We start from the raw sequence: 56074 nt of genomic DNA, 5'->3' as shown, positions 1-56074 counted from the left end.
ATCGCACGCAATTTCGACACGGGCCTGGACTGGCTGACCGTGGTCTTCGAGGCGCCGCCCGAGAGCTGCGCGAACGTGAACATCGGGCTTTACCAGGACCGTTTCGTCTGGGCGATGCAGCCGGTCGAGGGGGTGCTCTCGATCTCGTCGTACGCCGGGCAGCTGCGGCTCTACAACGAGGGCTACAACGAAGGCAACCCCAAGATGTCCGTGGTGCCCATCGATGCGGCCAACTACGCCGCCTTGTCCACCGAGATCGCCCGCATCCGCGGCACCATGCGCAAGGACTGCAGCATGACGGCGGTGAACCTTTTCCTGACCGATCACAAGGCCACCACCATCCAGCGCGTGATCGACGCGGTGAAAGCCTTCCGCGACAGCCATCCCATGCCCGGCGTGAACATTCGCCTGGCCGCGGGCAACGCGGGCGTGCTGGCGGCCATCGACGACGAGGTCGAGAAGAGCGAGCTGCCCATGATGCTGTACGTGTACGCGGCGATCGTGGTGCTGGTCTTCCTGGTCTACCGCGACCTGCGCGCCGTGGCGGCCTGCTGCCTGCCGCTCACGGTGGGCACCTTCATCGGCTACTGGTTCATGAAGGAACTGCAGATCGGCCTCACGGTGGCGACCCTGCCGGTGATGGTGCTGGCGGTGGGCATCGGCGTGGACTACGCCTTCTACATCTACAACCGCCTGCTGATGCACATGGCCGCGGGCCAGTCCATCGTCAAGGCCATCGAGCACGCCATCCTGGAAGTGGGCACGGCCACCATCTTCACCGCCATCACGCTGGCCGTGGGCGTGGCGACCTGGTCCTTCTCGCAGCTGAAGTTCCAGGCCGACATGGGCAAGCTGCTGGCCTTCATGTTCATGGTGAACATGGTGATGGCGATGACCGCCCTGCCCGCCATGGCGGTATGGCTCGAAAGGCTCTTCCCGCGCCGCAAGCCGGTGCGGGCGACCGGGCTGCAGCACCACTGAACCCATCCCACGATCGAAGATGAAACCCACTTCCCTCCTTGCGCGCACGGTCCTGGCCAGCGCCCTCGTTGCCCTCCCGCTGGCCTGCGCGGCGCAGGCACCTCAGGCAAAGGAAGCCACCGCCGCCAACGATGGCGCACCCGTGCTGGTTCCCGCGCTGCGCGCCGCGCATGCCGCCCATGCCACGATGCTTGCCAGCACCCTCGCGGGCGAGCGCATCGTCGCGGTGGGCGATCACGGCGTGGTGCTGCTGTCGGACGACGGCGGCCGCAGCCACCGCCAGGCACGCCATGTGCCGGTGGACGTGGCGCTGACCTCGGTCTCCTTCGTCGATGCCCGGCGCGGCTGGGCCGCGGGCCACTGGGGCGTGATCCTGCACACCACCGACGGCGGCGAGACCTGGCAGGTGCAGCGCAGCGACGCGGCGCAGGACAGGCCGCTCTTCGCCGTGCACTTCTTCGACGACAGGCAAGGCGTGGCCGCGGGCCTGTGGTCGCTGGTGTTGCGCACCGAGGACGGCGGCGCCCACTGGGAGCCCGTCGAACTGGCGCCGCCGCCGGGCGGCAAGCGCGCCGACCTCAACCTGTTCGGGCTGTTCGCCGACGCGCGCGGCCGGCTGTTCGCGCCGGGGGAGCGCGGCATGGTGCTGCGCTCGGACGACAAGGGCCGCAGCTGGAGCTACATGCCGACCGGCTATGCGGGCTCTTTCTGGAGCGGCATCGCGGGCCCCGGCGGCACCTTGCTGGTGGCCGGGCTTCGCGGCTCGATGTACCGCAGCCTCGACGACGGCGGCAGTTGGCAGCGCGTGGATACGCACACGGAGTCGTCCATCACCGCGCTCGCCGGCGCCGGCTCGAAGATCGTCGGTGTCGGGCTCGACGGACTGGTGCTGGACAGCGAGGACGGCGGCGCGAACTTCATCGCCAGCACGCGCGAAGACCGCCTGCCCCTGACCAGCGTGGTGCTGGACGGTCAAGGCCGGGCGGCGATGTATTCGCGCCAGGGCGTGGTGGCAGCCGCCGGCGCCAAGGATCCGTCGGCGCGCTGAACGCCCCGGACCCGGCAGGACGCAGGCTACTGGCGGAACACACCCTCGGCGGCCGTCTCGGCGAGCGCCCGTCGATCGTTGGGCGTCTCGAGCTTGCGCACGCCATCGGGCAGCACGGCCGGATCGCCCTTCCTGCCGACGGCCACGACCGTCTCGATCGCATAGCCCTGCGGCAGCTGGATGGCCTCGCGCAGCTTCTCGGCGTCGAAGCCGGCCATCGCATGCGCCGACCAGCCCGACAGCGTGGCCTGGAACGCGAAGCTGGCCCAGGCGGCGCCGGCGTCGAAGGAATGCCACTGGTTGGGGGCCGCCTCGGTGCGACCCGGGAACAGGGCCTCGCGCTGCGAGACCACCACCACCAGCGCGGCGGCGCGCTTCGTCCACATCTGGTTGAACTCGACGAGGCTGTCGAAGATGGGTTGCCAGGCGGGTGTGTCTCGGCGCGCGTAGATGAAGCGCCAGGGCTGCACGTTGTACGCCGAGGGCGCCCAGCGGGCGGCTTCGAGCAGGCTCATGAGCGCCGGCTCGGCGATGCTCTCTTCGGCGAAGGCGCGCGGCGACCACCGGTTGGTAAACAGCGGGTCGATGGGATGGGCGGATTGGCGGGGATTGCTCATTGAAGACTCCAGGGAACGATGAAAGAAGATGCGGCACGGCGGTGCCGCGCGGGAAAAGCGAATGCGCTTGAGCCGGCCGTCAGGCGATGCCGGCCATGTTGATGTACTTGACGACCAGGTAGTCCTCGATGCCGTGGCGCGAGCCCTCGCGGCCCAGGCCCGACTGCTTGATGCCACCGAAGGGCGCGACCTCGTTGCTGATGAGGCCGGTGTTGACGCCGACCATTCCATACTCCAGCTGCTCGGCCACGCGCCACACGCGGCCCAGGTCGCGGGCATAGAAGTAGCTCGCGAGGCCGAACTCGGTGTCGTTGGCCATGCGCACGACCTCGGCTTCGTCGCGGAAGCGGAAGAGCGGCGCAAGCGGGCCGAAGGTTTCCTCGCGCGCCACCGTCATCGCCTGCGTCACGCCGGTCAGCACGGTGGGCTCGAAGAAGCTGCCGCCCAGCGGATGGCGGCGCCCGCCGCTGAGCACCTGTGCGCCCTTTGCCACCGCATCGGCCAGGTGCTCCTCCACCTTGCGAACGGCGGCCTCGTCGATCAGCGGGCCGATGCGCACGCCCTCTTCGTCGCCGGGCCCCACCTTGAGCGCACGCAGTGCCTCGGCCAGCTTCTGCGCGAAGGCGTCGTAGACGCGCTCGTGCACGTACAGCCTGTTGGCGCACACGCAGGTCTGCCCCGCGTTGCGGAACTTGGCCACCAGCGCGCCTTCGACCGCCGCGTCGAGGTCCGCGTCCTCGAAGACGATGAAGGGCGCATTGCCGCCCAGTTCCATTGACACCTTCTTGACCGTGGCCGCCGTCTGCTGCATCAGCAGCCGGCCCACTTCGGTGGAACCGGTGAAGCTGAGCTTGCGCACCACGGGGTTGGTGGCCAGTTCGGTGCCGATGTCGCCGGCGGATCCGGTCAGCACCGACAGCACACCCGCGGGCACGCCGGCGCGCTCGGCCAGCACCGCCAGCGCCAGGGCCGTGAGCGGCGTCTGGCTCGCGGGCTTGACCACCATGGTGCAGCCGGCCGCGAGCGCCGGCCCGGCCTTGCGCGTGACCATGGCCGCGGGGAAGTTCCACGGCGTGATGGCTGCGCACACACCCACCGGCTCGCGCACGACCACGATGCGCTGCGAGGCCACGGGTGAAGGAATGGTCTCGCCATACACGCGCTTGGCCTCCTCGCCGAACCACTGGATGAAGGAGGCCGCATAGCCGATTTCTCCGCGCGCCTCCGCCAGCGGCTTGCCCTGCTCGGCCGTCATGATGCGGGCCAGGTCTTCCTGGCTCTGCAGGATGAGCGCATGCCAGCGCGCAAGGATGGCCGAGCGGTCGTGCGCGGTGCGCCGCCGCCACTGCGGCCAGGCGGCTTCGGCCGCCTCGATGGCGCGCCGCGCGGCGGCGGCGTCCAGCCGTGGCACGTGGGCGATCAGCGCACCGGTGGCGGGGTTGGTGACAGCAATGGTCTGGTCGGCGGATATCCATTCGCCCGCCACCAGGCATTGCTCGCGCAGCAGCGAGGGGTCGTCGAGTTTCAGCATGAAGATCGAATTCAGATCTGGGTGATGAGCTTGGTACTGAGAAAACTGTCGAAGGACTCGGTGCCGCCTTCGCTGCCGAAGCCGCTGTCCTTCACGCCGCCGAACGGCAGCTCCGGATGCGCCATGCCCGAGTGGTTGATATTCACCATGCCGGCCTCGAGGCCGTCGCCCATGCGGGTCGCGGTCTGCAGCGAGCGGGTGAAGACATAGCTCGCGAGGCCGAAGGGCAACGCATTGGCCTGCTGCAGCGCCTCGTCCACGGTGTCGAAGCGCGACATCGCCGCCACGGGGCCGAACGGCTCTTCATGCATCACGCGGGCGCCCCGGGGCACGTTGGCAAGCAGCGTCGGCGCGTGGAAGTGGCCGTGCGTCCCGATGCGGCGGCCACCCGTCAGCAATTCGGCGCCCATCGCGCGGGCGTCCTCCACCAGCGCCTGCACGGCCTGGAAACGGCGCTCATGGATCAGCGGGCCCATCTGCACGCCATCCTCCAGGCCGTGGCCCACCTTCACGGCGGCCAGCGCGTCGGCGAAGGCGGCGGCGAAGCGGTCGTGGATGCCCGACTGCACGTGGAAGCGCGTCGGCGACACGCAGACCTGGCCGGCGTTGCGCGTCTTCAGCCGCGCCAGCAAAGCCACGGCGGCGTCGACGTCGGCGTCGTCGAACACCAGCACCGGCGCATGGCCGCCCAGCTCCATGGTCATGCGCTTCATGTGCAGGCCGGCCAGCGCGGCCAGCTGGCGGCCCACCGGAACCGAGCCGGTGAAGGAGACCACGCGCACCAGCGGCGACTCGATGAGCTGGCGCGAGATGTCCGCGGGCACGCCCCACAGCAGGTTGAACACGCCCGGCGGCAGGCCCGCATCGTGGAACAGGCGTGCCATGGCCACCAGCGCGCTGGGCGACTCCTCCGGCCCCTTGAGCACGATGGGGCAGCCGGCCGCGATGGCGGCGGCGGCCTTCTTCATGGCCTGGCCGAAAGGAAAGTTCCACGGGCTGAAGGCGGCGCACACGCCCACCGGCTCGCGCACCACCAGCTGGCGCACGCCTGGCTGGCGCGCGGGCACCACGCGGCCGTAGACGCGGCGGCCCTCCTCCGCATGCCAATCGACGTGCTCCGCGGCGTTCAGCACTTCGGCCACGGCGTCGGCCAGCGGCTTGCCGTTGTCCAGCGTCATGGCGCGGCCGATCTCCGGCGCGCGCTCGCGCGCCAGCGCGGCCACGCGGCGCAGCAGGTCCGAGCGCTCCAGCGGCGACACGCGCCGCCAACCGGCGAAGGCTGCATGGGCGGCCTGCACGGCGGCCTCGACGTCTTCGGCCTCGGCCCACGGCAGCAAACCCAGCGGCCGCAGCGTGGCGGGATCGTGCACGGCCTGAGTGCGCCGGCCCTGCGCGTCGATGAAGCGGCCGGCGATGTAGAGCGAGAGTTCTGGGTACATGGTGAGAAGGCCCGCGGCGCGGGCAGGTTGGCGCGGGCAGTTGGGCGCGGTTGGCGCGAGGCCTCAGGCCGCCAGGGCCTCGGCCTGCACGAGGGATTGATTGGCTGCGGCCTGAGGCCGCGCCGTGTCGTCCGGGCCCAGCACGGCCTCGCAGAAGCGGCCCAGTTCGGCCACGGCGTCGGCCCGGCGGCCCACGGCGGCGACGAAGCGGTCCGGGCGGATCAGCACCCAGTCCACGTCCTTGCCCTGGAACCAGAAATGCAGCGTGTTCTCCAGGTCCTCGATCACCGTGCCCGAGAGCTGCCCAGGCATCGGCGAGCCCGCCTCGTTGCCCATGCTGCGCGAGCGCACGGCCACATAGTGGTCGCAGCCCAGCCGGGCGAGCTGCGCGTGCAGCGCGGCGGGCGCGCCTTCCAGTGCGTCGCAGCGCCAACTCAAGACGGCGAAGCGCGCGCCGACCACGTCGTCGAGCTTCTGCGGCCGTCCGCGCTCGCGCTCCACGTTGGGCTGGATGAACATGCGGCCCACCAGGGCGTCGCGCCCGGCCACGCCGCTGTTGCGCACAATGCCCTTCACGAAACGTGGCATCGGCTTGAACTTCATCTGCAGCACGTAGTCCCGCACCTTCGGAATGCCCCGGATCGCCATGAAGAAGCAATCGCGCGCCCAGGCCAGCAGAGGGTTGCGCTGCGACAGCACGGCGCCGAAGGTGTCGGCCAGGTCGATCATGGCCTTGGCATGGGCGTGGCGTTCCTCGTGGTAGCTGGCCAGCAACTCGGGCCGCAGGCGGCCCTGGAGGATCCAGGCCAGCTTCCAGCCCAGGTTGAAGGCATCGCGCAGCCCGGCATTGAGGCCCTGGCCGATCCACGGCGGCGTGATGTGCGCGGCATCGCCGGCCAGGCAGACGCGGCCCGCGACGAAGCTGCCCGCCACGCGCGAGTTGTGGGTGTACACGCGCGCCCGGATGACGTTCAGCGCCGCCGGGTCGGCCACATGCCGGCCCAGCAGCTCGCGCACCTTGCCGGGCGCGAGCATCTGCTCGCCGTCCTCACCGGGAAAGAGCATGAACTCCCAGCGCCGCAATCCGTAGGGCAGGCGCAGGCAGACATAGGGACGCCCGGGTTCGCAGTGCAGCGCGGTGTAGGGTGCGTCCAGCGGATCCTGGTCGCATTCGATGACCACCCACTTGGCCGGGTGTGTGCGGCCCTCGTAGGGCAGCCCGAGCATCTCGCGCACGGTGCTTCGACCGCCGTCGCAGGCGACCGCGTAGGCGGCGCGCACCTGGTGCTCGGCGCCGGCCTCGTCGCGCAGGGTGGCGCTCACGCCCGCCTCGTCCTGCGCCAGGTCCACCAGCTCCAGGCCGAGCCGCAACTGCACATGGTCGAAGCGCGCGAGCCCGCGGCGCAGCGTCCTCTCGCCCAGGGGCTGCGAGAACAGGTTGCGGCGGAACCAGCCGAACTCGCGCGTGCTGGGCAGGATCTCGGCGAAGCATTGCTTGCGCGCGGTGTACATGCGCATGGGCACGTTCTGGATCATGTCGCGCAGCATCTCCTCGGCCAGGCCGGTGGACTGGAAGGTGCGCAGGGCCTCGTCGTCCAGCCCCACCGCGCGCGGAAAGTCGAACACCGCCGTGCTGCGCTCGACCACCAGCGTGTGCACGCCATAGGTGCCCAGCAGGTTGGCCAGCGTCACGCCGACAGGGCCGGCACCGATGATGAGGACGGGGGCTTCCACGGAAGCGCTCATGGGAACTCCTTGGGACTTGGACGGGAACGGCGGCCTGTGCGAGGGCCTCAGGCGGGCGAGAGCAGCCGGCTCTCCTGGCGCAGCAGCAGGTGGCGCACCTGCTTGCGGAATTCCGCGAAGGCCGGGTCGGCCATCAGTGCGGCACGGCGACGTGCGCGGTCGTCGAGGCTGTCGAAGGCCCAGTGGAAGACCAGCTGGTTGATGTCGCCGCTTTCCGGCGTCATCAACGCGACCAGTTGTCCGAGCGTGCGGGTCTGCAGTTCGCGGCCGCACTCGTTGTAGATGCGCAGGTAGTCGCGCACGCCGCCGGGCACCAGGGTGTAGGTTCTGAGTTCGTGGATCATGGGTGGGGTCGGCCTGCGGCGGCCGCCTCGGGCCGCTTCAGGAAGGCAGTGACGGCCGCCGCGAAGAGCGCCGGCTGGTCGTCGTGGACATAGTGGCCCGCGTCGGGAATCTCGAGCGTGGAGATGCGCGGGTTGAGGGTTCGCATGCGCTCGGCCATGGCCGGCTGCAGGTAGTCGGAGCGGCCGCCGCGCACCACGAGCGTCTCGCATTGCAGCCGCTTCACGCACGCGGCAAGGTCCACCTGGCGCGCGGGGTCTGGGTTCAGGCGCGTGGCGGCGATGCCCGCATGGTCGTAGCGCCAGGTGAAGCCGCCGCCACCCATCGGCTTGAGCATGCTGTGCAGCCGCTGCTGGCGCGCCTCCTCCGTCACCGTGGGGCGCAGTGCGCGCATGAACGCGGCGGCTTCGTCCCAGGAAGCGAAAGCGGTGGGCGTGCTCGCCAGTTCCTTGCGGATGCGGGTGGCACCGTCGCTCGCGTCGAAGGCGCCGGGGCCGGCATCCTCGATGACCAGGCGGCGCACCTTGCCGGGATGTCGCGCGGCATACACGATGGCGTTGATGCCGCCCATCGAATGGCCGAGCAGGTCGAAACGCTGCAGGCCCAGTTGCGCCACCAGCGCCTCGACGTCGGCGACGTAGGTGTCGGTGTAGTAGCCGTGCCCCGGGTCCCAGTCGGTCTCGCCGCGGCCGCGCTGGTCGAAGGCGATGACGCGGAACCCGGGCTGCAGTGCGCCCGCCACGCCCGCGAAGGTCTCGGCGTAGCCGCGGATGCCGTGCAGCATCAGCACGGGCCAGGCGTCGGGCTCGCCCCATTCGGTGATGTGGAAGCCCAGGCCATCGTGGCTCAGGCGGTGGTCGCGGCGTTGCATGTGCGGCTCTCCGGCGGCGCTCAGACGAGGCCGTCCTCGCCCTTGATTTCCGAGGCCTTCAGGCCGCCCAGGCGCGCGTTGAGCCGTCCGCGCGTGGCGAAGGCCCAGATCAGCACCACTTCGTCGCGGTTGGGGCCGTCGCCGAACATCGCCGAGACGGTGTCGTAGTGCGAGCGAACGTACAGCGCGTCCTTGTGCGCCAGCGGAATGTCGATGACGGTGCCGGGCCCGCCGCGCTTGCCGGTGGACGGCACCCACGACTTGCCGCCGCCCACGCCTTCGCGCACCGGGTTGGCGGCGGGGTTGGTCAGCAGCGCGTTGCCGTGCTCGTATTCGCCGTCGATGCCCACCAGGCAGGCCTTGCCGTAGCTCTCGATGGCCTGGCCGCCCGCAGCCTCGCGGATGCGGCGGCCGAACTCCTTGCCGAGCTCGGGCGAGGGCGCGATCCAGGACGACAGGTCTTCGACGTAGCGGCCCGCGAAGGGGTTGCGAAGGCAGGCGCCGATGACGATCTTGCGCAGCGGCTCGCCGTCGGCGGGTGCGCCGGTCTCGCCGGCCAGGGTGTCCTCGATCTGGAGGTACCACTTGCGGATGTGGAAGGCGCTGAGGTCGGGGGTGCTCATGTTGATCGTGTCCAGGAATGGGAATGGATGGAGTGGAGGTGCAGCAGGCAGTCGCTCACAGCGGCTGCAGGTCCAAGGCGTTGCTGGGCGCGTTGTATTCGCCCAGCAGGCGCTTGGCTTCCTCGTCGTCGTGGACGAGCTCGAGGAAGAATTCGAAGCGGTGGCCATCGGGGTCGTGGAAGTACAGGCCGTAGCCCACCTTGTGGTCGGTGGTCTTGACCACCTCCACGTTCTTGCGCAGCAGCATGCCGTAGAGCCGGCGCAGGTCGTCCAGGCCGCCCTCGATCTCCAGGCCGTAGTGCTGCATGTTCACCGTGCCGCGGCTGGCGGCCTCGGGCTCGTCCACCTGGATGAGCGCGATGTCGTGGTGCTTCTGCCCGAAGGAGAGGAACACCCATCGCGCCCCGCGCGCCGTGACCTGCATGCCCAGCACTTCCTCGTACCAGGGTGCGGACGCGAAGGGGTCCTTCACGAACAGCGCCAGGTGCGTGCGGCGGATGCGCGGACGGACCTCCTCGACAGTGCTGCCGGTGCCGTCGGTGGGCACGGGGTTGCGGGTGTTCATGGCCGGCCTCCTCGCGTCAGTGGATGGACTGCGGATGCGCATGCACCGGCGCCACGAAAGGCGTCCAGGCCACCGAGGTGATCTCGCTGAAGTCGCGCCATTCCTTGAACCAGCTGCGCCCGCCGTTGGTGGAGCGCAGCAGGTGGCCGTACTTGGTGCCGGCGAACAGCAGGCCGCGGTCGCTCGCATGGGCCCCGAAGGTCCACACGGTGGAATTGGGCGCGGTGTTCAGCAGCGTCTGTGCCCAGGTCTGGCCGCGGTCGCCCGAGCGATAGATGCGGGTGCGCGAACCCGGCGTGCCGTCGCCGATGGCCAGCAGCAGCTCGCGGCCCTCGGCGTCCAGCAGCTGCACCGTGCGGGTGTAGTACAGGCCGTCGAAGCGGTCCTTGGACGGGTGGCACACGAAGCTCTCGGCATCGTCGACGCTCTCGCACACCGAATTGACGGTCACCACGATGTGCTTGGCCGGCGCATCCCGGGTGGCCGGCAGCACCGAGATGGCATGGATGTCGGAGTTGTTGATGCCACGCCCGGGCGTGTCGATGCGCTCCCAGCTGTCGCCCGCATCGCGCGTGCGCCAGGCGCCGCCCTCCTCCACGCCGAACCATGCTTCGCCGGCGCGCTGCGGATGGAAGGCGATGGTCAGGATGCGCGGGCGGTGCACGCCGGAGCAGAACTCGGGCAACTCGACGTCGAGCAGCTCCCAGCTCAGGCCGCCGTCGCGCGAGCGGTACATGCGCGAGCGCGACGGCGCGCCGGTGCCGGCCAGCACCAGCTTCGGGTCCAGCGGGCTGAAGGCGAGCGCCCAGACGGTCTGGCCGTCGGCCGGCGAGGCCATGCGCTGGAAATGCGCGCCGCCGTCGATCGACAGGCAGATGCCCACGTCCGCGCCGGCCAGCACCCGGCTGGGGTCGGCCGGGTCCACGGCCAGCGCGCGCACCGTGCCGTCGAACTCGATGGCCTCCTTCAGGCCCAGGCGGTGCCAGGTGGCGCCGTCGTCCGCGCTGCGCAGGATGCCCTGCCCTGCCGTGCCCACGAGAATGGTTCCGTTCATGTCTGTGACTCCTTGGATGGATGGCTCAGAGGAAGATGCCGCGCGTGATGCCGCCGTCGACCGCGATGGACTCGCCGGTGATGGCCGCCGCGCGGTCCGAAGCGAGGAAGAGCACCACGTCGGCGATCTCGCCGACCTGCAGCACGCGGCGGATGGGCGTGGCCTCGGCGTAGTTCGCCTCGACCTGCGCGGGCGTGAGGCCCTGCAGCCTGGCTTCCTTCGCGTAGAGCTCGTGGATGTGCGGCGTCTCCACCACGCCGGGGTGGATCACGTTGACCGTGATGCCCGAGGGGCCGAGCTGGTCCGACAGCGTCTTGGTCATGTGCGCCACGGCCACGTTGCGCAGGCCCGAGAGCTGCTTGCTGCCGCGTCCGGTCAGGCCGCCGATGTTGATGATGCGGCCCCAGCCGCCCCGTCGCATGTGCGCCGCGCAGGCCTTGGCGAAGCGCATGTAGCCCACGACCTTGATGTCGATGTCCTGCAGCAGGCCTTCGGGATCGGCGTTCTCGATCTCGCTGCGCACCAGCCCGCCCGGATGGGCCGCGCCGTTGACCAGGATGTCGATGCGCCCGAAGTGCGCCGCCGCCTTGTCGACGGCGGCCTGCACCTGCGCGGTGTCGCTCACGTCGGCGGGCGTGGCCAGCACCTCCACGCCGGTCTTCGCGGTGATTTCCCGTGCGGCCTGCTCGAGCGCGTCCCGGCTGCGCGCCACGATGGCCACGCGCACGCCTTCGGCCGCGAAGGCTTCCGCCACTGCCCGGCCGATGCCCAGGCTGCCGCCCGTGACCACGGCCACCTTGTCCTTGAGTCTGAGATCCATCTTCGATTGCTCCTTGAATGCGTTGCGGCCGCCGCTGAGTTCAGAGGGCCATTTCGATGAGGGCCGGGCCGCGGCGCCCGAAGGCGGCGCGCAGCTGGACCGTGAGTTCTTCGGCCGTGGCGGCGCGGGTGGCCGGCACGCCATAGGACTGCGCCAGCCCCACCCAGTCGATGCGCGGCGAGTCGAGCGCGGTGAGCGCCTCGGCGCGCACGCCCAGTGCAGCGCCGCCGCGGCGCAGTTCGTTGCGCAGGATGGCGTACTGATGGTTGGCGGCGATGAGCACGACCACGTCGAGCTGCTCGTGCGCCATCGTCCACAGCGCCTGGATCGTGTACTGCGTGCTGCCGTCGGACAGCAGCCCCACCACCTGCCGCCCGGGGCAGGCGATGGCCGCGCCCACCGCCACGGGCAGGCCCTGGCCGATGGCGCCGCCGGTGTTGGTCAGCGTCGTGTGCGGCGCCGCGGCGGCCGATGCGGCATAGAAGGGGTAGCCGCAGGTGCCGCCCTCGACCGAGACGATGGCGCCTTCGGGCAGCGTGCGCGTGAGCACCGCGCCGATGGCCGCGGGCGTGAGCGCGCCGGTGGGTTCGGCCGGCAGCGGATGCACGGGCGCTTCGCAGGCCGGAGCCTGCAGCGCATCGGCCAGCTGCTCCAGCGCCTCGGCCACCGAATGGCCGGGCTCGCCCACGGTCAGCAGGCGATCGGCCTCGACCAGCAGGCTGGGGTGGCCCGCGTAGCCGAAGTAGGTGACGGGCGGCAGCGCGCCGGCCAGCACCACCAGGTCGGCCGGATCGAGCACGGCGCGTGCCGGCTCGGGAAAGTAGGGCAAGCGGTCGAAGGCCGGCAGGCCCTGGCCACGCTCCGCGCGGGCCGGAAACGTTTCGGCATAGGCCGTGGCGCCCAGCGCTGCGCACAGCCGCGCCGCGGCATGTTGCGCCCGCACGCCCAGGCCGCCGAGCTCGCCGCCGCCACCCAGCAGGAAGACGATGCGGCGCGCCGTGCGCAGGCGCTGTGCGCAGGCGGCGATGCCGATGGCCGCGGCCCGGGCTGCGGCTGGCGCCGGGGCGTCGGCGTCGTCGGACGCGCCGCGCAGCGGCTCGGCCTGGAAATCCGCCGGAAAGATCAGCGTTGCCCCCTGCCCGCCGTTGGCGAGCGACTGGCGCACCGATTCGGCGGCGGCGCGCGGCGCATCGGCCGTGCTGGCGATGCGGTGCACCCAGCCCGACACCGGCCGCGCCAGCGATTCGATGTCCGAGGTCAGCGGCGCATCGAAGGGCAGGTGCCAGCTGGTGTGGTCGCCGATCAGGTTGACGATCGGCGTGCGCGCGCGCCGCGCGTTGTGCAGGTTGGCGATGCCGTTGGCAAAACCCGGGCCCAGGTGCAGCAGCGTGGCGGCGGGCCGCCCGAGCATGCGTCCGTAGCCGTCGGCCGCGCCAGTGCAGACGTTCTCCTGCAGGCCTATCACGCAGCGGATCGAATCCTGGCCCTCCAGGGCGCGCACCAGGTCCAGCTCCGTCGTGCCGGGGTTGGCGAAGCAGGTGTCCACCCCTTCGCCGGAGAGCGCCGCCCACAGGGCCTGGGCGCCAGTCTGCTCAGTCATCGCCGATGTCCTCTCGTTGTGTCTTTTCAGGGAAGGGCCGCTGCGGTCGTCACTGCACCTTGATGCCGCGCTCGCGCACCAGGCGGCCGATGCGGTCGTTGTCCACGGCGATGCGCGCGTCCAGGTCGGCCGGCGTGGAAGCTCCCGCGCCCAGGCCGCGCTCGGCCGCCCAGCGCTTGAGTTCGGGCTGCGACAGCACCTTGGCCAGCGCGGCGTTCATGCGCGCCAGGATCTCGGGCGGCACGCCGCTCTTCGCATGGAAGGAGTAGGAGGTGGACAGCAGCATGTCCGCGCCGCCCGCCTCGGTGATGGTGGGCACGTTGGGCACGATGGCCTGCCGTTGGGGCGCACCCACGGCCAGAAGCCTGAAGCTGCCCTTCTGCACATAGGGCAGCATGGCCTCGACGCCGCCGGAAGTGACCTCGACCTGGCCGCCCAGCATGGCCGGGATCACCTCTGCCAGCGCCTTGTAGGGCACGTGCAGGAACTTGACGCCCGTGCCCGATTCGAGGAGCTCCATGTTCAGGTGCATCACGCTGCCCACGCCGCCGGTGCCGAAGGTGACCTTGTCCGGGTGGGCCTTGGCATAGGCCACGAAGGACTTGAAGTCGGTCACCGGCAGCTGCGCGCTGGTGACCAGGTACAGGTTCACGTCGGCGATGTTGCTGACGGAGACAAGGTCCTTCCGGGGATCGTAGGGCGGCTGGTAGAGCAGCGGGTTGACCGTGAGCGTGAGCCGGTCGACCAGCAGGTAGGTGTAGCCGTCGGCAGGCGCCTTCACTACCTCGGCCGTGCCGATGATGCCGTTGGCCCCGGCCTTGTTCTCCACCACGACGGTCGCCTTGAGCTCCTTGCCCAGCCCCTCGCCCACGAGGCGGGCCATGACGTCCGGACCGGTGCCCGGCGGGTACGGCACCACGATGCGGATGGGCCGCGAGGGCCAGTTGCCTTGGGCCGATGCCTGCAGCGGCACCAGCCACGATGCCGCAGCCAGCGCGATGGCACCGCAGGCCCGCAGAACGAACTTTCTTCTCATTGCACGTTTCCTTGGCACCCCTGTGAAGACGGGGCCGGCACCAGGAACCGGGGGAATGCTCCTGGGCGGCAATGGACAACTGGCAGCACCGATCGCCTCGTCGTTGTGGCAATCATATGCTTTTTTATCGAATAAGCGAAATAATGCATTTTTTATTCGCATCATTCACTTATTCGAATGCAACTTTTCATCCATTCGGAATGTAAGCACGCAAGGACCGTTCCAACCAACACATCGAGCCAGCGCAACCGTATTCTCGCAATGCAGTAAATCTCACAGCACGATAGATCTGCAAGAGGAAGCCTGCGTCCAGCTTCCCGTCGCCAAACACGCGGCCTTTCCGGCTCACATCTGGGTAGTTCCACCAACACACATCACACTCATCGATGGCATATTTATCGCATAGCAGTAATTTTATGACCGCAACTTCAATGATTTGCAACCAATCGGTGCACAGCCGCACCACGAGGCGGCACGCGCACCACGCGAGGAGCGCCGTTCGATGAAGCTCTACACGACCCTCCACACCTGCGCGCTGGCGGTGGATGTCGTGGCGCGCGAGATCGGCATCGCGCCCCAGCGCATCTGGGTCGACGTGCGCGCGAAGAAGCTCCGCGACGGCAGCGACCTGCACCGCATCAACCCCAAGGGCCAGGTGCCGGCGCTGGAGACGGACGACGGCCAGGTCCTCACGGAGGCCGCCGTGATCATTCAGTACCTCTGCGACCGCCACGGCGCGGACGGCTTGCTGCCGCGCAGCCTGGACATGGACCGCTACCGCGTGCTCGAGTGGATGAACTTCCTGGGCTCGGAACTGCACAAGAGCTTCACGCCGCTGTTCCGTGCCAACACGCCGCCGGACTACCGCAGCATCGCCATCGGCAACGTGCAGCGGCGCCTTGCCTGGCTCGACGAGGTGCTGGCCACGCGCGACTACCTTCACGGCGCGCGCTTCACCGCAGCCGACGCCCACTGCCACGCCATCGTGATGTGGGCCGAGCTCCAAGCCATCGACCTCGCGCAATGGCCGCGCCTGCACACCTACGTGCAGCGCATCGAAGCGCGACCCAGCGTGCAGGCGGCGCGGGCCGCCGAACGCGCCGAACTCGCCCGCTGTGCGGCAGCCTGAACGCCATGCCCCTTACCCGGAGAACCCCATGAAGCTCTATCACGAAGTCCGCGGCTGCTCGCTCGCGGTGGATATCGTCGCGCGCGAACTGCAGCTGCCGCTGACCCTGGCGTGGGTGGACATGAAAACCAAGCGCCTCGAAGACGGCCGCGACTACTTCGCCGTCAACTCCAAGGGCACCGTGCCCACGCTGGAGCTGCCCGACGGCCAGCACCTCAGCGAGGGCTGCATCGTCATGCAGTACCTGGCCGACCTGCGCCCCGGCAACACGCTGCTGCCGGGCGCGGGCCTGCCGCGCTACCGCGTGCTGGAGTGGATGAGCTTCATCGCCGCCGACCTGCACAAGGGTGGCTTCATGCCGCTGTTCAAGGCCGTGACGCCGCCCGAGTACAAGGCCATCGCCCGCCGCATCGTCGAGTCCAAGCTGCAGTGGGTGAACGAGCAACTGGCCGGCCGCAGCTTCCTCACGGGCGAGGCCTTCACCATCGCCGACGCGCACTGCTACACGATCGCCATGTGGACCCGCGCGCATGCCATCGACACGCGGGACTGGCCGCACCTGGAGGCGTACCTCGCACGCTGCGGCGCCCGTCCCAGCGTGCGCGCGGCCGAGGCCGCAGCAGCCGCCCAGGGCGAGCGCGAACGTGCAGCCGCGGCAACCGCCGCCGCGCACTGACCCCCGTCTTCGCCACTCTTGCGCAAGGACCGACCATGCCCATGCTCCGACGCTTCCTGCTGACCTGCCTGACCGCCCTGGTGCCGGCGCTGACCTGTGCCCAGGCCTCTCCCACGGCGCCCATCCACCTGGTGGTCGGCTTTCCGCCCGGCGGCGGCACCGACGGCGCGGCCCGGCTGATCGCCGAGAAACTGGCACCGGCGCTGGGCCAGTCGATCGTGGTGGACAACCGCGCGGGCGCCGGCGGCACGATCGGCGCACAGTCGGTCGCGCGCGCCAAGCCCGACGGCCACACGCTGTTCTTCGGCACCGGCGCCGAACTGCTGATCAACCCCGTCACGCGCAAGACCGCGCCCTACGACCTGCTCAAGGACTTCGTGCCCATCACCGAGGTCGGCATCGTGAGCTTCGTGCTCGCCGTGCCTGCGGGCTCGTCGGCGCAGAACGTGCGCGAACTCATCGCCACCGCGAAGGCGCAGCCGGGCAAGCTCAACTACTCGTCCTTCGGCATGGGCTCGACCAATCACCTGATCGGCGAGCTCTTCCTCCATGCCACCGGCATCCGGGCCACACACGTGCCTTTCCAGGGCAGCCAGCAGGCCATGACCTCGCTGCTGGCGGGTGACGTGGACTTCACCTTCGACACCACCGCCGTGGTGCTGCCGCAGATCCAGGCCGGCAAGCTGCGCGCGCTGGCCACGCCATCTCCGAGGCGGCTGCCGGGCCTGCCCGACGTTCCCACGCTGCAGGAGCTGGGCTACGGCGGGCTGGTGGCCGAGGGCTGGATGGGCGTGTTCGCGCCTGCCGGGACGTCGCCCGCCGTGGTGACGACCCTGGGCACCGCGCTGGACAAGGTGATCCGCACGCCCGAGATGGAGTCCCGGCTCGGCGCCCGCGGCGTGGCAGTGACGGCGGCGGCCGGGCCGCAGTTCCGCGCCAAGCTGCAGGCCGAGCTGGACAAGTGGCGGCGCGTGGCCCGCGAGGCCAACGTGTCGCTGGACTGACGACGCCGCCGCGTCTTCTTTTTTTCAGAAAGCTTGCCATGCCGACCCTTTCCTGCGCCCGCCGCCGCACCGCCATCTTCCTGCTGGCCGCGGCCTGTCTGCTCGGCAGCACCGCCGCGCGTGCCGAAACATGGCCTTCGCGCCCGATCACGCTCGTCGTCTCCTTCGAGCCGGGTGGCTCGACCGACATCTCGGCCCGGGCCGTCGCGCAGGCGCTGTCGGTGGAGCTGAAGCAGGCCGTGGTGGTCGAGAACCGCGCGGGCGCGGGCGGGCGCATCGGCACCAAGGCGGCCGCCCTGGCCAGGCCCGACGGCTACACGCTGTTGTGGGGCAGCGGCAGCAGCCTGACGGCGGCGCCGGCGATCTATCCCAACCAGGAGCATGTCGCCACGCTGGTGCCGGTGAGCCTGGGCGCCACGCAATCCTTCGTCTTCGTCACGAATCCGGGCCTGGGGGTGCGCACGGTGCAGGAGTTCGTGGCGCTGGCAAAGCGCCAGCCCGGCAAGCTCAACTTCGCCTCGGCCGGCATGGGCTCCAGCAACCACCTGCTGGGCGAGATATTCCTGGCCGCCACCGGCGCGCCGGTGGTGCATGTGCCCTACAAGGGCGCCGTGATGGCCAAGGACGCGGTGATCCGTGGCGAGGCGCAGCTGATGGACGAAGTCAGCTCGCCCCTGATCGGCGCTCTGCGCGCCGGCCAACTGGTGCCGCTGTTCATGACCGGCGAGCGGCGCGACCCGGCCTTCCCCGCCATTCCCACCGCCGCCGAGGCCGGCCTGCCGGAGATGACCATCCAGGGCTTCTTCGGCCTGCTCGCGCCCGCGGGCACGCCACCGGAAATCGTGGCGCGGCTCAACGAGGCCATGCGTGCCGCACTGGCATCGGAGGCCGTGGCCAAGGCCTTCGGCAACCTGGGTTTCACCACCGTCTACAGCACGCCCGGCCAGATGGCGGCCCGCATCGCCGAGGGCCGCGCCACTTATGACCGCATCGTCAAGACGCGGCAGATCCGCGTCGACTGACGGTCGGCTTCTTTTTCCTTTGCTCCGCTCCAATCCCATGACTGCGACCCCATCCCGTCCCCCACTTCTTCTCCAGCGCCGCAGGGCCCTCGGCGCGCTCGCCGCGCTGGCCGCCTGCGGCAGCGGCCTGGCGCGCGCTGCCGGCTGGCCGCAACGGCCGATCAACCTCGTGGTGCCCTTCGCAGCCGGCGGCGGCACCGACACCGTGGCCCGGCTGATCGGTCAGAAGCTGCAGGCCGCGCTGGGCGGCACGGTCGTCATCGACAACAAGCCTGGTGCCAACGGCCTGATCGCCGCGCGCGCCGTGCTCCAGCCACCGGCCGACGGCCACATGCTGATGTTCGGCAGCAACTCCACGCATGTGATCGCCGCGCTCGCCTCCAAGCAGCCAGTGGCGCCGGGCAAGAGCATGCAGGAGGCCTTCACCATCGTCAGCGTGATGGCCAATGCACCGCTGGTGCTGGCCGTGCGCGCCGACAGCCCGGCCAGGGACCTGCGCGCCTTCCTGCAGCAGGCCAAGACCGGCAAGCTCAGCTATGGCAGCTTCGGGGCCGGCTCTTCGGCCCACGTGATGGGCGAGGTTCTGGCCGAATCGGCCGGCGTCGAACTGCTGCACGTGCCCTACAAGGGCTCATCGCCCGCCGTCACCGACCTGATGGGCGGCCAGGTGGATGCCGTGTTCCTGACCGTCGCCGCCGTCGAGGCCATGGTGACGGCGGGCTCGGTGCGCCCGCTGGCGGTGACCGGCCTGCGCCGCGTGCGTTCGCTGCCCGCGGTGCCGACCTTCGAGGAGCTGGGCGTGCGCGACATGGGCAACGCCGGCTGGTTCGCGGTATTTGCGCCGGCCGGCACCCCCGAGCCGGTGGTCACCAGGCTGGCCACCGCGCTGCAGGCCATCGCGGGCGATGCTGAAGTGCAGGCGCGCATGGTCGCGCTGGGCCTGGAACCGGTGGTGAGCACGCCGGCACAGGCGCTGCAGACCTGGCGCCGCTCGCTGGCCTCGGCGGCACCTGTCGTCAAGAAGGCCAACATCGTGTTCTGAACGAGCTGGCCGGACGGCCACGTCGCAGGTGTCTACAAGTGCCCGTCGGCCGACAGCCGCACGCTGATCATGTGCGCGGTGCGCTTGACCAGTTCGGCGATGGCCTCCGCGTCGAAAAGCGCCAGTCGCGCATCGCTGCCCAATGCGGTGACGCTGGCCACCACCAGGCGCCCACGCCCGAAGATCGGCGCCGACACGCCGGTCTTGCCTTCGTTGAGTTCGCCCGAGGTCCGGCAGTAGCCCTCGCGGCGGATGCGCTGCGCTTCCTCGTAGAACACCTCCCATGGCGCGGTGTCGGATGCCTCGCTGGCCAGTTCCTGGTGCAGCCGGCGCAGCCGCGCCGCCGGCAGGAAGGCCACCAAGGCCTTCGCGCTCGCGCCGCGCAACACCGGCACCGGCCGGCCCCGGCCATAGCGCAGATGCGGCAGGGGGTCGTTGAATTCGGTGTGTACCGTGATGATGGAATGGCCGTACAGTTTGGACAGGAACACGTCCAGTCCCGTCTGCTCCGCCAGTTCCCGCATGGGCGGCGCGGCCGCGCGGATCACGGGGTCGGACTCGCGGATGCTGCGGTCCAGCTCGATGATGCGCGGTCCCAGCGTGATGCTGCGGTCCAGCCGCACCAGCAGGCCCACCTTCGACAGTTCCTGGATATAGCGGTAGGCCGTGCTCTTGGGTACCTTGAGGCGGGAGGCGATCTCTTCCACCGTGAGGGAGGGGCTGTCGGTGGAGAACAGGCCCAGCGTCCCAAGGAGGCGCGACAGGCTCGACTCCGCCGCGCCGCGCGATGGCGCATCGAGTTGCCTATCGGTCACGCCGGACACCCGCGGCGCGCGTGCGTGCGCGGGAACGCGGCCACCCGTACTCTCTTCACGGCGCGCCTCGCGCCCGCCCTCTTGCTTCATCGGGCCGATCTTAGTGGATGCGGTCCGCGGGGCGAGCCTCGCCATGCGAAGTAGCTCACATCGGCGGCCGGTCACCCGGCGATCTTCGGTGAGACGGTTTTCTGTGAGAACCGGTGATGCCGCTCAAGCCGGCTTTGACGGGGCGTGACGTGCTCGTTGAAGAGCTCGAGCACGCGCATGCCCCTTGCCATCGCGCGCCAGGGCGCTGGAACGCCCGGGTGCGTGCCGCCGCGCCCGGCGGCACGCACCCCTGCGCGGGTTCTACCTCACCTGGACCTGCACGCGGCGCGGCTGTGCATGCGCGGCCTTGGGAATGCGCAGCTTCAGAACGCCTTGCGCGAGCTCTGCCGTGACACCTTGCGTGTCCAGCTCCTTGCTCAAGGTGAACACGCGCCGGAAGCGGCCGAGGCCAACCTCCGTGTGGCTGGTCTGCAGGTCTTGCGGCACTTGCAGATCGGACTCGGCGTCGATGGTCAGCGTCGACGCCTCGACATGGAGGTTCAGCTTGTCGCGGCTGACCCCGGGAAGGTCGGCGTAGAGCGTGATGCCGTTGGCGTCCTCGACCACGTCGACGGGCGGTGTCAGGGCTGCGTCGCTGTAGCTGGAATGTTCCCTCTGCACATGCTCGCCGGCGGCGGCGTTCGCGGGGGCCTGGATGCTGTTGCTCATGGTGTGCTCCTTGTCACTGGATTTCGATGCGACGCGGTTGGGCGGATGCGCGGCGCTTCACGCTGATGTGCAGCACACCGTCTCGAAGCCTGGCTTCGACCGCGTCGGGGTCCGCGTCGTCGGGCAGGGTCATCGCCCGGCGGAAGGTCCCTTCGAAGCGCTCGTTGATGTGCACGGTGGCGGACTTGTCCAGCGCACCCGGCAGCGCGTTCTTGCGCTCGCCCGAGATCGTCAGCAGGCCGCGCTCCAGATTCACCTCCAGGGTCGAGGGATCCACACCGGGCGCGAAGGCGAAGATCTCCAGCGCCTGGGGCGTGCTTCCGACGTTGAGCGCGGGAAATCCGTTGCGCGCGACGCCGCGGATGGTGGGAGACAGGTCGAAGGCCTGCTGCACATCGCGCTGCAGGCGATCCATCTCCGCGAAGATGTCACGAGGAAACAGGGATCGATACATGGCAAAACCTCCTTGCAAGGCCGACCAGAGCGCCGGGCATGCGCCACGGGACTCGGTCGGGGAAATGGCGAACAAGAAATGACGTCAGACGGCTTCGGCGTCTGGCTCGCGGGCTTGCTACTGCGGCCGCGCGGGCTCCCGGTGGACTGGCGCAGATCCGCCTGAGTGCACAGGCGTGGCCGTCTTGATTCTTGGCATGCGCATTCGCCAGCGCGGCGGGCGCGATTCCGGATAGTTGAACCTCGCGAGTTCTTCCCGCCCCTTCTGCGTCACAGCCAGCACCTGGGCTGCAGCGGCGGCGCCCGACAGCGCCAGGGGATTCGCGGGCGACGGAACCAGTGCAACGACGAGCCCGGCGGCTCTGAGCACTTTGACCCGGTCGATGTCTTCGGCTCGATAGAACGAGATCGGCAAACGGGAGCCGGCAATCTGCCTGAGCAAGTTCATGGTCATTTCAGTACCTCCTTTTCGGTCGACCAATCTTTTGACGATAGGCAACATAGGACCCTGCGTCGCAAATTTCAAGAGGAAAAGATGCAACGCCTGCTGCTGGCAAAAAAGACCCGGCCTTGCGGGCCGGGTCGAGGTTTACAGCAAGGCCCGCACCTGAGGTGCGGGCGAGAAAATCTAAGACTTCGCCCGCGCATGGCGTGTCGGACAATTTCCAATCCTGCGCGGCGCCTACATGCCCGCAACGCCCTGGGCCAGCGCGAAATCGAGCAGCACCCGGTCCGAGGGCGCCTCGGGCCAAGTGACCTGTGCCAGCCAGCGATGGAAGGTGGTTGCCGCGATGCGGCTGGCGGGGCCGTCACGGCGCCATGCGCGGGCGATCGGGGCGGCGATCTGCGCGAGCCGCTCGGCCTCGAAGCGTGAGCGCATCTCGGCCTGCATTGCCTCGGGCATTTCCAGGTAGAGCGACTTGGCTTTCTGCATGCGGTCGTTTTCCCACAGCTCGCGGATCCGGTGCATGCGGTCCTCGCCAGCCGGTGCGGCTGCCTGTTTGCCTCTTGACGGCGAAGGCAACGACGGGGGCGCGGCGGCCTCCTCCCCCTTCACGCCGGCGTAGCCCTTCTTCAGGGCATCCTTGAAATAGGCAGCGGCCGACTTCAGTGCCGGCAGCGTCTGGCTGCGCAGGCGTTGCTCGACATGCTCGATCGTGCCGCGCAGCTGCCCTTCGTCGGTGGTCGCATACAGATCCTGGGCCTCGTCCTGCTTGAGGCCCAGCGCGATCAGCTTTCCAACCAGCTCCAGGTCGAAAACATTGCGCGCGGGATCGTCGGCTGCGCCCAGACGCTGCTGCAGCTTGGGCACCACCCTGAACTGGATTTCCTCGATGCGGCGCCCCCGCTTGTGCTCGATGAGCTCGAGGCTGAAGTCTTCGCACAATGCCTCGATCTCGGCCAGCGCCTTGCTGATCACGTCGCGCTTGAGGAAGCGATAGTCGACCTCGGTGATGTCGCTGCGCCCGGTGAGCACTGCCGCCCACCACAGCACGTCCTCGCGCATCGACAGACGGCTCGGCGACGTGAGGTAGCGCGCACCGATCTCGTAGAGCACGGCCGCGGGGTAGCTTCGCATCTGGCCGCTGATCTCCAGCAGGACGCGCGTGTATTGATGGGGCCTGACCAGCCGCTCACGTATCTCTTCCGGGTAGCGCCACGTGATGGTGCAGGGACGTCCTCGACCCTGTTCCTCGATGGTGACCGTCCCGAGCAACTGCGACGACACCCAGCGCTTGAGCCCGGTGCCGCTGGTTGACCATTCGATGGTGGTTGCCTGCATGTCCCGCAGATGAGACTTGAGCAGTTCGGTGTTGTTGGAGTTGAAACGGGCATCGCCGATCAGTTCGCTCAGGGCCAGCTTGTAAACCGGTTCGTCGACGCCCTGACGCTGCGAGTGATAGAGCAGCGCGTTGTAGATGCGCCTCGAAAGAAGTGTCAGACGCCCCCGTTTGGGCCGGATCGCGATGGCCTCATTGGCCTTGGCGACGCTCTGTTCGTCTGGGGTAGGGGATGGCTTGGGCGGTGGTCGTGGAACTTCGCCCTCTTCCATGGACTTCTTTCAGGTGATCAACGGGTTCACATCATGCCGAGGTTTTGTGATTCGGTCAATTTACATTTCGAACGCGCGTTCTTGATACTTTGATAAGAAACACTTGGAGAGATTGAAGAATTGAAGGTGCAGTTTCTTCAATCCTGACATGGACTTAGAAGGGTTTGTGTGAGTAACGCTGGGATTTCATGTGAGAACATTTGGGATCGGTTGTGAGGTCGAATGGGATTTGGACCGCGCCAATGTGTGATTGCTTGGGATTTGGCGTGAGTGGACAAGGGCTTCGACGCATGAACCGGGCGTCCGTCAGGACTCACAGGCACTGAATGCCGCTGCGCCAGGGCTTCGATCGCCTCATGGATGCCCGGATCCTTCGGAATCTGCACCACCTGGAGGCCCATCAGGAGAGGCAATCCCAATGGATCTCACCTTGGTCCCCAACCCTTCTCACAATAGAGGCCCACGGTTGGCGATTCTGTTTTCATATCTTGTTCATTCGACGGATTCTCATAGAATGGCTGAATTCTGTTGAATAAGGCCCTTCTTTATGGCGTTGCCCGCTCCCGCCGGCGCTGGAAACCAGGTTTCCACGCTCGCTCCCTCCAACCCCTCCCCTCCTCGTGCACGCATTGACATGCAGCGCATCGCGGCATTGGCCGTGCGCGCAGGCTCGATGGTCGAGCAGATCCGAGGGCGGTTGCTGGCACCTGAAGCCCGCAAGATTGCACCGATCTACTCCACTGCGCAACTGGCCGCATTGTGCGGTGTCGACAAGGCGCATGTGGCCTATCGCATCACGAAGGAAGATCTTCCCAGTGGCCGGCTGACGCCGGCGGGCGGCAAGCGCAGCTTCGAGCTGAACGAGTTGCGTGCCTGGACGCGCACCTACCGCGCCGAGAAGATGCGTCCTGCCGGCAAGAAGGCGTTCACGATCGCCGTGGGGAACTTCAAGGGCGGCGTGGCCAAGACGACGACAGCCATGGTGCTGGCACAGGGACTGAGCCTGCGCGGCCATCGCGTGCTGGCCATTGACACCGACCCGCAAGGCTCGCTCACCACCTTGCACGGTCTGCTGCCCGAAGCGGAGATCAGCGAGGACATGACCATTGCCCCGCTGTGCGACGGCAGCCAGTCCGACATCCGCTATGCGATTCGATCCACTTACTGGGACGGCCTGGACCTGGTGGCGGCGGCGCCTTTTCTGTTCTCGGCCGAGTTCGCCCTGCCGGCGCGCCAGATGCAGGAACCCGGCGCGCGCTTCTGGGATGTGCTCAACGCCGGGCTGGAGAGCGTGCGTGATCTCTACGACGTGATCGTCATCGATACTCCGCCCTCGCTGTCCTACGTGACGATCAACGCGCTGTGGGCAGCCAACGGGATCATCGTGCCGGTGCCGCCCTCGGGCCTCGACTTCGCATCGTCTGCACAGTTCTGGTCGCTGCTCGCCGATCTGGGGGGAAATCTCGATGCACAGGGCGGCGACCTCGCTCGCAAGGCTTTCGAGTTTTTGCATGTACTGCTCAGCCGAGTCGACCCCAGCGATCCCGCCACCCCGGCGGTCCGACAATGGATCCAGGCCACTTACGGTGAGTACACGTTGCCGGTAGAGATCCCCAAGACCAGCGTCACCAGCAACAAGGCGGCCGAGTTCGCGACCGTCTACGACGTGCAGAAGTATGAAGGCGCAGCGAAGACCTACAAGCGCGCAGCCGATGCATATGACGCCTTCGTCGACCTGGTCGAGCAGTCGGTGGTCAGCAGTTGGTCGGACAAGGCGCAGGTGCAATGAGAGCCTGGCTTCACGAACCGAAGAGGGCGGCGGAGCGGCCTGGAAACCCGGTTTCCACCGCGGCGCCGCAGCCGCTCGTCGCGCGCCGCTGGGCGGCGTTCCGTGCTGAAAGCGTAGGCCGGGAGCCGCGCGTCTGTCGCGGTTGGCTCAGTGCGTCCCCTGGGTGGAAACCGGGTTTCCACACGACGGTCGCGATGTACCGTTTGGAAACCAGGTTTCCAGACGTTCGGGCCCGGACGTCTTTTGCGTCCGTTTCAGTCCGTTCCCGTCCCACGCGTCTTGCGTGGAAACCAGGTTTCCATTGCCCAGGAGGTTTCAATGGCTAGCACCCGCAAGCGTCTCGAAGCATTGACGGCCGGCCTGTCGATTCCAGAGCCGGTTCCCGCCGCGGCGCCGGTCTCCGTGTCGACGACACCGGCCCCGCCTGCACTGCCGGGCGCAGCCCCCGTTGTGCTGGAAACCAGGTTTCCACCCGCACAAACGGGTCAGCCCGCCCCCCGCACCGGCCCCGGGCAGATGCTGGCCTTCCGCGGCCAAATGCAAGCTGTGGAAGGTGAACTGGCTGCGCTGCGCGAACGGCTTCGCCAGCACGATGGTTCGACTCCCACGCGCAAGATCGACCCCGCGACCGTCCGGCCCTCGCGCTGGGCCAACCGCCACCCGGCTTCGTTCGAGAGCGCCGAGTTCGCCGGGCTCAAGGCCGACATCGAACTGGCTGGCGGCAACGTCCAGCCGATCCTGGTGCGTCCGCTGGTGGATGAGCCTGGGCAGTACGAACTGGTGTTCGGCCACCGGCGCCACCGGGCATGTCTGGAACTGGGGATTCCGGTGCTGGCGGCCATCTGGCTCGATGAGCTCGGCGATGCCGAACTCTTTGCCGCGATGGATCGTGAGAACCGCGAGCGCGCAGACCTCTCGCCTTATGAACAAGGCGTGATGTACCAGCGCGCCCTCGAGGAGCAGTTGTTCCCGACCCAGCGCCAGCTGGCCGAGAAGCTTGGTGTGAGCCATACCTGGATCCGCAAGGCACTGATGGTGGCGCAGCTGCCTTCGGCGGTACTGGAATGCTTCCGCAGCCCGCTGGAAGTGCAGCATCGGCACGCGGAGCAACTCAATGCGGCGCTCGACAAGGATCGTCGCAGCGTGCTGAAGCGCGCCGAGAAGGTGCGCGGCATGAAGCTCGCCCCCGCCGCCGTGGTCGCCCGACTGCAAGGGTTGGAGTCGGTGGCGAAGGCGGAGAAGCTGGCCATCATGAACGACGGAAAGACGGTCGGTTCGTGCCTGCGTGCGCCTGACGGCACGGTCACGCTGACACTGACGCCCGGCGCCGTATCCGGCCTGACACCGGAAATCTTGCTGAAGTCCGTGGGCGAGACCCTGCAGAAGGTCCGGCTGCTCGGCTGATTGCGAGGGCGCGACGAGGAACCGGGGGAGGGGAGAGAAGCTGCCCGAGCAGCTGGATGTCGCCGTCCCCCCATTCAACCGAGGCCCTGGACTGGCGGAGCTTTCCCAGGGTCCTGAATCGGCGGGATGCAGACAGGCCGGACGTCTCGCCCGGTATGGTGAATCACCGGTCTGCATCGAACGCGCAGAGGCGCCGTCCCCCAAAACCCGCATCGCCGGCCTGTTCCTCTTCGTGGACGGGCCTGGCCTCGTCATGAGGGCCCAAGAATACCCCGCGCCACTCAGCCCCAAGTAGGCGGCCTGCCCGCGTCCACCGGCGAGCGCGCTCGGAGCTACGCCCGTTCACACTGTCGGCGACCGCATGCGCAGCGCCGGAAGCAACCGTCGGACTGCCGTCGTTCCCGTCGTGAGTGCGCCCCGTTGCTTGGGCCTTGATCAGGCTGACAAAGTCGAGCGCCGCGCAGAAGCACTTCCGGTGGATCACCTCCGCGCATGCATGCGATTTGGGTTCGGAGGGCCGGCGGCGTGACGTCTCGGGCACCCCACGCGGCTTTGCCGGCGTCGCCTGGAACCTTCCGGCCCATGCCAAAGGTGCATCGAGCGCCCAGGCCGACTGGCTTGCCCGGTTCGGGCTTTTTTCAAGGCGCTTGCAGCGCCTTGCTCAAACTGGGAGGGTACGTTCCGTTCCGCGCCGGGTTGTGCAATCACGTCTGCGGCAGGCATCGGTCGCGCGTGGCACGGGCGTCTGAACGTTGCCGCATTCCTTTCCGCCCGCCGGCAGACGTTCTGGTTGAATGCCGGTCAGACCCGACTGGCCGTGATGTGAGCATCGTTGGGATTTGAGCACGTAGTGCGTCACAACGCCCAGGGCCATCCGCGCCAAGGACCTGCGCATGCGCCGACGTGGTGCTCTTGCACGGACACGGGACAGCAGCCTTCAGCGGCTCGTTTGCGAAGCTGCCCCTCAGCCCGAAAGCGCCGGCCGCCCGCTGTCGTGGTGCACTGCGGCCCAAGATGCGCGGGCCGCTTGTCGTCGGCCCAGTTGCTTGCGCCGTAGTTTCTACCCTGGCGGCGCGCCGCCTCCCTGTTGTGGAGGGGGTCCACCCGTCCGCAGCACACCCCTCTTGGACCGTGCTACAGGAACGGAGACGTGCGAAGCACGTGGCCCGCTGCCCTACACAGGACTCGCCCTAATTCGATAAGTGTGCGCAAGCTAACTTTTAACAAGGCGGGTTAACTTGGCAAGACAGCCCGCTTCCGCACAAAGGCTCGTTCGCCCGCCAAATCCCAAAAGTACTCACAAAAGGGAACTGTGGAGACAACCGGGCGATGAGGACGTGCCCTTGGCGCGCTTGCCCAATACCTCTCACATTGCCTCGCGACAAAGAGGCTGAGCGCAACCCTCACGGCTTGCAGGAACAGCACGCTCGGCGACCGGCGCTGCCCAACGTCCCGCGCAGGGCGGCGAACCCTGACTCTGGCATCACGTGCTCCCCCCCATCGGCACACCGGCATTTAAGGGGGCAGGGTGGCACGCCGAGGTCCCCCTCGTAAATCCTCAATGCAAGCACCCACTTAAGAGTGGAAGCACATGAAGTGCCTCACCATACGCCTGTCTACCTCGATGCAATGCGCTTAAGTGGATTGCGGCATCGGAAAAAATAGCAATTGAATCAAAGACTTAGCGCATACCTCGACTTTCGTTTCTTCGAAATGGCTAGAGATCACCTAAAATTGACGTTGATGATTATGCAAAATCAAAACAGCCGGCCGAGCCGGCGCAGCCCGGGTGCCGCAAAGGAGATGGAGCACGCCTGCTGCCGCAGCCGCGGCGCGTCAGCCTCCACCAATCCTACGGACCAACCCTTGCAACAGCGTGCGGCCGTACGCTCGACGGCCCGAACACGGATGTCCTCGAGACCACCGTCGGCCTGGGGCCGAGCGCGCATTGCACGAGGAGCCGGCGGCGCCAAAACGCAGGGAGCGGGGCGATGAGCCGCCATGACGCGCCGAGTGCCGCGGAACTGGCCCAGTTGGAAGACGGCATGCTCGAGCGCCTGGCACTCGAATGGCGTTCGAGCGCATCGCGCGGCGAAAAGCAGGCCTACGGGGTCGCCCACATGCTGGAGGTCGAACTGCGACGCCGCGTCCGCGGCAGGCGGGCCGAGCAGCCGCCGCCGCCCGCGAGCGCCCCGCGGCCGTGGTGGAAGTTCTGGCACGCGCGACAGGCGCCCAGTGTGCCGCGCGCCCCATGAAAAAAACGACACCCCCGCGCAAGCTCCATCGCGGCCACTTCGCGTTCATGCGCGCGCTTGCCCAAGGGGTCGAGGAACGCGCTGCCTGGGATCGCTACCTGCGCCTGGAGGGCGAGCACGTCGACCTGCGCACGGTGCGCCGCACCGTGGCCTGGATCCGGGACGCGTTCGCCGCCGCCGCGCGCCGTGAACAGAAGCCCGGTACCGCGCGCCTGATCCTGCTCGACGCCGAGCGCTTCACCGCGACACCCGCGCTGCCGAGCTTGGCCGAGTTCGCCCAGGCCCAGGGCATGGAGGACTTCTCGGAGGCCGAACAGATCGAGGCGTATGAAGCCGCCTTTCCACAGGGCGGCGGCGCTTCGGGACCGGCGCGCGCGGGGGGAGGCGCCCAGCCTTCGCGCCGCGCACGTGTCATCGAGCGCCAACTGGAGGCGCTGCACTGGCTCGAGAGCCTCGTCGCACAGGATCCGCGCCCGGGCGACAGCGTGGCCGCCTGGCTGCATCCGGCGCTGGCCGAGCGGCTCGAACGCGCAGGCCTTGCGACGCTGTCCGCGCTGGTGCTGCACATCAACGACGCCGGCGCGCGCTGGTGGGCGAACGTTCCGGGCGTGGGCGAGCACAAGGCCGCGCGCATCCTCGACTGGCTCCACGCCAATGAGCAGGTGCTGGGGTTGCGCATCGGCGTGCATGCGGCGCGCCGGCGCGCGCAGCTCGGCCCCGCCGCGCTGGCCGAGGTGGTTCCGCCCGCCACGGCGCTGGTGCCCTACGAGAAATTCCTGCTGCCGCCTGGGCTGGACGGCCGTGCCGGGAGCGCCCGCGCGCCGAGGCAGGCGTGCCGACTCTCGGCGGCCAATGACCACGAGGCGATCGGCGCGTGGCTGCTCGCGAAGGGTGGCGGCGTCGCGAAGGAGCCCTTGTCGGCCACGCAGCGCTCGTACCGCAAGGAGGCCGAGCGGCTGCTGCTCTGGGCGGTGCTGGAGCGCGGCAAGGCCATGTCCTCGCTCACCCGCGAAGACGCGGCCGCCTATCGTGCCTTCCTTGCCCGGCCGCCCGTTGCCTGGTGCGGACCGCGACATCACCAGCGCTGGTCCCCGATGTGGCGGCCGCTGGAGGGCCCGCTGACGCCGGTGGCGCTGCGCCAGGCGCTGGTCATTCTCCGCAGCCTGTTCGCCTTCCTCACGTCCCAGGGCTATGTGACGGGCAATCCCTTCGACGAGACGCCCTTGCCCTCGCAGGCCGGGCAGCCGCTGGGCACCAACCGCACCCTGAGCTTCGCGCAGTGGGACCACATCGATGCGCGGTTGCGCTCGCATGGGGACACCGAGGCCGGTCGACGGTTGCGCCGCGGCATGCACTGGCTGTATGCGACCGGGCTGCGCCTGGCCGAGATCGCTGGCGCCTGCTGCGGGGACCTTCGTCTACAACAGGACGCAACGCCGGGCGACGGTTCGGTGCCGCGCGTCTGGCTGCTGACGGTGACTGGCAGAGCAGGGGGGCGGCGCGAGGTGCCGGTGGCGCCGGCACTGATCGAGGACCTGGAGGAAGAACTGGCGCGCCACGGCTTCGATCGACGGGTCGACGCACCCGCCAATCGCGACGTTCCCGTGCTGGCGCGTTTCGACACGGGGGCCGAGCATCCGGCCGCCTGGTCGTCCTCGGGGCTCTACCAGGCCATCAAGGCGTTCCTGGCGCGCACCGCACAGGATCTCGATGCCTCCGACGCCGAACACCTGCGAAAGGCCAGCACGCACTGGCTGCGCCATACCCACGGCGCGCACGCCCTGCAGGGCAGGGCGGGGCGGGCACCGTTGCCGCTGGCGGTGGTGCAGAACAACCTGGGTCACGCGTTGCCCAGCACGACCCGGATGTATGCCGCGAAGCGGCGACCCGCCTAGGCCGGGTCGTTCGTGCAGCGGCGACGAAGGCGCCCGACGCCTGGCACGGCACATCTTCAGTGTATTAAGGCCCCGGGCCCACGGCGCCCTGCAGACATCTTCGAGCCGTCATGTTGCGCGGCATGCAAGGACGACGAATCCCGCCCGCCCCCCTTCGGGGGACAGGCCTGGTCCGCGTCACGCCGCCACCGCACGCGGCTTCTTGCACGTGAAGCAGCAGTTGATTCGTCGCGTTCGTGAAGAAAGACTGAGCGTCCGATTTCCAACTTCCATTGCCATGTCATTCTTCCTTCTTCGATCGCTGGCCGTGCGCCTGCTGTGCCTTGTTGGAACGTTCGCCTGCGCCGGCGGCGTCCTTGCGCAACCGAGCGGCGCGGTGCGCGCCGAGCCCCCTCCGACGGGCACGTCGGGCACCCGCGCAGCGGACGTGAACTGGCCGACCCGGCCACTGCGCCTCGTCGTCGGTTTTGGTGGCGGCTCGTCTCCGGATTTTGTGGCTCGCGTGCTGGCCACGCCCATGGCGAAAGCGCTGGGCCAGCCGGTGATCGTCGAAAACCATGCCGGCGCCAGCGGCAACATCGCCGCGGACATCGTCGCTAAGTCCACCGACCGGCACACGGTCGGCATCCTCATCAACGGTAACATGACCATTGCCAGGATCCTCAACCCGTCGACGCCTTACGATCCGCAGAAGGACCTGGTGCCGCTGAGCATCATCTGCACGGCGCCCCTCGTGCTCGCCACGACAGCGCAGGTCTCGAAGGCTGATGCCCGCGGTTTCCTCGACGCGGCGCGTGTGGCCGGCGGCAGCTGGAGCTATGGCTCGCCCGGCATCGGCACGATCGGCCATCTCGGTATGGAACTCCTCAAGTCCCGCACCGGCATCGCCGCCGTGCACGTGCCCTACCAGGGCAATCCGCAGGTCATCACTGGCTTGATCGGGGGGCAGCTGCAGCTGGCGCTGCTCCCACCGGGCCTCGCCGACGAGCAGATCAAGGCCGGAAAGCTGCGCGCGATCGGTGTGACCTCTGCGCGCCGCTCGCCGCTCGTACCGGACTATCCGAGTCTGCAGGAAGCGGGACTGCAGGATTTCGAGCTCGAGATCTGGACTGCAGCGGCAGCCCCTGCCAGCCTACCTGCTCCGATCGTCCAGCGCCTGAATCAGGTCCTGTCCGAAGTCATCCGATCGCCGGAGGTTCGCCAGAAGCTCTTCCAGCATGGTTATGAGGCGGTCGGCATCTCGGGCGAGACGCTGGTGCGGCGGGTGCGCGCGGACACGGCAGCACTGAGCCAGATCATCGCGAGCCAGGGCATCAAACTCGAGTAAGGAGAACCGGCATGAATTCAGCCACCTCAGTCACGCAACAGCGCGGTCCGGCTGACGAAGAAGCCCAGCAGATCCTGCAGTCGCTGCGCGACGAGCTCGACAATCTGGACGCTGCCCTGCTCGAGACCCTTCGGCAAAGGCTGGCCTGCTGCTGCAGGATCGGCCTGCACAAGCGAACCCACGCGATTCCGATGATGCAGCCCCACCGCATCGGCGTGGTGCAGCAACGCGCGGCGGCCTTTGCCGCGGAGCACGGCATGAGCCCTGCGTTCCTGCGCGCGCTTTTCGAGCTGATCATCACCGAAACCTGTCGGCTGGAGGATGAGATCATCGGCGCGCCCGCCGCATCAGCCTGACGTCGCGAGGCGCGGCCCGGAAAGGCGAACGTCGATCCAGGGTGGTTGTCAAATGTCATCCGAGCGTGCGCTCGGATCGTTGAGGGATGGCACCTGATATATGACGCATTCTTCGATGCCATTGCTTAGAAAGACCACCATGAAAACCAAGCAGTTCATCTCCGCCGGCATCCTCGCATTTGCCGGCATGGCCTTGTTGGCCCCAGGCATCGCCTCCGCCGCGCCCCGCCACCATCCCAAGCACAAGGTGTGCAAGTGGGACGCGCGCCATCACCACCGTGTGTGCCACTGGGTTCGCTGATCCACCAGGAAAAGCCCGCCCCACCAAGCTCAGGATGCCTCGCGAAGCGGGGCATTTTTTCATTCGTTCGAAAAGAGCTGCGGCTATCGTCGAAGCAAAGAACTGCAAGCCCGCATGAAAAGTACCGCCCCCCAGCTTGCGATCGTGGAAGAGCGGCGTACGCTCGGCTGGATCGATGCGCTGTTCCTGCTGATCCTGCTGGGGCTCCTGTGGAGCGCGCTGCACTTCGGCAAGGGCATGCTCGTGCACTTCGATCCGGCGGCGGTGCCGCAGATCGACAGCTCGCCGAGCCAGATTCCCTATTACGCGGGCCGCACCCTGATGCGCATGTGGATCGCGTTCGGCTTCTCGCTGTTCTTCGCCATTGCTACCGGCTACCTGGCGGCAAAGAACCGCACGGCGCGCGCCTTCATCCTGCCGGCCCTCGACGTGCTGCAGTCGGTGCCGGTGCTGGGCTTCCTGTCTGCCACCGTGGCGGGTTTCATGGCGCTGTTCCCCGGCAGCCTGCTGGGCGTCGAGTGCGCTGCCATCTTCGCCATCTTCACGGGACAGGTCTGGAACATGGCGTTCGGGTTCTATCACTCGATGGTGACCATTCCCAACGACATGCAGGAGGCGGCGTCGACCTACGGGCTGACGCGCGCGCAGCGCTTTCGCACCGTCGAGCTGCCGGCTTCGGCTCACAGCCTGATATGGAACTCCATGATGTCCTTCGGCGGTGGCTGGTTCTTCGTGGCGCAGAGCGAGGCCATCAGCGTGATGAACAAGGACATCAAGCTGCCGGGCCTGGGTTCCTACATGGCGCAGGCCATCGCGCAGGGCAACAACACGGCCGCCCTCTGGGCCGTGGTGGCCATGATCTTGCTGATCCTCGTGAGCGACCAGCTGGTCTGGCGCCCGCTGCTGGCGTGGGCCGACAAGTTCAAGATCGAACTGACCGAATCGGCGACGCCGGCAACCTCATGGGTCTACAACCTGCTGCGCGGCGCCTACCTGTTCACCTGGATCGGCGAGCGGCTCTGGCTGCCGCTGAAGGACCGGGTGTCGCGGGTGCCCAATCCGGCCGCGCGGGTTCCGGTGCGGCTCGGGGCCGGCGGGCAGAAGCTGCTCTGGCGCGCGGCCGGCATCGTGCTCGCCGTGTGGATCGGCTTCGAGATCCTCAGGGCTCTGGCGGCCGCCGTGGCGGCGCTGCACGGCGCGCTGACGCTGGCCGCCTTCGGACACATCGTCTGGCTCGGCGCGCTGACGGCCCTGCGCGTCGCCGCCATGACGGTGCTGGCCACGCTGATCTGGGTGCCGGTCGGCGTGTGGATCGGCTCGCAGCCGCGCGTGGCGCGGTTCGCCCAGCCGCTGGCGCAGATCGGCGCGTCGTTCCCGGTGAACATGACCTTCCCGATCGTCGTGGGCTTCTTCGTGGCCGCCCACGTCACGCTCGACTGGGGCAGCATCCTGCTCATCGCGATGGGCACGCAGTGGTACATCCTGTTCAACGTGATCGCGGGCGCCATGGCCATCCCCAACGACCTCAAGGAAGCGGCACGGGTCTACGGCCTGCGCGACTGGAACCTGTGGCGCACGCTGATCCTGCCGGCGATCTTTCCCTACTGGGTCACGGGCGCCTGCACGGCCGCCGGCGGGGCGTGGAACGCGAGCATCGTGGCTGAACTCGCCACCTGGGGCAGCACCACCCTGAAGGCCCAGGGCCTGGGCGCCTACATCGCCACCGTCACCCGGGAAGGAGACACGGCGCTGATCATCGCGAGCATCGGCGTGATGTCCATCTTCGTCGTGCTGATGAACAAGCTCATCTGGCGCCGCCTGTACGCCTTCGCCGAGCGCCGATTCAAGCTGGATTGAAAATGAACACAACCTCCCGTTCCCCCGCGCCGGCCAAGCCGGTGGCCGAGCTGTGCGCCGTCACCAAGACGTTCAGGACCGCCGGCAACCACGAACTCAAGGTGCTCGACAACATCGACCTGGCCGTCCACGAAGGCGAGTTCCTGGCGCTGCTGGGGCAGTCCGGTTCGGGCAAGTCGACCATCCTGCGCTGCCTCACCGGCCTGATCGCGCCGACCTCGGGCCGCGCGCTGGCCGGCGGCAGATCGCTCGACGGCGTGAATCCCGATGCCTCGGTCGTCTTCCAGACCTTCGCGCTCTACCCGTGGCTGACCGTGGAGCAGAACGTTGCGGTGGGCCTCATGTCGAAAAAGATCGGCCGCACCGAGCGCGACGCCGCGGTCAACCGCGCGATTGAACTGATCGGCCTGGGCAACTACCACGCGGCCTTCCCCCGCGAGCTGTCGGGCGGCATGCGCCAGCGGGTGGGCATCGCGCGGGCGCTGGTGTCCCGGCCCAGGCTGCTGTGCCTGGACGAGGCCTTCAGCGCGCTGGACGTGCTGACCGCGGAGAACCTGCGCCAGGAGCTGATCAGCCTGTGGCGCGGCCCGAACGGCGACCTCAGCTCGGTCTTCATGGTCACGCACAACATCGAGGAGGCCGTGGAGATGGCCACGCGTATCGTGGTCGTGTTCCCCCGGCCGGGGCGTGTCGGGCTCGTGCTGGAGAACAAGCTGCCGTACCCGCGGGACACCAAGCACCCCGAATTCCAGCGGCTGGTCAGCGTGATCCACGAGTCCATCACCACGATGACGCTGCCCGACCTGCCGCCCGAGGCGAGCGAGAAGGGCCAGCCGATCTCGCGCGCCCGCACGCGCATGGAGTCCATTCCGCTGGTGCCGGTGGGCCAGATCCTCGGGTTGATGAGCATCCTCAGCGACTCGCCGGACCTGTCCAACATCTACGACATCTCGGACGAGATCGGCAAGGAGTTCGGCGAGACGATCGCGATCCTCAAGGCGGCCGAGATCCTCGACCTCATCGACACGCCCCGCCAGGAAGTGCGTTTCACGGAACTGGGCCGCAAGTTCGTGGCCGCGGACCGCCTCGGCAAGCGCGCGATCTTCGAGGAGCAGGTCTTCAAGCTGCGGCTCTTCCACATCATCATCGCGCTGCTCAAGGAGTACGAGGAAGTCGAGGCCGAGCGCGTGATCAAGGACATCGGCAGCGCCTTGCCTTACGACAATCCCGAGAAGACCTTCGAGACCATGATCGCCTGGGGCCGCTACGCGGGCCTGATGGACTACAACGCGAAGACCGGCATGGTGTTCGTCCCGCAGAACGATGATTCGAGCGACGACGCCCACCTGCACGGCGTGAACTGAACGGCCCTCTATTCGTCCGGCCTCACAGGTCGAACCGCAGCTCGGCCGTGTAGGTGCGCTGCGGATACGGGTGGAAGTTCCAGTACTGGTAGTTGTTGGCGTTGTCGATGCCGAAGGCGGCCGACCACTGCTTGTCGATCTGGTAGCGCACGCGGAAGTCGACCGTGAAGTACTTGCTCGCGCCGAAGTAGGCGAAGGCGTTCACGTCGCTGTTGTCCAGGTTGGAGTACTGCCGGCCGCTGTAGCGCGCCGCGGCCGTGAACGACCAGCGCGCATCGGGCTTGTACGTGGCGTAGACGGTCGAGCGCCAGCGCGGCACGCGCGGCTGCCACTTGCCCACGGCGGCCGGAAACGCGGCGTCCGCCACCGTCTTCGAGTCGGCATAGGTCAGGCTGCCGCCCAGGTCGAGGCCCTTGATGAGCACGTTCTGCCCGGTGTAGGCGATCTCCACGCCGGTGGTGCGCACCTTGTCGATGTTCTGCACGCGCGAGACGGTGGCGTTGGGAATCAGCTGGCTGTACAGCGCGTTCTTCGTGGTCTCGTGGAACAGCGTGGCGCGCAGCAGGCCATTGCCCAGGTCCTTCTCGGCCGACAGTTCGCCGGTCCATGACTTCTCGGGCTTCAGCGTGGGGTCGTTGATGAAGGAGAGCGCGCCGCCCGAGGTGGCGCCGTAGAGCTCGCCGACTGTGGGGTAGCGCACGGCGCGGCCCACGGAGGCCTTGAGCACCGTGTCCTTGGTCAACTGGTAGGCCAGCGCGGCCTTGGGCGACACGTCGGATTCGCTGCGCGAGGCGTACGACTGCGCAGTGGCCGCCGTGGCCGTGAAGCCGTCCTTGGCCTCCCAGTGCTCGTAGCGCAGGCCCAGCACGGCCTTCCATTTCGGCGCGAACGACCAGGCGTCCTGCGCCCAGGCGCTGTAGGTTTCTGTGCGGCCGCCCACGTTGCTCACGGGCGTGAACGCCGCGCCGTCCTGCCAGTTGCCCAGCACATTGGTCTTCACGATGCCGAGCTTGTACGCATCGCGCCCCACGCCGAAGTCGACGATGTGCGCGCCGCGTGCGCCCTGCGGGCGCCAGGTGCCCTTGGCCGCCAGGGTGTTCCACCCGGTGCCGCCCTGGTCCTGTAGCGTGCCCGCGCCGCCGTAGGCCGCCAGCGGCAGCGCAGTGGTGGGCGCGCGCTGCGTGTCCTTCGAATAGTCGTAGAGGCTCGCGGCCAGCTCCCAGTCGAACACGCCCTGGGTGTTGCTCTTGACCGAGAGGCCGTGCATGTAGTGCGTGGCGCTGTCCGCGGTGAGGGGGAAGGCGGTGGGGGCCAGGTTGAAGCTGCGCCCGTTGATGTTCACCGGGCCGCTGTACACAGGCTGGCCCTGCGCATTCGTGAGGTAGCTGGCGGACTGCCCGTTCGCGGTGTTCTGCCACCAGCCGAGCGTGTAGGTGGCGCGCACCGTGGGCGAGAAGTCGTAGGCCAGCTTGAGCTTCGCGTGGTCCTGCAGCGTGTGGTACTGCGTGCCCGCGCCCAGGATGTACCAGGGCGTGTTGGTGGTGTTGAGGCCGCCGAGCACGCCGTACACCGGCGTGCCCGCGCGCCCGGGCGTGCCGGAGGCGAGGGTGGCGGTGGTGAAGGTCAGCGGCTGGCCTTCGCTGTCGGTGCGGTTGATGTCGATCCACCAGGACCAGTCGCCGCTCCTGCTGCCCAGCGATGCACTGGTCTGCCAGCTGTTGAAGGTCTGGCGGGTGCTGTAGAGGTTGTTGGGCTGCGACGAGTAGCCGACCTTCACGTGCGCCTCCAGCTGCGTCGGCATGCGCGTGACGTAGTCGACCACCGCGCCGGCGGAGTTGCCGGGGTAGGCGGCAGAGAAGGGCCCGTACATCACGTCGACGCGCTCGATCTCCTCGGGCGTGACCAGGCCCCAGCGCGGCGCGAAGTTGGTGCCGTTGGCGATGCCGTTGCCCAGGTAGTTCGACAGCAGGATGCCGTCGGCGTAGACCGCCGAGCGCGCGCTGTTGCCCGTGCCCGACGCGCGGGTGGACAGGATGGCGTGGTTGTAGTCGCCGATGTAGCGCTTGCGCACCAGCAGGCTCGGCAGGTACTTGAGCGCGTCCTCGCTGTCGGTGGCGTTGATGCGGGTCTCGATCTCCTCGCGCGTGACGCCCTCGATGGTGGTGGGAATCTGCGTGGGCAGCGAGGTCGGCTGGCCGCCGGTGACGGTGACGACGCCGAGCGACTTGGTGCGCTCGGGCGTGTTGTCCGCGGTGGCTTCGGCGGCTTCTGCGGCCGCTGCGCCTTGCGCGAAAGCGGGCACGGCCAGCCAGGGGAATGCCGCGCCGAGCGCGAGCGACAAAAGGGTCTTGTTCATGGAAAGCTCTCTTTCGGCGCCAGGAAGGCGCCGACTCATTGCAGGGAAATGCGTTGCAGCGAGCGACGACAGCGCACGGCCAAAGGCCATGGACAGCGTCACGTGCGACGGAACCGAAAACGAGTCAGGAGAGCGAAGGAGGTCCGCGCGCGGGTAAGGGCGCAGCAGTGGCTGCGGCAATGCGCGCGGCCGGGATCGACTGCACGGCATGGCCCAGCGGCAGAATGCGGGGGACGTCGATGGGCTGCGCCGCGGGCGGGGGCGCACCGGTCAGCATGCACATCGGGCAGTCCAGATGGCTGGCGCCGAGTTCGCGCGCGCCGTCGTCGGTCTGCACGATCACCTTGATGGCGCCGGCCGCCGAACACACGAGCTGCATCGACTGTGGCTGGACCATCGGCGACGCGATCGCCACCCCCAGCGACAGCACAAACCACGCCAGCACGAAGCGGACGAGTTGGCGAGCATGGCGCAGGGCGGGCATGGAGCGATTATGTGTGAGGCACCTTTTCGATGGCACCTTGTCGTGAACCAACGTTGTATTCAGGCATCTAGAATCCCGCCATGCGCGTCGGCCAACGCTTCAGAAAACTCATCTCATGGATCGCCTGTCTGGCCGTCCTGATGGGCTCTGTTGCGCCTGTCTTGTCGCATGCTTTCCAGCCCTCGCAAGGCGGTGCTGGTTGGATCGAGGTCTGCACGGCCTTGGGCCAGCAACTGGTCCACGTTGACGGCGCGGCGGCCGCGCCGTCGAAGAGCAAGCAGACCGACGATCACGCGCGTGCGCACTGCCCCTATTGCTCGTCGCATGCGGTCCAGCTGGGCCTGCCGCCCGCAGCTTCGCCGGTGCTGTTCGTGCCGACCTTGCACTACGGCCTGCCCGCACTCTTCCTTGCAGCACCGCGCGCCGTGTTCGCGTGGTCGACTGCGCAGCCTCGCGCGCCTCCGCGCATCTCCTGAAGTCCGAAGCCTTCCGCTGCCGGCGTTGACGCCTGCCAGCGGATCTTTTGCATCTTGCCGGGCCGGTGCGTCCGGCTTCAGGAGTTTCCATGTCCAACGTCGAACGCGCGCTGCGCGCGTTGATGCATTTGAATATCGGCGCGACCCTCGGCCTTGCCGCCTGGTTGCTGTGGGCCAGCTGGAGTGTGGCGCTCGAGAGCGCCCCGAGAACGGACAGCGCCGTGCAACGCACAGGCCCCGCCGATGCGGCGTGCCAGTGTCTGGTACTGCAACCCGTACTAACCACCCAGCAGCGTGAGGTTGAGCACGTGGCACAGGCCGGCCGTTCGGCCGTGGCGGCGCCATGAACCTTCCCTCCGGCGACACCTTCTATTGGCGTGAAGTCGATGCGGCTTTGCGCCCGTGGGTCGGCATGGCGGTGCTGTTCGGCGCGGCCTGCGCCGCGGCACTCACGTTGACCGGCGCCGCCGCCCCGCAGTGCAACAACGCTTGCGGCACCTACGTTTTCCATCCCATTGCACAGAAACCGATCCCATGAGAAGCATCTTTCGCCTCCACCCACTGGCCGCCGCACTGTGCGCAACCGGACTGGGCTTCGCGGGCGCCCCCGCGCTGGCGCAAGGCAGCGCCCAGCAGAGCCTGCCCCCTGTCACGGTCAGCGCCGACCGCGACAGCTACCAGGCCCCCGAGAGCGCGACCGCGACGCGCACGGACACGCCCTCGCTGCAGAACCCGCAAAGCGTGCAAGTCGTGCCGCTGTCGGTCATCCAGGATCAGAGCGCGCTGAACCTGGGCGACGCGCTGCGTAACGTGTCGGGCGTGCAGTCCGACTTCGGATTCAACGGTTCGGCGCAGCCGCTGGCCATCCTGCGCGGCTTTCCGAGCATCTCGATGACCGCGATGGGGCCGATGTCGGGCAGCTCCAACTACTACATCGACGGCAGCAAGGTCGCCGGCGTGCCGATCAACATGGCCAACGTGCAGTTGGTCGAGGTGATCAAAGGCCCTTCGAGCGTGTTGTACGGCCGCGCCGAGCCGGGCGGCCTGATCAACGTGGTGACCAAGCCGATCAGCAGCGTGCCGGCCTTCAGCTTCGAGCAGACGGTCGGCCAGTACGGGCTTTCGCGCACCGGCATCGAGGCCTCGGGGCCGGTGAATGCCGATGGCACCGTGCGCGCGCGTCTGGCCGCCTCGTACTACAGCACCGACTCCATCCGCGACTATGTGACCGACAAGCTGGGCGCATTCACCGGCAGCCTGGCCTGGGTGCCCGATGCGCGCACCAGCGTGACCGCGACCATCGACTACAGCAGCCAGCGCTACCGCACCGACTACGGCGTGCCCGCCATCGGCGACCGGCCGGCCAACCTGCCGTGGTCGCGACAGTTCAACGATTCGCCCACGCTGTCGGGGACCAAGACCACCAGCTTCAAGCTCGAGGGTTCGCACCAGCTGTCGGACACTTGGCAGATCAAGGGGAAAGTGCTGAGTGTGCGCGGCGACACCTCCGAAATGGACGTGACGCCCTACCGCGTCGACCTGGGCGCGGGCATGTCACCTGGCGACGGCTGCACTGGCTCGGGCAATCCGATGTGCCGCTACTACTACTACGTGCGGCCCGACGGAAGGTACAAGCTCGACCAGTTCAACGTCGACCTCATCGGCAAGTTCGACACCGGCGGCGTCAAGCACACCGTGCTCGTCGGCTTCGACACGTACAACAGCCGCAAGAGCGGCACCACGTACTTCCAGCAGCTGTCGGCGGTGGACATCTACATCCCGCTGCTGGGCATGACGCCCAGGCTCGACACCACGACGGCCATGCCGCTGGACATCCGTGACCAGAACCGCTGGACCAGCTTGTACGTGCAGGACCAGGTGGCGTTCGGCAACGGCGTGTTCCTGACCGGTGCGCTGCGCCACGACCGCACCAGCGCCGTCTACGCCAGCGACACCACCGCGCCGCCGAACAAGGCCTCTTTCACCACGCCGCGGCTGGGCGCGGTGTGGCAGTTCGCGCCCAACCAGGCGGTCTACGCGCAGTACCAGGATGCTGTCTCGGCCAACAACGGGCGCGACGCGGTGACGCTGGCCGCGCTGAAGGCGGAGAAGGCCAGCCAGTTCGAGATCGGCCACAAGATCGAGCTGTTCGACGGCAAGCTCAGCTCCACGGTGGCGCTCTACCAATTGGTGAAGCGCAACCGCGGCGGCTCCGTGCCCATCGATACCGCGCCGTACTACAACACCATCACCATCGGCAAGGCGCGCTCGCATGGCTTGGAGTGGGACGTGTCCGGCGAGATCACCAAGCGGCTCTCGCTCATCGGCTCCTACGCGTATACCGACACGCGGGTCACCGAGGACCCGACCTACCAGGGCAAGCAACTGGCCAACGTCGCGCGACACACGGCCAGCCTCTGGGCGCGCTATGCCTTCGACAGCCAGTGGAGCGGTGGGGCGGGCGTGTTCGCACAGAGCCAGCGCCAGGGCGATGTGGGCAACACCTTCCAGCTGCCGGGCTATGCGCGCGTCGACGCGATGCTGGTCTACCACTTCGCGCTGGGCAGCGCCAAGGCGGCGCTGCAATTCAACATCGACAACCTCTTTGGCAAGAAGTACTACACGGGCAGCCACCAGTTCGTCTCGGACTGGATCAAGCTGGGCACGCCGCGCACGGCCAAGCTGACGCTGCGGCTGGACTACTGAAAGGGAACGACATGACCATCGAACGCAGGTTGTTCCTTCGCAAGGCGGCGGCCGCCCTGGCCGCATCGCCATGGCTGGCCGGCGCGGCCGAAGACAAGGCCACACCGGTGACTGTCACGCACGACATGAGCGCCATGCCCGCGCACTGGACCGGCAAGGAGCAAATCGGGATGCTGCTCTACCCGGGATTCACCGCGCTGGATTTCGTGGGGCCGCAGTACATGTTCGCCGGACTCATGGGCGCGACGGTGCACCACTTCGCCAAGACCATGGCGTCGGTGCCCAGCGACACCCACCTGTCGATCTCGCCCACCACGACGCTCGCGCAATGTCCCGCCGAACTCGACATCCTGTTCGTGCCCGGCGGCGGCGAGGGCACGCTGGCAGCACTTCGCGACGAGGAGCTGTTGCGCTTCGTCGCGCAGCGCGGCGCCAGCGCGAAATGGGTGACCAGCGTCTGCACTGGATCGCTGGTGCTTGGCGCGGCGGGGCTGCTCAAGGGCTACAAGGCGACGTCGCACTGGGTCGCACGGCCGCTGCTGACGGATGTGGGTGCCATCCCCGCGGAAGCGCGGGTCGTGCAGGACCGCAACCGCATCACCGGCGCCGGCGTGAGCGCCGGCCTGGACCTGGGCTTGCGCATGGTCGCCATGCTGCGCGACCAGCCGTATGCAGAGACGGTGCAACTGCTCGCGGAGTACGCGCCCGAGCCGCCCTTCAACGCCGGCTCGCCGCGCACTGCGCCGCCGGCGGTCAAGGCCATGGTGGACGACATGTTCAAGGGCTTCATGGCACAGGGGCATTCGGCGCTCGCGCGTGGGGAACCCACCAAGGACTCAACATCATGAACCGCCCGCATCCGATACGGCGAAAGCTTCTGGCCAACACCTTTCAGATCGGGGTACTGCTCCTGACACCGGCATGGGCCCTCGCGGCGGACACGCCCGAGCAGGCCGCGATACGCAAGACCATGATGATCACCTGGGACAAGCCCGAAGCACGTCTGGAAGTCGGGCCGATCGTCATCTTCGAAGGCCGGTCGATCGCCGGATGGACCCAGGGCGGGCGTGGCGGCCGTGCGCTGCTGGTGCGCAATGCGCAGGGCCAGTGGCAGGTGACGGTGTGCGCGGGCGACGGGCTCAAAGAAGCTTCCACGCTGCAGACCACCGGCATGTCTCCTGCCGCCGCACGCGGATTGGCCTCCTCGCTCGCCAAGGCAGAGGCCTCGGTGCCCAAGGCACGGCGCGCGCTCTTCTCGACCTTCGACGGCATGGTCCGCATGGGCGGTGGTGCACCGCACCCGGGCGCCGATCCGGTCCACAAGCCATCCCACCCCTGACGCCGCAGCGTCCTTCATCTTTTCAACCAAGGAGAACTCATGAAACGCACTCTTTTCATCGCACTCACATGCCTGGGCGCCGCGGCTGCACACGCCCAGGTCACCGTGACCGATCCGTGGATCAGGGCCACGGTGCCGCAGCAGAAGGCCACGGGCTTGTTCGTCCAGCTCAAGTCGGCCAAGGACGCCAGGCTCGTCGGGGCCAGCTCGCCCCTGACCCCTCGGTCGAAGTCCACGAAATGACGATGCAGGACAACGTCATGAAGATGCGGCAGGTCCCCGCGGTGGACCTGCCTGCGGGCAAGACGGTCGAGCTCAAGCCCGGTGGCTATCACGTCATGCTGATGGACCTCAAGCAGCAGGTGAAGGCCGGCGACACCGTGCCAGTGACGCTGCAGATCGAAGGCAACGACGGCCAGCGCGAATTGGTGGCGGTCAAGGCCCAGGTTCGGGCGCTCAACGCCGCCGCACCGCCCGTGCCTGCGGCTGCGCATGGCGAGCACAAGCACTGAACGTACGAGCTTCGGACCAAGCGTCCGGGGCTTTTATTGACACAGAAGAATTGATGAAAAAAACAAACCTGGCCGCGGCCATCGCGGTCGTCTTCGCTGCGCCCGTCGCCGCGCAAACCGACAAGAACACAGACAGTTCCGCACTGACGCTGGGCACCGTCAACATCCAGGCCACGGCCAGCGGACCGTTGTCCGCACGACAGGTGTTCAGTTCGGTCGACATCCTGGGGGCCAGCGTGCTCGAGGACCAGCATGTCGACTACAGCTGGGAGCTGCTGTCGCGCGCCCCGGGCGTGCAGGTCACTCAGTTTAAGCAGGGCACCGATGCAGGGCGTTTCTCCTTTCGCGGCTTCAACGGCGAAGGCCGCGTCAATGCGGTCAAGCTGCTGATCGACGGCATCCCGAGCAACGACAACGCGGGCGGCATGCCGTTCCTCGACGCTGTGTTCCCGCAGGACATCGAGGCCATCGAGATCGTGCGCGGCACCAACGACCCGCGGTATGGCCTGAACAACATCGCCGGTAACGCGAACGTGATCACGCGAACCGGCGGCAACCAGGGGCGCGCGAGCCTCACCGTCGGCAGCTTCGGCACCAAGGAGGTCGAGATCGCCAAGGGCATCGAGAGCGGCAACTGGAGCCAGAACTATTCGCTGGCCTACCGCGACTCGGACGGCCATCGCGACCACGCCGATGCGAGGAAGCTGGCCTTCTCGGGCAAGTGGTTCTACACCAGCGACGATGGCCGCTGGCGCGCAGGCGTCATCGCGCGCTACTACCGTAACAAGGCGCTGGAGTCCGGCTACCTGAGCTACGACCAGGCCATGCACGCGCCGCGCAGCTCGCCCGCGTATGCATCCGCCGACCGCGGCGAGCGCGAGACGGCGCAACTCAGCGCGCATCTGGACGGTGAGCTGACGAACACCCTGTCGTGGTCGACCAAGGTCTATGCCAACCAGTACGAGAACCGGCGCTGGGTGCGCTTCTCCGCAGCGAGCGCCCAGCAAGAGCGGTACAGCGACGAAAAGCAGCAGGGTGTGATCACCTCGCTGACATGGCGGCCCCAGGTCAACTGGGCGCACGAGTTCACGCTCGAAGGCGGGCTTGATGCGCAGTGGCAGCACAACCTCGGCCAGCGCTACCGCACCACCGAGCGCGTGCGCACCTCGCAGTTTCGCGACTGGGATTTCGATCTCGACACACAGGGGGCCTATGTGCAGGCGGTGATCCGTCCGGTCGAGGCCTTGAAGATCGTGCCGGCTTTCCGGGTCGACCACGTGGGCGGCCAGTTCACCGACCGGCTCGGCCGCACCACCTCGCCGGTGCATGACTACGGGCTCATCCAGCAGCCCAAGATCAGCGTGGCCTATGCGCTGAATCCGCAGGCGAGCCTCTACGCCAACTGGGGCCGCACCTTCCAGATCGGCACCGGCATCGATGCCTACCGCACGCAGACGCGCAACCTCAAACCGTCGATCAACGACGGCTGGGAGGCCGGCGTCAAGTTCAATTCGCTGCCATGGCTCGACGGGCGTGTCGCCTATTGGGAGCAACGCGCTTCCGGGGAAGTCGCGCGCGTCCTGGGCGTCGACGGTCTGCCAGACCCGGGTGGCCTGGGCAACGTCGGCAAGACGCTCAGAAAGGGCTTCGACATCCAACTCAATGCCAAGCCGAACGCACGCACCACGGCCTGGGTCGCCTATTCGCACCAGGTCGCCCGCATCACGGCACCGGACCCGAGTGCACCCGCCACGCGCGGCAAAGAGATCGAGAACGTGCCGCACTACCTGGTGTCCGCCGGCGTGGACTACCAGGCGAGCGACAAGCTCAAGCTGTCCGCCTGGGCCAATGCGCAGGGCGACTACTACGTGGAGCGCACCAACAGGCTGGGCCGCTTCGGACGCTATGCGCTGCTGAACCTGGGCGCCACGTACCGCGTGTCCCCCTCGATGGACGTGAACCTGCAGGTGAAGAACGTGACCAACCGCAAGTATGTCTATGCCTGGTACGACAGCGGCTCCTCCGGCTACTCGCCCGGCGACGGCCGTGGTGTGTACGCCAGCCTGAACCTGAGGTTCTGATGACTGCACAAGCCTTGCCGCGCCAGGCGGCGCCCTTTGTTGCCGGCAGCCTCTACCGCGCCGTGTGGCGCTGGCATTTCTATGCCGGCCTGCTCGTGCTCCCGTTCCTTATCTGGCTGGCGCTGACTGGCGGCCTGTTCGTCTTCAAGCAGCAGATCGACGGGTACTTCCACCATGACCTGAAGTTCGTGCATGCAGGGCAGGGGCCTGCCTTGGCGCACAGCGAACTGGTCGCGGCCGCGCTGGCGGTTCACCCCGGCACGCTGCGCAAGTACACGCCGGCGGCGTCGCGTGATGAGTCGGCGGAGGTGGGCATCGCCAGCGCGAGCGGCGAACAGCTTGCCGTGTTCGTCGACCCCTATCGCGCAAAGGTACTGGGCACTCTCCCCGAGGGCGGGAGCGTGGCCTGGACCATTCGCAAGCTGCACAGCCTGAAGTACTTCGGGTCGGTGGCGCGCGGTGCCATCGAGATCGCGGCGGGGTGGGCGATCCTGCTGGTGGTCACCGGCATCTATCTCTGGTGGCCTCGCGGGCGCCATGGCGGCGTGATAACGGTGCGCGGACGACCCCGGCAGCGCATGTTCTGGCGTGACCTGCATGCGGTGACGGGCATCTTCGTCGGCGCCGCACTGGTGTTCCTGGCCTTCACGGGCATGCCGTGGTCGGTGTTCTGGGGCGCCAAGGTCAACCAGTGGGCCAATGGCCAGAACTTCGGCTACCCGGCGGGGGTGCGGGTGCTGGTGCCGATGTCGCAGCAGCGCATGGCAGACGGCGCACCGACCTCGTGGTCGCTCGAACAGGCGCGCGTTCCGCGCTCGAGTCACGAGGGACATGACGGGCATGAAGGTCATGAGGGGCACGCAGAGCCGGGCGCGGCCCTGCGGCCCATGGCTGCTGACGGTGCCATCGGTCTCGATGCCGCGATTGGGATCTTCGAGCGGCTCGGCATCGCCCGGGGCTACACCGTCAACATGCCCAAGGGGCCGAGCGGCGTCTACACGGCATCGGCCTATCCGGGCGACCTCGCGCAGCAGCGCGTGATCCACATCGACCAGTACAGCGGCAAGACGCTGATCGACATGCGCTACTCGGACTACGGCCCGCTCGCGCGATGGCTCGAATGGGGCATCAATGTCCACCTCGGGCAGGAATTCGGCGTGCCCAACCAGGCGTTGCTGGTTGTGGTCTGCCTGGGCATCGTGCTGCTGTGCGTGAGTGCCGCGACCATGTGGTGGAAGCGACGGCCTGCGGGTGGGCTCGGCGTGCCGCCGCTGCCCTCGGACCGGCGCACGTTGCGCGTGGTGCTGGCACTGCTGGCGCTGGGCGGTATCGCCTTTCCGCTGGTGGGGGCGTCCCTGCTGGTCATGCTGGCGATGGACATGTGGATAAGCGTCAGGGCGTCCAGCACGGAAAGCGTGCCAGCCTGAGGCATTTTTTGCGCGCTTGCTTCGGGTAGCACGTGCCTGGTCCGCGCCACCGGCGCTCACCGGTATGATCCCCCCGCCTCGCCATGCAGCTTCGTCCTCTCCATCTCCAACGCCTCCTTCGGCTTCTGTTGCTGGCCGTGTTCTTCAACGCGGCCATCGGCATGCCGTTGCACGAAGCCGGGCATCTGCGCCAGGCAATGGCAGGTGTGGAGCAGGAAGCCGCGCTCGAAGCCCGCGCGGATGCCGAGTCTCTCGGGCACACCGAAGAAGCTCACGGCCTGTGCGAGTGGTGCCTTGCCCATGTGCACCACGCCACTGCGCCCGCTCAGCGGCTGGGCGCGCTCGAAGTGGCGTTTGCCCTGGCACTTCCACGTGCGCCGCCCGCGCTGGCCTTCGTGCCCGATCCGGGCCGCTGGCCCTTCGCCTCGCGCGATCCTCCGTACACATCGACCTGACATTCCGCCGCACCGCCCCAGCGGGGCTGTGACGCGTTCATTTTTCTTGTCTTGCTGCCGGGCCCGTCGAAGGCGCGGCGGCACTGTCTCGTCGAGTGCCATTCATGATCGTCATTCTTTGCGAACGCGTGCGCAAACGCGTTCCCCTGTTCCGCCGCCTTCCTCTTGCGCTGTCCGTCTCGGCGCTGTTTGCCGGGCCGGCCATCGCCCAGTCTTCCGATGCCGCTGTCGAGGGCCAGCTGAAACCCATCGAAGTGGTCGGCCGCGGCGAGTCGGGCACATACCAGGCCGAAGAAGCCGCCGGGGCCAAGACGGACCTGCCGCTGCGCGAGCTGCCGCAATCGGTGCGCGTCGTCACGCGCCAGGCCATCGACGACCTGGGTGCCACCAAGCTCGATGACGTGCTGGACTACGTCGGCGGCGTCTCGCGCCAGAACAACTACGGCGGCCTCTGGGACAACATCGCCATCCGCGGTCTGCCCGGCAACGAGAGCACCGGGATGGCGACGCTGCTCAACGGCTTTTCCGCGAACCGGGGGTTCAACGCGCCGCGCGATCTGGCGGGTGTGGAGCGCATCGAGTTCCTCAAAGGCACCGCGGCTGCGCTTTACGGCAGCAGCGAACCCGGCGGCACGCTGAACATCGTGTCCAAGCGTCCGTTGTGGACGGCCGCGAATTCGGTCGAGGCCTACGCCGGGAGCCACGGCCTCAGGCGTGGCGCCTTCGACAGCACCGGCCCGATCGGCAAGAACTTCGCCTACCGGCTCAACGTGGCGGTGGAAGACCGCAACAGCTTCCGCGACTTCGTCGGCGCCAAACGCGAAGTCGTCGCGCCAGCCTTCACCTGGAAGCTCGGACGCGACACGGTGCTGGAATACGCGGGCGAATACCTGCGGCATGCCACGCCGCTGGACCGCGGCGTGGTGGCGGTCGACAACCGCCTGGGCGCCATTCCACGCAGCCGCTTCCTCGGCGAACCGGCCGATGGCGACATGACCGTCAAGAACCAGACGCACCAGTTCATCCTGTCCCATGAATGGAACTCGATGTGGCGCAGCCGGGTGGGCCTGTCGTACCGCGAGACTTCGCTCGAGGGCTTCTCCACCGAGCCGACTGCGCTGCTGGCCAACGGCAACCTCGCACGTCAGCGCCGCTACCGCGACTACAGCTCGAACGACATCGCACTGCAGGCCGAACTTCAGGGCAACGTGAAGACCGGCGCCATCGAGCACGAGCTCCTGTTCGGCGTGGAGAGCTTCCGCTTCGACATGGACTCCCTGATGCTGCGCGTGAATCCGAGCACTGCCCGGCCGTACGCGATCAACATCTACAACCCCGTCTACGGCCAGTTCCAGCCGGTGCCCACGGCCAACACCGACACGCTGGAACACCAGAACAGCAACGCGTTCTATGTGCAGGACGCGATCAAGCTTTCGCCGGAATGGCGGCTCGTCGCGGGCGTGCGCGCCGACAACTACCGCCAGTCGCTGCTCAATCGCAGAAACGGCACCACGGCCAGCCAGGGACCTTCGTCGACCTCGCCGCGCATCGGTGTGAGCTGGCTGCCGACGCCGCAGTGGACTTTCTATGCCAACGCGGGCCGTTCGTTCAGGCCGAACACAGGCTCCGATTTCGCCTCGAACGGCTTTGTGCCCGAGACAGGCCGCGCGCTGGAGCTCGGCACCAAGTGGGAGAGTGCGGACCAGCGCATGGGCGCCACCGCGGCGCTCTTCGACATCCGCAAGCGCAACGTGCTGACCTCCGATCCGGTGAACACCGGCTATTCGGTGGCGGCGGGAGAAATCCGCAGCCGGGGCCTGGAGTTCGACTTCTCGGGCCAGGTCGCGAGGAACTGGCGCGTCAATGCCAGCCTGGTACTCAACGACGTGGAGATCACGAAGGACAACACCCTGGAGATCGGCGGCCGGCTGCTCAATGTCCCGCGGGTCAACGGCAGCGTGCTCGCGGTCTACGAGGACGGCTTCTCCAACGGCCAACGCTATGGCATCGGCGGCGGCTTCACCCACATGGGCAAGCGGCTGGGCCAGGCCCGCACGCAGGCTGAGGCGAATGCGGGAACGCCCGCGTTCGACCTGCCGGCCTACACCACCGCCAAGCTGGTTGCGTACTGGCGCCTCAACCCCACGCTGCGCCTGACGCTCGATGTCGACAACCTGTTCGACAGGACCTACTACGCCAGTTCGTACAGCCGCGTCTGGGTCACGCCAGGCACATCGCGCACCATCACCGTCGGCCTGCAGGCCAAGTTCTGAGATGACACAGCCATTCGTTTTGACGCGCCGCCGGGCGCTCCAGCTAGGTGCGGTCGGCCCGGCCGTCGCCGCATCGACCGCGTTGCAGGCACAACCGGCCCGAGCGCCGCTGCAGATCGTCGGTCCCTGGGAAATAAGCGGTCTTGCGCCCGCCAGCAGCGGTTACGTCTTCACCCGCATGCAGATCACCGAGACGCTGATGGAGGCCGGCGACGACGGCACCCCGCTGCCGGGCCTGGCCGAGCGCTGGCGCGTGTCGGCCGACGGCCTGGTGTGGCATTTCACACTGCGTTCCGCGGCGCGCTTTCATGACGGCACGCCAGTCACGGCGGCCGCGGTCGTGCGCTGCCTGCAGGCGGCGCGCGTGGCGCCGGCGCTGTTGAGCCTGGCGCCGATCAGATCCCTCGAGGCCGATGGCTCTGGCGTCGTCGTGGTCAGGCTCGCATCGCCTCATGGCGGATTGCCTGCGCTGCTGGCACACAGCAGCACGATGGTGCTCGCGCCCTCGAGCTACGGCTCCGGCGGCGAGGTCAAGGCCGTCCTCGGCAGCGGCCCCTACCGCGTGGTGTCGCTCGCACCCCCGCAGCAAGTGGAGGCGGCCGTGTTCGAAGGCTATGACGGCGCCAGACCTGCCGTGGAGCGCGTGCGCTACCTGACGGTCGGTCGCTCCGAAACCCGCGCGCTGATGGCCGAGGGTGGGCAGGCCGACCTGGCCTATGGCCTTGACCCGGCCAGCCTCGTGCGCCTGCGCAAGCGCGGCCGGGTGCGCGTCGATACGGTTACGCTGCCGCGCACCGCGATCCTCAAGGTCAACGCGGGCCTCCCGGCGTTGAAGGATCGACGCGTGCGTCAGGCGCTGAGCCTGTGCATCGATCGGGCCGGGATTGCGAAGGCATTGCTGCGCGACCCTGAGCTCTCGGCAACGCAGCTCTTTCCGCCCACGCTCAAGGCGTGGCACGACCCCACGCTGCCGCCGCTGATTCATGACCCGGGCTCCGCCGCGAGACTTCTGGCCGAGGCCGGCTGGCGCCGGGCGGCCGATGGACTGCGCGACGCTTCGGGCCGGCCATTGCAACTGTCGCTGCGAACCTTTCCCGACCGACCCGAGCTCCCTGTCATCGCTTCGGCGCTGCAGGAGCAGTGGCGCCAGGCCAGCATCGCGGTTCAGGTCAATGTCGGCAATTCGGGCGACATTCCGCTGGGCCACCGCGACGGCAGCCTGCAATTGGGCCTGGCCGCGCGCAACTACTGCACCGTGCCCGACCCGACAGGGACGCTGATGCAGGATTTCACCGCCGCTGGCGGTGACTGGGGCGCGATGGGCTGGCGCAGCGATGCGCTGGTCCAGGCGCTGTCCGAGCTGTCGCGCGGCACGTCGTCGGCAGAGCGCGCGGCCGCGCTGCGTGCTCGGGTCACGGCGGTGCTCCAAGGCGAGTTGCCGGTGATCCCCGTCACCTGGTATCGCCAGCAGGTCGCGGTCAGCGGGCGTGTCACCGGCGTCAGCCTCGATCCGCTGGAGCGTTCCTACCGGCTCAGCGCGATGAGGTGGAGCGCATGAGCGGGAAACGCACAGCCTGGACGGGCATCCTGCTGCGCCGTGCCATCCAGATCGTCGCGCTGGGCCTGCTGGTGGGCACGGTGTGCTTCTTCATGGCACGTTCGCTGCCGGGCGACATGGCCACCCGCATCGCGGCGGGACGCTACGGCTACGACCTCGTGAGCAACGCGGCGGCCGATGCCGTGCGCATCGAGCTCGGGCTCGACCGGCCCTTGTGGCTCGCGCTGCTGCAGTGGTGGGGAGAAATCGCACGCCTCGATCTCGGCACTTCGCTGGTCACCGGCAATTCGGTCTGGAATGAAGTGGTGCATCAACTGGGCGCCACCATCGACCTGGCGGTCGCTTCCTTGGTCATCGCGGTCGTCGTCGGTTTGCCGCTGGGCACCTGGTCCGGACTGCATGCGGGCGGCTGGATCGACCGGCTCACGCTGGCGCTGGCGGTGGTGCTGCGCGCGGTGCCGCCCTTCCTGCTCGCCGTGTTGCTGATGGTGCTGGTCGCGGTGCGGCTCGGGGCGTTGCCGGTGGCGGGCGACCACCACGTGGGCAGCGTGCTCCTGCCGGCGCTCACGTTGGGCCTGGGCCTGGCCGCGGGGCTGGCGCGCGTGACCCGGGCCGCGATGCGCGAGGCGGCCGCTTCTCCATCCTTCGAGTTCGCCCGCACCAAGGGGCTGTCGGACCGGCAGGCGCTGGTGCGCCACGGCCTGCGCCAGGCCGCGGCGCCGGTGGTGGCCTATCTCGGTGTGCACGCGGTGTTCCTGGTCGAAGGCGCCGTCGTGGTCGAGACCTTGTTCGCCTGGCCCGGGATCGGTCATGCACTGGTGCATGCGGTGTTCGGTCGCGACGTGCCGATGATCCAGGGGGCTGCGCTGTGCATGGGCCTGCTGTTCGTGGTGTTCAACCTGCTGGTGGATGCGGGTTGCCTCGCGCTTGATCCGCGCCGGCGCAGGGGGGAGGCGGCATGAACGGCAGTCTGCTCGACGCATCCGCGCTCACCGGGCGGAGGTCGCGGCGCGCGGCGACGCGCCGTCGCACGGGCCTCTGCATCCTCGCATCGGTGGCGGTGTTTTCGCTGTTCGGGCCGGCCGTGATCGGCATCGATCCGGCCCGCCAGACGCTCGCCGACACGCTGCTGCCGCCGGGCGCGGCCCACTGGCTGGGCACCGACGTGCTGGGCCGCAGCGTGCTTGCGCGCCTGGCACACGCGGCCCGGCTCTCGCTCGGTCTCGCCTTGCTGGCCGCAGTGACCGCGGCCATTCCCGGCGTGCTGCTGGGCGTTGTTGCCAGCTGGCGCGGCGGGCGCATCGAACGCGGGCTGGTCATGCTGGCCGATGCGGTGCTCTCGGTGCCAGGCCTGCTGCTGGTGCTGCTGTTCGCCGCACTGGCGCCGGGACGCTACTGGGCGCTCTACATCGGCCTCTCGCTGTCGCTGTGGGTCGAGTACTTTCGCGTCGCTCGCGCGGCGAGCCGGCCGGTGCTCGCGGGTGATGCGGTGCAGGCTTCGCGCCTGTTGGGCTTCGGGCCGGGCTATGTCCTGCGCAGGCATCTGCTGCCGGCACTCGCACCGGTGTTGGGCACCTTGCTGGCCTTCAGCGCCGCACAGGCCGTGCTGGCGCTGGCCGCGTTGGGCTTCATCGGCGTGGGGCTGCAGCCACCGACGCCTGAACTGGGACTGATGATGATTGAATGCCTTCCCCACTACGAGGAAGCGCCATGGCTCATCGCGGCGCCGATGGCGCTGTTGATGCTGCTGGTGCTCGGGATGATGCTGCTCGTTTCGGAGGGGGAACCGGCATGACCACTTCTTCCGTCCTGCTCGCTGTCGAGAATCTTGGTGTGCACGCCGGCGCCAGGCCGCTGCTGCGCGACGTGTCCTTCAGCCTGCGCCCCGGCGAAGTGCTCACGCTGCTCGGTGAAAGCGGTGCCGGCAAATCGCTGCTGGCTCAGGCCGTGATGGGAAACCTTCCCGCGGCGTTGCGCGCTGGAGGCAGGGTCTTGCTGGACGGCGTCGAAAGCCGTGCCGAGGAGGCCAGGGCGCGTCGGTCGCTTTGGGGACGCACGCTCGCATTGCTGCCGCAGGAGCCCGCTCTGGCGCTGGATCCGCTGATGCGCATCGCGCCCCAGTTGTCCGAAACGCACGAACTGGTTCGTGGCGCCGCCTTCGAGGAGGCCGAGGCGGCGGCCGCGAGAGACCTCGATGCCGCGGGTCTGGCCGCCTCGGCGCGGCGCTATGCGTGGGAGTTGTCCGGCGGCATGGCGCAGCGCGCCGCCGCAACCGTTGCCTGTGCTGGCGGCGCACGCGTACTCCTGGCGGACGAACCCACCAAGGGTCTGGATGCGCATTGGCGCGACCATACTGTGGCGATGCTTCAGTCGGTGCAGCGCAGCGGCGGCTGCGTCGTGGTCATCACGCATGACCTGCGCGTTGCGCGGGCGCTGGGCGGACAGCTGATCGTGCTGCGCGCGGGCGAAGTGGTCGAACAGGGCGACGCCCAAACTGTCCTCGCGAGCCCGCGGCATGCGTACACGCGGCGGCTCGTTGCGGCCGAGCCGGCCCATTGGCCACGGAGGGCGACGGTCGCGACAGGTGCACCGGTGCTGAGCGCGCAAGGCCTGTCGAAGGGCTTTGGCGGCAAGCCGCTGTTCGACGGGCTCGACCTGCAGATCCATGCCGGTGACCGTTTCGTGTTGCAGGGCCCCAGCGGCACGGGAAAGAGCACGCTGGGCAATGTGCTGCTGGGCCTGCTGCCGGCCGATCGGGGCGTGGTGCGGCGTGCCGAAGGCCTGTCCTCGACCGCCTTCCAGAAGCTCTACCAGGACCCGGTCGGGTCTTTCGCGCCCAGCGTCAGCCTGGAGAGTTCGCTGCGGGATGTGGCCGCGCGCCATCGCTGCGCCTGGCCGGGTGTGCTGCAGCAGCTCGAACGGCTGGGCGTACCCGCGGATTTGCTGGGGCGTCGGCCCGCGGAGGTGTCCGGCGGCGAACTGCAGCGCGTCGCGCTTGCACGCGTACTCACGGTGCGGCCCGCCCTGGTGTTTGCTGATGAACCGACCTCACGGCTGGATCCTTTGTCGCAGCAGGAGGCCATGGACGTGCTCCTCGATGCGCTGGACGAGCGCGGCGCCGCGTTGATGCTGGTGACGCACGACGAAGACATTGCGGATGCCGTGGGAACAACTCGGTGGAGATTCGTGCAGACCTGAGTTCCAGGCCAAAAAAAGCGACGAGTCGACCCTTCCCGGTTCATGCGAAGGAGACAGGACGCGAAGCTGGAGGCAACAGGTTGTGGTGCAAGCTCGACGACGTGCGTCGAGCGCATACAACCCTCGGCGCCGACCAGACTGCCACCTAGAAGGTTGAAGTTTCCGAGGCGACAGGTTGGGTAGAGCAGCTTTGAATGAAGTCGTGTGCCAATCGATGAACCAAAGTTGATGCGCGCTTCGGACCGCCCTTGATTCGTTGATTCATGCAATCGCTACTCCGCCTCAATCCCGGTAGCCTTGATGAGTCGTCCCCATTTCTCCAACTCACTGCGACCGAAAACTGCCAACTCTTGCGGGCTGCTGCTCATCGGCTCAAGCCCGAGAGCTGAGAAGCGCTCCTGCACGTCCCGATCCGCCAAGATGGCGCGCGTTTCGGCGTTCAACTTGTCAATGACATTTGCAGGCGTGCCACGCGGCGCATAAAGCGCATACCAGGCGAGCAACTCGAAGCCGGGCAGCGTCTTCGCGATCGGCGGCACATCGGGCAGCAACGCAGCGGGCTGCGCGCTGCTGATGCCAATGGCCCGGACCTTTCCCGCCCTGACCTGCGGCAGGCCCGTGGCCATGTCGGTGAACATCATTTCAACCTGCCCCGCGATCACATCGTTCAAGGCCTGGGGAATGGTCTTGTAGGGCACGCTCAGCATGTCGATGTGCGCGGCGTGCACCAGCATGGCTCCTGGCACGAGCGTCCCCGCGCTGCCGGAGGCGTAGCTCAGCTTGCCTGGTTTCGATTTCGCCAGGGCGATGAGCTCTGGGAGTGTTTTGGCGGCAACAGAGGGATGGACCACCAGCAACGCGGGTGTGTTGGCAAGGCGGGAGATCGGCGTGAAATCCTTGATCGGGTCGTAGTTGAGCCGCTTCATCAGGCTCGGGTTTGCGGCCTGTGTCGTGTTGGTCGTGATGAACAGCGTGTAGCCGTCAGGCGTGGAATGGGCGACAACATCTGCGCCGATAGCGCCATTGGCGCCGACGCGGTTGTCGACGATGAAGGTCTGTCCAAGCTTTCGCGAGAGCCGGTCCGCCATCAATCGGGCGACGATGTCGTTGCCGCTGCCCGCACCGAAGGGCACGACGATGCGCACAGGGCGCGACGGCCAGTTGCTCGTTTGCGCCATGGCCTGGCCGTTGAGCGCAAAGGCCGCGAGGCCCGGTGCAAGGGATAGCAGTTGGCGCCTGTTCATGATGGGTCCATGTCTCTTGTGTTGTTGGAAATCCAGTCGATGACACGCTCGGCAATCAACTCTGAATTGCGGTCCATCATCGGGAAGTGGGAGTTGCCGAGGATGCCGGCGCGTGGCAGATCGTCGATGCAGACCGGCACGCCTGCCCGAATGAGGGTCGCCACATAGTCGTCCACCGTTTCGCGATAGCG

The 56074-nt window shown here is 68.0% G+C and carries 51 protein-coding genes and 1 pseudogene (2 of these 52 only partly in view); 31 read left to right on the top strand and 21 right to left on the bottom strand.

Annotated features, from left to right (window positions below; genetic code table 11):
• A protein-coding gene (locus QRN67_RS16485; RefSeq protein WP_285412684.1) for an efflux RND transporter permease subunit crosses the window boundary here: on the top strand, positions 1 to 981 show its end. It extends 1416 nt beyond the left edge of the window; 981 of the gene's 2397 nt are visible here — the last part of the coding sequence; its start codon lies beyond the left edge, outside the window; it ends in the stop codon at positions 979 to 981.
• A gap of 19 nt (positions 982 to 1000) precedes the next feature.
• Positions 1001 to 2029 carry a WD40/YVTN/BNR-like repeat-containing protein gene (locus QRN67_RS16480; protein WP_285412682.1) on the top strand — a complete coding sequence of 343 codons (1029 nt, stop codon included), beginning with the start codon at positions 1001 to 1003 and terminating at the stop codon, positions 2027 to 2029.
• Between the two features lie 26 nt (positions 2030 to 2055).
• On the opposite strand, the gene QRN67_RS16475 is transcribed toward QRN67_RS16480, so the two are convergent.
• The 12 genes from QRN67_RS16475 to QRN67_RS16420 form a co-directional block, all read right to left on the bottom strand.
• Entirely contained in the window at positions 2056 to 2646 is a 591-nt protein-coding gene (locus QRN67_RS16475) for a nitroreductase family protein (protein ID WP_285412681.1), read from the bottom strand.
• Positions 2647 to 2725: 79 nt separating this feature from the next.
• Complete coding sequence (locus tag QRN67_RS16470; RefSeq protein ID WP_285412679.1) at positions 2726 to 4177, bottom strand: NAD-dependent succinate-semialdehyde dehydrogenase; 1452 nt, start codon at positions 4175 to 4177, stop codon at positions 2726 to 2728.
• A gap of 11 nt (positions 4178 to 4188) precedes the next feature.
• On the bottom strand, positions 4189 to 5616 hold the full coding sequence (locus QRN67_RS16465; RefSeq protein ID WP_285412678.1) for an NAD-dependent succinate-semialdehyde dehydrogenase: 1428 nt from the start codon (positions 5614 to 5616) through the stop codon (positions 4189 to 4191).
• 63 nt (positions 5617 to 5679) lie between these two features.
• Positions 5680 to 7362 (bottom strand): bifunctional 3-(3-hydroxy-phenyl)propionate/3-hydroxycinnamic acid hydroxylase, encoded by a 1683-nt coding sequence (locus tag QRN67_RS16460; RefSeq protein ID WP_285412677.1) that lies wholly within the window; start codon positions 7360 to 7362, stop codon positions 5680 to 5682.
• Positions 7363 to 7409: 47 nt separating this feature from the next.
• The gene (locus QRN67_RS16455; protein WP_106937957.1) at positions 7410 to 7706 is read right to left on the bottom strand and encodes an NIPSNAP family protein; all 297 of its coding nucleotides are present in this window, start codon (positions 7704 to 7706) and stop codon (positions 7410 to 7412) included.
• Positions 7703 to 8575 carry an alpha/beta fold hydrolase gene (locus tag QRN67_RS16450; protein WP_285412675.1) on the bottom strand — a complete coding sequence of 291 codons (873 nt, stop codon included), beginning with the start codon at positions 8573 to 8575 and terminating at the stop codon, positions 7703 to 7705. Before QRN67_RS16450 ends, QRN67_RS16455 begins: the two co-directional genes overlap by 4 nt.
• 20 nt (positions 8576 to 8595) lie before the next feature.
• Positions 8596 to 9198, bottom strand: coding sequence for an amino acid synthesis family protein (locus tag QRN67_RS16445; RefSeq protein ID WP_285412673.1), 603 nt, complete (start codon positions 9196 to 9198; stop codon positions 8596 to 8598).
• Between the two features lie 55 nt (positions 9199 to 9253).
• Complete coding sequence (locus QRN67_RS16440; RefSeq protein ID WP_106937954.1) at positions 9254 to 9763, bottom strand: VOC family protein; 510 nt, start codon at positions 9761 to 9763, stop codon at positions 9254 to 9256.
• 16 nt (positions 9764 to 9779) lie between these two features.
• Positions 9780 to 10817, bottom strand: coding sequence for a glycosyl hydrolase (locus tag QRN67_RS16435; RefSeq protein ID WP_285412672.1), 1038 nt, complete (start codon positions 10815 to 10817; stop codon positions 9780 to 9782).
• Between the two features lie 25 nt (positions 10818 to 10842).
• Positions 10843 to 11637: an SDR family NAD(P)-dependent oxidoreductase gene (locus QRN67_RS16430; RefSeq protein ID WP_285412671.1), complete on the bottom strand. Its 795-nt coding sequence runs from the start codon at positions 11635 to 11637 to the stop codon at positions 10843 to 10845.
• Positions 11638 to 11677: 40 nt separating this feature from the next.
• Positions 11678 to 13237 carry an acetolactate synthase large subunit gene (locus QRN67_RS16425; protein WP_285412670.1) on the bottom strand — a complete coding sequence of 520 codons (1560 nt, stop codon included), beginning with the start codon at positions 13235 to 13237 and terminating at the stop codon, positions 11678 to 11680.
• A 49-nt stretch (positions 13238 to 13286) separates the two neighbouring features.
• Complete coding sequence (locus QRN67_RS16420; RefSeq protein WP_106937950.1) at positions 13287 to 14273, bottom strand: Bug family tripartite tricarboxylate transporter substrate binding protein; 987 nt, start codon at positions 14271 to 14273, stop codon at positions 13287 to 13289.
• Positions 14274 to 14775: 502 nt separating this feature from the next.
• Between QRN67_RS16420 and gstA (QRN67_RS16415) the strand changes: the two genes are divergently transcribed.
• Genes gstA (QRN67_RS16415) through QRN67_RS16395 form a run of 5 tightly spaced genes read left to right on the top strand, consistent with a single transcriptional unit; the run spans position 14776 to position 19146 of the window.
• Positions 14776 to 15402, top strand: coding sequence for a glutathione transferase GstA (gene gstA, locus QRN67_RS16415; protein WP_285412669.1), 627 nt, complete (start codon positions 14776 to 14778; stop codon positions 15400 to 15402).
• A 28-nt stretch (positions 15403 to 15430) separates the two neighbouring features.
• A complete protein-coding gene (gene gstA / locus QRN67_RS16410) occupies positions 15431 to 16078 on the top strand; it encodes a glutathione transferase GstA (protein ID WP_106937948.1) in 648 nt (215 codons plus the stop codon).
• A gap of 35 nt (positions 16079 to 16113) precedes the next feature.
• Positions 16114 to 17082 carry a Bug family tripartite tricarboxylate transporter substrate binding protein gene (locus QRN67_RS16405; RefSeq protein ID WP_285412668.1) on the top strand — a complete coding sequence of 323 codons (969 nt, stop codon included), beginning with the start codon at positions 16114 to 16116 and terminating at the stop codon, positions 17080 to 17082.
• 38 nt (positions 17083 to 17120) lie between these two features.
• On the top strand, positions 17121 to 18104 hold the full coding sequence (locus QRN67_RS16400) for a Bug family tripartite tricarboxylate transporter substrate binding protein (RefSeq protein WP_285412667.1): 984 nt from the start codon (positions 17121 to 17123) through the stop codon (positions 18102 to 18104).
• Positions 18105 to 18141: 37 nt separating this feature from the next.
• On the top strand, positions 18142 to 19146 hold the full coding sequence (locus tag QRN67_RS16395) for a Bug family tripartite tricarboxylate transporter substrate binding protein (RefSeq protein ID WP_285412666.1): 1005 nt from the start codon (positions 18142 to 18144) through the stop codon (positions 19144 to 19146).
• A 32-nt stretch (positions 19147 to 19178) separates the two neighbouring features.
• Here the strand turns inward: QRN67_RS16395 and QRN67_RS16390 are convergent, their stop codons facing one another.
• The 5 genes from QRN67_RS16390 to QRN67_RS16370 form a co-directional block, all read right to left on the bottom strand.
• Positions 19179 to 20051 (bottom strand): IclR family transcriptional regulator, encoded by an 873-nt coding sequence (locus tag QRN67_RS16390; RefSeq protein WP_285412664.1) that lies wholly within the window; start codon positions 20049 to 20051, stop codon positions 19179 to 19181.
• 261 nt (positions 20052 to 20312) lie between these two features.
• On the bottom strand, positions 20313 to 20720 hold the full coding sequence (locus tag QRN67_RS16385) for an Hsp20/alpha crystallin family protein (protein WP_106937944.1): 408 nt from the start codon (positions 20718 to 20720) through the stop codon (positions 20313 to 20315).
• Between the two features lie 13 nt (positions 20721 to 20733).
• The gene (locus QRN67_RS16380; protein WP_081271060.1) at positions 20734 to 21174 is read right to left on the bottom strand and encodes an Hsp20/alpha crystallin family protein; all 441 of its coding nucleotides are present in this window, start codon (positions 21172 to 21174) and stop codon (positions 20734 to 20736) included.
• Between the two features lie 117 nt (positions 21175 to 21291).
• A complete protein-coding gene (locus QRN67_RS16375; protein WP_234383127.1) occupies positions 21292 to 21627 on the bottom strand; it encodes a hypothetical protein in 336 nt (111 codons plus the stop codon).
• Positions 21628 to 21855: 228 nt separating this feature from the next.
• Positions 21856 to 23226 (bottom strand): replication initiation protein, encoded by a 1371-nt coding sequence (locus QRN67_RS16370; protein WP_081271059.1) that lies wholly within the window; start codon positions 23224 to 23226, stop codon positions 21856 to 21858.
• Between the two features lie 634 nt (positions 23227 to 23860).
• On the opposite strand from QRN67_RS16370, the gene QRN67_RS16365 reads away from it, so the two are divergent.
• The 9 genes from QRN67_RS16365 to QRN67_RS16325 all read left to right on the top strand — a co-directional run bounded on the left by QRN67_RS16365 (position 23861) and on the right by QRN67_RS16325 (position 35774).
• Positions 23861 to 25015, top strand: a complete 1155-nt coding sequence (locus QRN67_RS16365) for an AAA family ATPase (protein WP_285412660.1) — start codon at positions 23861 to 23863, stop codon at positions 25013 to 25015.
• A 318-nt stretch (positions 25016 to 25333) separates the two neighbouring features.
• A complete protein-coding gene (locus tag QRN67_RS16360; protein ID WP_285412658.1) occupies positions 25334 to 26419 on the top strand; it encodes a ParB/RepB/Spo0J family partition protein in 1086 nt (361 codons plus the stop codon).
• A 1991-nt stretch (positions 26420 to 28410) separates the two neighbouring features.
• Positions 28411 to 28674 (top strand): hypothetical protein, encoded by a 264-nt coding sequence (locus QRN67_RS16355; RefSeq protein WP_285412656.1) that lies wholly within the window; start codon positions 28411 to 28413, stop codon positions 28672 to 28674.
• Positions 28671 to 30569, top strand: a complete 1899-nt coding sequence (locus QRN67_RS16350; protein WP_285412655.1) for a site-specific integrase — start codon at positions 28671 to 28673, stop codon at positions 30567 to 30569. The genes QRN67_RS16355 and QRN67_RS16350 overlap by 4 nt, the downstream gene beginning before the upstream one ends.
• A 277-nt stretch (positions 30570 to 30846) precedes the next feature.
• Positions 30847 to 31896 (top strand): Bug family tripartite tricarboxylate transporter substrate binding protein, encoded by a 1050-nt coding sequence (locus QRN67_RS16345; protein ID WP_285412653.1) that lies wholly within the window; start codon positions 30847 to 30849, stop codon positions 31894 to 31896.
• A gap of 11 nt (positions 31897 to 31907) precedes the next feature.
• Positions 31908 to 32252 carry a chorismate mutase family protein gene (locus QRN67_RS16340; protein ID WP_081271052.1) on the top strand — a complete coding sequence of 115 codons (345 nt, stop codon included), beginning with the start codon at positions 31908 to 31910 and terminating at the stop codon, positions 32250 to 32252.
• A 139-nt stretch (positions 32253 to 32391) separates the two neighbouring features.
• Entirely contained in the window at positions 32392 to 32553 is a 162-nt protein-coding gene (locus QRN67_RS16335) for an HHHH-motif protein (protein ID WP_172839956.1), read from the top strand.
• A 114-nt stretch (positions 32554 to 32667) separates the two neighbouring features.
• On the top strand, positions 32668 to 34410 hold the full coding sequence (locus QRN67_RS16330; RefSeq protein ID WP_081271051.1) for an ABC transporter permease: 1743 nt from the start codon (positions 32668 to 32670) through the stop codon (positions 34408 to 34410).
• Positions 34411 to 34412: 2 nt separating this feature from the next.
• On the top strand, positions 34413 to 35774 hold the full coding sequence (locus tag QRN67_RS16325) for an ABC transporter ATP-binding protein (protein WP_106937938.1): 1362 nt from the start codon (positions 34413 to 34415) through the stop codon (positions 35772 to 35774).
• Between the two features lie 22 nt (positions 35775 to 35796).
• Here QRN67_RS16325 and QRN67_RS16320 read toward each other — a convergent pair whose 3' ends face one another.
• Together QRN67_RS16320 and QRN67_RS16315 are read right to left on the bottom strand one after the other, a co-directional pair.
• Positions 35797 to 38130 carry a TonB-dependent receptor gene (locus QRN67_RS16320; protein ID WP_285412649.1) on the bottom strand — a complete coding sequence of 778 codons (2334 nt, stop codon included), beginning with the start codon at positions 38128 to 38130 and terminating at the stop codon, positions 35797 to 35799.
• Between the two features lie 124 nt (positions 38131 to 38254).
• Positions 38255 to 38614 (bottom strand): hypothetical protein, encoded by a 360-nt coding sequence (locus tag QRN67_RS16315; RefSeq protein ID WP_285412647.1) that lies wholly within the window; start codon positions 38612 to 38614, stop codon positions 38255 to 38257.
• Between the two features lie 80 nt (positions 38615 to 38694).
• Between QRN67_RS16315 and QRN67_RS16310 the strand changes: the two genes are divergently transcribed.
• From QRN67_RS16310 to QRN67_RS16240, 15 genes and pseudogenes are all read left to right on the top strand, one after another.
• Positions 38695 to 39090, top strand: a complete 396-nt coding sequence (locus tag QRN67_RS16310) for a DUF2946 domain-containing protein (RefSeq protein WP_285412645.1) — start codon at positions 38695 to 38697, stop codon at positions 39088 to 39090.
• An 89-nt stretch (positions 39091 to 39179) separates the two neighbouring features.
• Positions 39180 to 39437, top strand: coding sequence for a hypothetical protein (locus QRN67_RS16305; protein ID WP_285412643.1), 258 nt, complete (start codon positions 39180 to 39182; stop codon positions 39435 to 39437).
• A complete protein-coding gene (locus tag QRN67_RS16300; RefSeq protein ID WP_285412641.1) occupies positions 39434 to 39628 on the top strand; it encodes a hypothetical protein in 195 nt (64 codons plus the stop codon). The genes QRN67_RS16305 and QRN67_RS16300 overlap by 4 nt, the downstream gene beginning before the upstream one ends.
• Positions 39625 to 41796 carry a TonB-dependent siderophore receptor gene (locus tag QRN67_RS16295; RefSeq protein WP_285412639.1) on the top strand — a complete coding sequence of 724 codons (2172 nt, stop codon included), beginning with the start codon at positions 39625 to 39627 and terminating at the stop codon, positions 41794 to 41796. Before QRN67_RS16300 ends, QRN67_RS16295 begins: the two co-directional genes overlap by 4 nt.
• Before the next feature lie 11 nt (positions 41797 to 41807).
• On the top strand, positions 41808 to 42644 hold the full coding sequence (locus tag QRN67_RS16290) for a DJ-1/PfpI family protein (RefSeq protein WP_285412637.1): 837 nt from the start codon (positions 41808 to 41810) through the stop codon (positions 42642 to 42644).
• Positions 42641 to 43135: a copper uptake system-associated protein gene (locus QRN67_RS16285; protein WP_285412636.1), complete on the top strand. Its 495-nt coding sequence runs from the start codon at positions 42641 to 42643 to the stop codon at positions 43133 to 43135. Before QRN67_RS16290 ends, QRN67_RS16285 begins: the two co-directional genes overlap by 4 nt.
• Before the next feature lie 39 nt (positions 43136 to 43174).
• Positions 43175 to 43647, top strand: a pseudogene (locus QRN67_RS16280) (copper chaperone PCu(A)C).
• A 53-nt stretch (positions 43648 to 43700) separates the two neighbouring features.
• Entirely contained in the window at positions 43701 to 45728 is a 2028-nt protein-coding gene (locus QRN67_RS16275) for a TonB-dependent receptor (RefSeq protein ID WP_285412635.1), read from the top strand.
• Positions 45728 to 47155: a PepSY-associated TM helix domain-containing protein gene (locus QRN67_RS16270; RefSeq protein ID WP_285412634.1), complete on the top strand. Its 1428-nt coding sequence runs from the start codon at positions 45728 to 45730 to the stop codon at positions 47153 to 47155. Before QRN67_RS16275 ends, QRN67_RS16270 begins: the two co-directional genes overlap by 1 nt.
• Positions 47156 to 47238: 83 nt before the next feature.
• On the top strand, positions 47239 to 47610 hold the full coding sequence (locus QRN67_RS16265; RefSeq protein WP_285412633.1) for a DUF2946 family protein: 372 nt from the start codon (positions 47239 to 47241) through the stop codon (positions 47608 to 47610).
• Positions 47611 to 47714: 104 nt separating this feature from the next.
• Positions 47715 to 49883, top strand: a complete 2169-nt coding sequence (locus QRN67_RS16260) for a TonB-dependent siderophore receptor (RefSeq protein ID WP_285412632.1) — start codon at positions 47715 to 47717, stop codon at positions 49881 to 49883.
• 1 nt (position 49884) lies between these two features.
• Positions 49885 to 51441 carry an ABC transporter substrate-binding protein gene (locus tag QRN67_RS16255; RefSeq protein WP_285412631.1) on the top strand — a complete coding sequence of 519 codons (1557 nt, stop codon included), beginning with the start codon at positions 49885 to 49887 and terminating at the stop codon, positions 51439 to 51441.
• Positions 51438 to 52403: an ABC transporter permease gene (locus QRN67_RS16250; RefSeq protein WP_285412630.1), complete on the top strand. Its 966-nt coding sequence runs from the start codon at positions 51438 to 51440 to the stop codon at positions 52401 to 52403. The genes QRN67_RS16255 and QRN67_RS16250 overlap by 4 nt, the downstream gene beginning before the upstream one ends.
• Positions 52400 to 53236: an ABC transporter permease gene (locus QRN67_RS16245; protein WP_285412629.1), complete on the top strand. Its 837-nt coding sequence runs from the start codon at positions 52400 to 52402 to the stop codon at positions 53234 to 53236. The genes QRN67_RS16250 and QRN67_RS16245 overlap by 4 nt, the downstream gene beginning before the upstream one ends.
• The gene (locus tag QRN67_RS16240; RefSeq protein WP_285412628.1) at positions 53233 to 54639 is read left to right on the top strand and encodes an ABC transporter ATP-binding protein; all 1407 of its coding nucleotides are present in this window, start codon (positions 53233 to 53235) and stop codon (positions 54637 to 54639) included. Before QRN67_RS16245 ends, QRN67_RS16240 begins: the two co-directional genes overlap by 4 nt.
• A gap of 272 nt (positions 54640 to 54911) precedes the next feature.
• Here QRN67_RS16240 and QRN67_RS16235 read toward each other — a convergent pair whose 3' ends face one another.
• Together QRN67_RS16235 and QRN67_RS16230 are read right to left on the bottom strand one after the other, a co-directional pair.
• On the bottom strand, positions 54912 to 55883 hold the full coding sequence (locus tag QRN67_RS16235) for a Bug family tripartite tricarboxylate transporter substrate binding protein (RefSeq protein WP_285412627.1): 972 nt from the start codon (positions 55881 to 55883) through the stop codon (positions 54912 to 54914).
• Positions 55880 to 56074, bottom strand: partial view of an alpha/beta hydrolase gene (locus tag QRN67_RS16230; protein ID WP_285412626.1) — the 3' portion only. It continues 810 nt past the right edge of the window; the window shows 195 of its 1005 coding nt (coding positions 811–1005); its start codon lies beyond the right edge, outside the window; it ends in the stop codon at positions 55880 to 55882. The genes QRN67_RS16235 and QRN67_RS16230 overlap by 4 nt, the downstream gene beginning before the upstream one ends.

This window comes from Variovorax sp. efr-133-TYG-130, from assembly GCF_030208835.1.
Taxonomy (GTDB): Bacteria; Pseudomonadota; Gammaproteobacteria; order Burkholderiales; family Burkholderiaceae_C; genus Variovorax.
The sequence above is the reverse complement of the archived record's forward strand: the minus strand, read 5'-3'. Positions and strand labels throughout refer to the sequence as shown.

What these genes read in the sequence shown, in the direction of transcription:
- QRN67_RS16330 (WP_081271051.1), top strand. Translation starts at nt 32,668, where the DNA reads ATGAAAAGTACCGCCCCCCAGCTTGCGATCGTGGAAGAGCGGCGTACG.
- QRN67_RS16405 (WP_285412668.1), top strand. Translation starts at nt 16,114, where the DNA reads ATGCCCATGCTCCGACGCTTCCTGCTGACCTGCCTGACCGCCCTGGTG.
- QRN67_RS16250 (WP_285412630.1), top strand. Translation starts at nt 51,438, where the DNA reads ATGAGCGGGAAACGCACAGCCTGGACGGGCATCCTGCTGCGCCGTGCC.
- QRN67_RS16465 (WP_285412678.1), bottom strand. Translation starts at nt 5,616, where the DNA reads ATGTACCCAGAACTCTCGCTCTACATCGCCGGCCGCTTCATCGACGCG.
- QRN67_RS16440 (WP_106937954.1), bottom strand. Translation starts at nt 9,763, where the DNA reads ATGAACACCCGCAACCCCGTGCCCACCGACGGCACCGGCAGCACTGTC.
- QRN67_RS16260 (WP_285412632.1), top strand. Translation starts at nt 47,715, where the DNA reads ATGATCGTCATTCTTTGCGAACGCGTGCGCAAACGCGTTCCCCTGTTC.
- QRN67_RS16365 (WP_285412660.1), top strand. Translation starts at nt 23,861, where the DNA reads ATGCAGCGCATCGCGGCATTGGCCGTGCGCGCAGGCTCGATGGTCGAG.
- QRN67_RS16240 (WP_285412628.1), top strand. Translation starts at nt 53,233, where the DNA reads ATGACCACTTCTTCCGTCCTGCTCGCTGTCGAGAATCTTGGTGTGCAC.
- QRN67_RS16265 (WP_285412633.1), top strand. Translation starts at nt 47,239, where the DNA reads ATGCAGCTTCGTCCTCTCCATCTCCAACGCCTCCTTCGGCTTCTGTTG.
- QRN67_RS16290 (WP_285412637.1), top strand. Translation starts at nt 41,808, where the DNA reads ATGACCATCGAACGCAGGTTGTTCCTTCGCAAGGCGGCGGCCGCCCTG.
- gstA (WP_285412669.1), top strand. Translation starts at nt 14,776, where the DNA reads ATGAAGCTCTACACGACCCTCCACACCTGCGCGCTGGCGGTGGATGTC.
- QRN67_RS16480 (WP_285412682.1), top strand. Translation starts at nt 1,001, where the DNA reads ATGAAACCCACTTCCCTCCTTGCGCGCACGGTCCTGGCCAGCGCCCTC.
- QRN67_RS16300 (WP_285412641.1), top strand. Translation starts at nt 39,434, where the DNA reads ATGAACCTTCCCTCCGGCGACACCTTCTATTGGCGTGAAGTCGATGCG.
- QRN67_RS16325 (WP_106937938.1), top strand. Translation starts at nt 34,413, where the DNA reads ATGAACACAACCTCCCGTTCCCCCGCGCCGGCCAAGCCGGTGGCCGAG.
- QRN67_RS16395 (WP_285412666.1), top strand. Translation starts at nt 18,142, where the DNA reads ATGACTGCGACCCCATCCCGTCCCCCACTTCTTCTCCAGCGCCGCAGG.
- QRN67_RS16335 (WP_172839956.1), top strand. Translation starts at nt 32,392, where the DNA reads ATGAAAACCAAGCAGTTCATCTCCGCCGGCATCCTCGCATTTGCCGGC.
- QRN67_RS16340 (WP_081271052.1), top strand. Translation starts at nt 31,908, where the DNA reads ATGAATTCAGCCACCTCAGTCACGCAACAGCGCGGTCCGGCTGACGAA.
- QRN67_RS16475 (WP_285412681.1), bottom strand. Translation starts at nt 2,646, where the DNA reads ATGAGCAATCCCCGCCAATCCGCCCATCCCATCGACCCGCTGTTTACC.
- QRN67_RS16235 (WP_285412627.1), bottom strand. Translation starts at nt 55,883, where the DNA reads ATGAACAGGCGCCAACTGCTATCCCTTGCACCGGGCCTCGCGGCCTTT.
- QRN67_RS16470 (WP_285412679.1), bottom strand. Translation starts at nt 4,177, where the DNA reads ATGCTGAAACTCGACGACCCCTCGCTGCTGCGCGAGCAATGCCTGGTG.
- QRN67_RS16305 (WP_285412643.1), top strand. Translation starts at nt 39,180, where the DNA reads ATGTCCAACGTCGAACGCGCGCTGCGCGCGTTGATGCATTTGAATATC.
- QRN67_RS16460 (WP_285412677.1), bottom strand. Translation starts at nt 7,362, where the DNA reads ATGAGCGCTTCCGTGGAAGCCCCCGTCCTCATCATCGGTGCCGGCCCT.
- QRN67_RS16425 (WP_285412670.1), bottom strand. Translation starts at nt 13,237, where the DNA reads ATGACTGAGCAGACTGGCGCCCAGGCCCTGTGGGCGGCGCTCTCCGGC.
- QRN67_RS16435 (WP_285412672.1), bottom strand. Translation starts at nt 10,817, where the DNA reads ATGAACGGAACCATTCTCGTGGGCACGGCAGGGCAGGGCATCCTGCGC.
- QRN67_RS16445 (WP_285412673.1), bottom strand. Translation starts at nt 9,198, where the DNA reads ATGAGCACCCCCGACCTCAGCGCCTTCCACATCCGCAAGTGGTACCTC.
- gstA (WP_106937948.1), top strand. Translation starts at nt 15,431, where the DNA reads ATGAAGCTCTATCACGAAGTCCGCGGCTGCTCGCTCGCGGTGGATATC.
- QRN67_RS16345 (WP_285412653.1), top strand. Translation starts at nt 30,847, where the DNA reads ATGTCATTCTTCCTTCTTCGATCGCTGGCCGTGCGCCTGCTGTGCCTT.
- QRN67_RS16420 (WP_106937950.1), bottom strand. Translation starts at nt 14,273, where the DNA reads ATGAGAAGAAAGTTCGTTCTGCGGGCCTGCGGTGCCATCGCGCTGGCT.
- QRN67_RS16380 (WP_081271060.1), bottom strand. Translation starts at nt 21,174, where the DNA reads ATGTATCGATCCCTGTTTCCTCGTGACATCTTCGCGGAGATGGATCGC.
- QRN67_RS16285 (WP_285412636.1), top strand. Translation starts at nt 42,641, where the DNA reads ATGAACCGCCCGCATCCGATACGGCGAAAGCTTCTGGCCAACACCTTT.
- QRN67_RS16400 (WP_285412667.1), top strand. Translation starts at nt 17,121, where the DNA reads ATGCCGACCCTTTCCTGCGCCCGCCGCCGCACCGCCATCTTCCTGCTG.
- QRN67_RS16295 (WP_285412639.1), top strand. Translation starts at nt 39,625, where the DNA reads ATGAGAAGCATCTTTCGCCTCCACCCACTGGCCGCCGCACTGTGCGCA.
- QRN67_RS16455 (WP_106937957.1), bottom strand. Translation starts at nt 7,706, where the DNA reads ATGATCCACGAACTCAGAACCTACACCCTGGTGCCCGGCGGCGTGCGC.
- QRN67_RS16315 (WP_285412647.1), bottom strand. Translation starts at nt 38,614, where the DNA reads ATGCCCGCCCTGCGCCATGCTCGCCAACTCGTCCGCTTCGTGCTGGCG.
- QRN67_RS16385 (WP_106937944.1), bottom strand. Translation starts at nt 20,720, where the DNA reads ATGAGCAACAGCATCCAGGCCCCCGCGAACGCCGCCGCCGGCGAGCAT.
- QRN67_RS16245 (WP_285412629.1), top strand. Translation starts at nt 52,400, where the DNA reads ATGAACGGCAGTCTGCTCGACGCATCCGCGCTCACCGGGCGGAGGTCG.
- QRN67_RS16320 (WP_285412649.1), bottom strand. Translation starts at nt 38,130, where the DNA reads ATGAACAAGACCCTTTTGTCGCTCGCGCTCGGCGCGGCATTCCCCTGG.
- QRN67_RS16355 (WP_285412656.1), top strand. Translation starts at nt 28,411, where the DNA reads ATGAGCCGCCATGACGCGCCGAGTGCCGCGGAACTGGCCCAGTTGGAA.
- QRN67_RS16450 (WP_285412675.1), bottom strand. Translation starts at nt 8,575, where the DNA reads ATGCAACGCCGCGACCACCGCCTGAGCCACGATGGCCTGGGCTTCCAC.
- QRN67_RS16375 (WP_234383127.1), bottom strand. Translation starts at nt 21,627, where the DNA reads ATGACCATGAACTTGCTCAGGCAGATTGCCGGCTCCCGTTTGCCGATC.
- QRN67_RS16390 (WP_285412664.1), bottom strand. Translation starts at nt 20,051, where the DNA reads ATGAAGCAAGAGGGCGGGCGCGAGGCGCGCCGTGAAGAGAGTACGGGT.
- QRN67_RS16255 (WP_285412631.1), top strand. Translation starts at nt 49,885, where the DNA reads ATGACACAGCCATTCGTTTTGACGCGCCGCCGGGCGCTCCAGCTAGGT.
- QRN67_RS16310 (WP_285412645.1), top strand. Translation starts at nt 38,695, where the DNA reads ATGCGCGTCGGCCAACGCTTCAGAAAACTCATCTCATGGATCGCCTGT.
- QRN67_RS16430 (WP_285412671.1), bottom strand. Translation starts at nt 11,637, where the DNA reads ATGGATCTCAGACTCAAGGACAAGGTGGCCGTGGTCACGGGCGGCAGC.
- QRN67_RS16350 (WP_285412655.1), top strand. Translation starts at nt 28,671, where the DNA reads ATGAAAAAAACGACACCCCCGCGCAAGCTCCATCGCGGCCACTTCGCG.
- QRN67_RS16360 (WP_285412658.1), top strand. Translation starts at nt 25,334, where the DNA reads ATGGCTAGCACCCGCAAGCGTCTCGAAGCATTGACGGCCGGCCTGTCG.
- QRN67_RS16270 (WP_285412634.1), top strand. Translation starts at nt 45,728, where the DNA reads ATGACTGCACAAGCCTTGCCGCGCCAGGCGGCGCCCTTTGTTGCCGGC.
- QRN67_RS16370 (WP_081271059.1), bottom strand. Translation starts at nt 23,226, where the DNA reads ATGGAAGAGGGCGAAGTTCCACGACCACCGCCCAAGCCATCCCCTACC.
- QRN67_RS16275 (WP_285412635.1), top strand. Translation starts at nt 43,701, where the DNA reads ATGAAAAAAACAAACCTGGCCGCGGCCATCGCGGTCGTCTTCGCTGCG.